The sequence below is a fragment of the Chloroflexota bacterium genome (genome assembly GCA_011322445.1).
Taxonomy (GTDB): Bacteria; Chloroflexota; Anaerolineae; order Anaerolineales; family DRMV01; genus DRMV01.
In genome coordinates, this window is record DRMV01000049.1 from 1 (window position 1) to 44019 (window position 44019).

58 protein-coding genes are annotated in these 44019 nt (G+C 61.6%); 10 read left to right on the plus strand and 48 right to left on the minus strand.

Annotated elements, in window-relative coordinates:
* The first annotated feature begins 161 nt into the window (after window positions 1-161).
* The 7 genes from ENJ54_11285 (at window position 162) to ENJ54_11315 (ending at window position 5416) form a co-directional block, all read left to right on the plus strand.
* Entirely contained in the window at window positions 162-1226 is a 1065-nt protein-coding gene (locus tag ENJ54_11285; GenBank protein ID HFC10417.1) for a M42 family peptidase, read from the plus strand.
* 3 nt (window positions 1227-1229) lie between these two features.
* Window positions 1230-1547 (plus strand): antibiotic biosynthesis monooxygenase, encoded by a 318-nt coding sequence (locus ENJ54_11290; GenBank protein HFC10418.1) that lies wholly within the window; start codon window positions 1230-1232, stop codon window positions 1545-1547.
* A complete protein-coding gene (locus ENJ54_11295; protein ID HFC10419.1) occupies window positions 1441-2181 on the plus strand; it encodes a hypothetical protein in 741 nt (246 codons plus the stop codon). Before ENJ54_11290 ends, ENJ54_11295 begins: the two co-directional genes overlap by 107 nt.
* 320 nt (window positions 2182-2501) lie before the next feature.
* Complete coding sequence (locus tag ENJ54_11300; GenBank protein ID HFC10420.1) at window positions 2502-3584, plus strand: M42 family peptidase; 1083 nt, start codon at window positions 2502-2504, stop codon at window positions 3582-3584.
* Window positions 3577-3996 (plus strand): nucleotidyltransferase domain-containing protein, encoded by a 420-nt coding sequence (locus ENJ54_11305; protein HFC10421.1) that lies wholly within the window; start codon window positions 3577-3579, stop codon window positions 3994-3996. Before ENJ54_11300 ends, ENJ54_11305 begins: the two co-directional genes overlap by 8 nt.
* The gene (locus ENJ54_11310) at window positions 3983-4396 is read left to right on the plus strand and encodes a DUF86 domain-containing protein (GenBank protein HFC10422.1); all 414 of its coding nucleotides are present in this window, start codon (window positions 3983-3985) and stop codon (window positions 4394-4396) included. The genes ENJ54_11305 and ENJ54_11310 overlap by 14 nt, the downstream gene beginning before the upstream one ends.
* A 30-nt stretch (window positions 4397-4426) precedes the next feature.
* Window positions 4427-5416, plus strand: coding sequence for a M42 family peptidase (locus ENJ54_11315; protein HFC10423.1), 990 nt, complete (start codon window positions 4427-4429; stop codon window positions 5414-5416).
* A 154-nt stretch (window positions 5417-5570) separates the two neighbouring features.
* On the opposite strand, the gene cydB is transcribed toward ENJ54_11315, so the two are convergent.
* From cydB to ENJ54_11330, 3 genes are all read right to left on the minus strand, one after another.
* A complete protein-coding gene (cydB, locus tag ENJ54_11320; protein ID HFC10424.1) occupies window positions 5571-6584 on the minus strand; it encodes a cytochrome d ubiquinol oxidase subunit II in 1014 nt (337 codons plus the stop codon).
* 33 nt (window positions 6585-6617) lie between these two features.
* A complete protein-coding gene (locus ENJ54_11325) occupies window positions 6618-7982 on the minus strand; it encodes a cytochrome ubiquinol oxidase subunit I (GenBank protein ID HFC10425.1) in 1365 nt (454 codons plus the stop codon).
* Between the two features lie 117 nt (window positions 7983-8099).
* Window positions 8100-8543, minus strand: coding sequence for an Rrf2 family transcriptional regulator (locus ENJ54_11330; GenBank protein ID HFC10426.1), 444 nt, complete (start codon window positions 8541-8543; stop codon window positions 8100-8102).
* Between the two features lie 185 nt (window positions 8544-8728).
* Between ENJ54_11330 and ENJ54_11335 the strand changes: the two genes are divergently transcribed.
* Together ENJ54_11335 and ENJ54_11340 are read left to right on the plus strand one after the other, a co-directional pair.
* Window positions 8729-10006: an extracellular solute-binding protein gene (locus ENJ54_11335; protein ID HFC10427.1), complete on the plus strand. Its 1278-nt coding sequence runs from the start codon at window positions 8729-8731 to the stop codon at window positions 10004-10006.
* A 25-nt stretch (window positions 10007-10031) separates the two neighbouring features.
* Window positions 10032-10643, plus strand: coding sequence for a hypothetical protein (locus tag ENJ54_11340; protein ID HFC10428.1), 612 nt, complete (start codon window positions 10032-10034; stop codon window positions 10641-10643).
* Between the two features lie 178 nt (window positions 10644-10821).
* Here ENJ54_11340 and ENJ54_11345 read toward each other — a convergent pair whose 3' ends face one another.
* From ENJ54_11345 to ENJ54_11390, 10 genes are all read right to left on the minus strand, one after another.
* Window positions 10822-12345: an ATP-binding protein gene (locus tag ENJ54_11345; GenBank protein ID HFC10429.1), complete on the minus strand. Its 1524-nt coding sequence runs from the start codon at window positions 12343-12345 to the stop codon at window positions 10822-10824.
* Between the two features lie 62 nt (window positions 12346-12407).
* Entirely contained in the window at window positions 12408-12725 is a 318-nt protein-coding gene (locus tag ENJ54_11350; GenBank protein HFC10430.1) for a DNA polymerase III subunit beta, read from the minus strand.
* Between the two features lie 38 nt (window positions 12726-12763).
* Window positions 12764-15580: a DNA polymerase I gene (gene polA / locus ENJ54_11355; protein ID HFC10431.1), complete on the minus strand. Its 2817-nt coding sequence runs from the start codon at window positions 15578-15580 to the stop codon at window positions 12764-12766.
* Window positions 15581-15650: 70 nt separating this feature from the next.
* Window positions 15651-17201: an IS200/IS605 family transposase gene (gene tnpA / locus ENJ54_11360; protein HFC10432.1), complete on the minus strand. Its 1551-nt coding sequence runs from the start codon at window positions 17199-17201 to the stop codon at window positions 15651-15653.
* Window positions 17198-17377, minus strand: a complete 180-nt coding sequence (locus tag ENJ54_11365) for a hypothetical protein (protein ID HFC10433.1) — start codon at window positions 17375-17377, stop codon at window positions 17198-17200. Before ENJ54_11365 ends, tnpA begins: the two co-directional genes overlap by 4 nt.
* A 30-nt stretch (window positions 17378-17407) precedes the next feature.
* The gene (locus ENJ54_11370; GenBank protein HFC10434.1) at window positions 17408-18688 is read right to left on the minus strand and encodes an AI-2E family transporter; all 1281 of its coding nucleotides are present in this window, start codon (window positions 18686-18688) and stop codon (window positions 17408-17410) included.
* Window positions 18689-18693: 5 nt separating this feature from the next.
* Entirely contained in the window at window positions 18694-19911 is a 1218-nt protein-coding gene (locus ENJ54_11375) for an AI-2E family transporter (GenBank protein ID HFC10435.1), read from the minus strand.
* A gap of 235 nt (window positions 19912-20146) precedes the next feature.
* Window positions 20147-20725 (minus strand): hypothetical protein, encoded by a 579-nt coding sequence (locus ENJ54_11380; protein ID HFC10436.1) that lies wholly within the window; start codon window positions 20723-20725, stop codon window positions 20147-20149.
* A complete protein-coding gene (locus ENJ54_11385) occupies window positions 20694-22922 on the minus strand; it encodes a signal peptidase I (protein ID HFC10437.1) in 2229 nt (742 codons plus the stop codon). The genes ENJ54_11380 and ENJ54_11385 overlap by 32 nt, the downstream gene beginning before the upstream one ends.
* 67 nt (window positions 22923-22989) lie before the next feature.
* Entirely contained in the window at window positions 22990-23382 is a 393-nt protein-coding gene (locus ENJ54_11390) for a hypothetical protein (GenBank protein ID HFC10438.1), read from the minus strand.
* A 255-nt stretch (window positions 23383-23637) separates the two neighbouring features.
* Here ENJ54_11390 and ENJ54_11395 point away from each other — a divergent pair, with 255 nt between their 5' ends.
* Window positions 23638-24543: a LysM peptidoglycan-binding domain-containing protein gene (locus ENJ54_11395; protein ID HFC10439.1), complete on the plus strand. Its 906-nt coding sequence runs from the start codon at window positions 23638-23640 to the stop codon at window positions 24541-24543.
* A 122-nt stretch (window positions 24544-24665) separates the two neighbouring features.
* On the opposite strand, the gene ENJ54_11400 is transcribed toward ENJ54_11395, so the two are convergent.
* From ENJ54_11400 to tuf, 35 genes are all read right to left on the minus strand, one after another.
* Complete coding sequence (locus tag ENJ54_11400; GenBank protein HFC10440.1) at window positions 24666-26126, minus strand: nucleoside triphosphate pyrophosphohydrolase; 1461 nt, start codon at window positions 26124-26126, stop codon at window positions 24666-24668.
* A gap of 215 nt (window positions 26127-26341) precedes the next feature.
* The gene (locus ENJ54_11405; protein HFC10441.1) at window positions 26342-26737 is read right to left on the minus strand and encodes a 30S ribosomal protein S9; all 396 of its coding nucleotides are present in this window, start codon (window positions 26735-26737) and stop codon (window positions 26342-26344) included.
* Between the two features lie 32 nt (window positions 26738-26769).
* Window positions 26770-27198, minus strand: coding sequence for a 50S ribosomal protein L13 (locus tag ENJ54_11410; GenBank protein ID HFC10442.1), 429 nt, complete (start codon window positions 27196-27198; stop codon window positions 26770-26772).
* Between the two features lie 78 nt (window positions 27199-27276).
* Window positions 27277-28074, minus strand: a complete 798-nt coding sequence (gene truA / locus ENJ54_11415) for a tRNA pseudouridine(38-40) synthase TruA (protein ID HFC10443.1) — start codon at window positions 28072-28074, stop codon at window positions 27277-27279.
* Window positions 28075-28127: 53 nt separating this feature from the next.
* On the minus strand, window positions 28128-28541 hold the full coding sequence (locus tag ENJ54_11420) for a 50S ribosomal protein L17 (protein ID HFC10444.1): 414 nt from the start codon (window positions 28539-28541) through the stop codon (window positions 28128-28130).
* Between the two features lie 21 nt (window positions 28542-28562).
* Window positions 28563-29516 carry a DNA-directed RNA polymerase subunit alpha gene (locus tag ENJ54_11425; protein ID HFC10445.1) on the minus strand — a complete coding sequence of 318 codons (954 nt, stop codon included), beginning with the start codon at window positions 29514-29516 and terminating at the stop codon, window positions 28563-28565.
* 51 nt (window positions 29517-29567) lie between these two features.
* Complete coding sequence (locus ENJ54_11430; GenBank protein HFC10446.1) at window positions 29568-30209, minus strand: 30S ribosomal protein S4; 642 nt, start codon at window positions 30207-30209, stop codon at window positions 29568-29570.
* Between the two features lie 21 nt (window positions 30210-30230).
* Window positions 30231-30632: a 30S ribosomal protein S11 gene (locus ENJ54_11435; GenBank protein HFC10447.1), complete on the minus strand. Its 402-nt coding sequence runs from the start codon at window positions 30630-30632 to the stop codon at window positions 30231-30233.
* Between the two features lie 69 nt (window positions 30633-30701).
* A complete protein-coding gene (locus ENJ54_11440) occupies window positions 30702-31091 on the minus strand; it encodes a 30S ribosomal protein S13 (GenBank protein ID HFC10448.1) in 390 nt (129 codons plus the stop codon).
* Window positions 31092-31095: 4 nt separating this feature from the next.
* Complete coding sequence (locus tag ENJ54_11445) at window positions 31096-31209, minus strand: 50S ribosomal protein L36 (protein HFC10449.1); 114 nt, start codon at window positions 31207-31209, stop codon at window positions 31096-31098.
* 92 nt (window positions 31210-31301) lie between these two features.
* A complete protein-coding gene (gene map, locus ENJ54_11450; protein ID HFC10450.1) occupies window positions 31302-32075 on the minus strand; it encodes a type I methionyl aminopeptidase in 774 nt (257 codons plus the stop codon).
* Window positions 32072-32731 carry an adenylate kinase gene (locus tag ENJ54_11455; GenBank protein HFC10451.1) on the minus strand — a complete coding sequence of 220 codons (660 nt, stop codon included), beginning with the start codon at window positions 32729-32731 and terminating at the stop codon, window positions 32072-32074. The genes map and ENJ54_11455 overlap by 4 nt, the downstream gene beginning before the upstream one ends.
* A 58-nt stretch (window positions 32732-32789) precedes the next feature.
* Window positions 32790-34109: a preprotein translocase subunit SecY gene (secY, locus tag ENJ54_11460; GenBank protein HFC10452.1), complete on the minus strand. Its 1320-nt coding sequence runs from the start codon at window positions 34107-34109 to the stop codon at window positions 32790-32792.
* Window positions 34110-34173: 64 nt separating this feature from the next.
* A complete protein-coding gene (locus ENJ54_11465; protein ID HFC10453.1) occupies window positions 34174-34623 on the minus strand; it encodes a 50S ribosomal protein L15 in 450 nt (149 codons plus the stop codon).
* Window positions 34624-34625: 2 nt separating this feature from the next.
* Entirely contained in the window at window positions 34626-34817 is a 192-nt protein-coding gene (locus ENJ54_11470; GenBank protein HFC10454.1) for a 50S ribosomal protein L30, read from the minus strand.
* On the minus strand, window positions 34810-35349 hold the full coding sequence (locus ENJ54_11475) for a 30S ribosomal protein S5 (GenBank protein ID HFC10455.1): 540 nt from the start codon (window positions 35347-35349) through the stop codon (window positions 34810-34812). The genes ENJ54_11470 and ENJ54_11475 overlap by 8 nt, the downstream gene beginning before the upstream one ends.
* A gap of 15 nt (window positions 35350-35364) precedes the next feature.
* Entirely contained in the window at window positions 35365-35730 is a 366-nt protein-coding gene (locus ENJ54_11480) for a 50S ribosomal protein L18 (protein ID HFC10456.1), read from the minus strand.
* A gap of 14 nt (window positions 35731-35744) precedes the next feature.
* The gene (locus ENJ54_11485) at window positions 35745-36299 is read right to left on the minus strand and encodes a 50S ribosomal protein L6 (GenBank protein HFC10457.1); all 555 of its coding nucleotides are present in this window, start codon (window positions 36297-36299) and stop codon (window positions 35745-35747) included.
* Between the two features lie 64 nt (window positions 36300-36363).
* Window positions 36364-36780, minus strand: coding sequence for a 30S ribosomal protein S8 (locus tag ENJ54_11490; GenBank protein HFC10458.1), 417 nt, complete (start codon window positions 36778-36780; stop codon window positions 36364-36366).
* A gap of 19 nt (window positions 36781-36799) precedes the next feature.
* Window positions 36800-36982, minus strand: a complete 183-nt coding sequence (locus ENJ54_11495; protein HFC10459.1) for a type Z 30S ribosomal protein S14 — start codon at window positions 36980-36982, stop codon at window positions 36800-36802.
* Window positions 36983-36984: 2 nt separating this feature from the next.
* On the minus strand, window positions 36985-37530 hold the full coding sequence (locus ENJ54_11500; GenBank protein HFC10460.1) for a 50S ribosomal protein L5: 546 nt from the start codon (window positions 37528-37530) through the stop codon (window positions 36985-36987).
* A gap of 19 nt (window positions 37531-37549) precedes the next feature.
* The gene (locus ENJ54_11505) at window positions 37550-37873 is read right to left on the minus strand and encodes a 50S ribosomal protein L24 (GenBank protein HFC10461.1); all 324 of its coding nucleotides are present in this window, start codon (window positions 37871-37873) and stop codon (window positions 37550-37552) included.
* A 12-nt stretch (window positions 37874-37885) separates the two neighbouring features.
* Complete coding sequence (locus tag ENJ54_11510) at window positions 37886-38257, minus strand: 50S ribosomal protein L14 (protein HFC10462.1); 372 nt, start codon at window positions 38255-38257, stop codon at window positions 37886-37888.
* A complete protein-coding gene (locus ENJ54_11515) occupies window positions 38254-38538 on the minus strand; it encodes a 30S ribosomal protein S17 (GenBank protein ID HFC10463.1) in 285 nt (94 codons plus the stop codon). The genes ENJ54_11510 and ENJ54_11515 overlap by 4 nt, the downstream gene beginning before the upstream one ends.
* The gene (locus ENJ54_11520; GenBank protein ID HFC10464.1) at window positions 38535-38750 is read right to left on the minus strand and encodes a 50S ribosomal protein L29; all 216 of its coding nucleotides are present in this window, start codon (window positions 38748-38750) and stop codon (window positions 38535-38537) included. Before ENJ54_11520 ends, ENJ54_11515 begins: the two co-directional genes overlap by 4 nt.
* Window positions 38747-39169: a 50S ribosomal protein L16 gene (locus ENJ54_11525; protein ID HFC10465.1), complete on the minus strand. Its 423-nt coding sequence runs from the start codon at window positions 39167-39169 to the stop codon at window positions 38747-38749. The genes ENJ54_11520 and ENJ54_11525 overlap by 4 nt, the downstream gene beginning before the upstream one ends.
* A gap of 35 nt (window positions 39170-39204) precedes the next feature.
* Window positions 39205-39885, minus strand: a complete 681-nt coding sequence (locus ENJ54_11530; protein HFC10466.1) for a 30S ribosomal protein S3 — start codon at window positions 39883-39885, stop codon at window positions 39205-39207.
* A 9-nt stretch (window positions 39886-39894) separates the two neighbouring features.
* Complete coding sequence (locus ENJ54_11535; protein HFC10467.1) at window positions 39895-40242, minus strand: 50S ribosomal protein L22; 348 nt, start codon at window positions 40240-40242, stop codon at window positions 39895-39897.
* Window positions 40243-40245: 3 nt separating this feature from the next.
* Window positions 40246-40521: a 30S ribosomal protein S19 gene (locus tag ENJ54_11540; protein ID HFC10468.1), complete on the minus strand. Its 276-nt coding sequence runs from the start codon at window positions 40519-40521 to the stop codon at window positions 40246-40248.
* 28 nt (window positions 40522-40549) lie between these two features.
* Window positions 40550-41386 carry a 50S ribosomal protein L2 gene (locus tag ENJ54_11545; GenBank protein HFC10469.1) on the minus strand — a complete coding sequence of 279 codons (837 nt, stop codon included), beginning with the start codon at window positions 41384-41386 and terminating at the stop codon, window positions 40550-40552.
* Complete coding sequence (locus ENJ54_11550) at window positions 41386-41688, minus strand: 50S ribosomal protein L23 (protein HFC10470.1); 303 nt, start codon at window positions 41686-41688, stop codon at window positions 41386-41388. Before ENJ54_11550 ends, ENJ54_11545 begins: the two co-directional genes overlap by 1 nt.
* A 10-nt stretch (window positions 41689-41698) precedes the next feature.
* Window positions 41699-42340: a 50S ribosomal protein L4 gene (locus ENJ54_11555; protein HFC10471.1), complete on the minus strand. Its 642-nt coding sequence runs from the start codon at window positions 42338-42340 to the stop codon at window positions 41699-41701.
* A gap of 17 nt (window positions 42341-42357) precedes the next feature.
* Window positions 42358-42987, minus strand: a complete 630-nt coding sequence (locus ENJ54_11560; GenBank protein HFC10472.1) for a 50S ribosomal protein L3 — start codon at window positions 42985-42987, stop codon at window positions 42358-42360.
* A gap of 333 nt (window positions 42988-43320) precedes the next feature.
* Window positions 43321-43629, minus strand: coding sequence for a 30S ribosomal protein S10 (locus ENJ54_11565; GenBank protein ID HFC10473.1), 309 nt, complete (start codon window positions 43627-43629; stop codon window positions 43321-43323).
* Window positions 43630-43639: 10 nt separating this feature from the next.
* Window positions 43640-44019 (minus strand): elongation factor Tu (gene tuf / locus ENJ54_11570; GenBank protein HFC10474.1); only part of this gene is annotated, 380 nt, incomplete at its 5' end.

The window sequence follows — 44019 nt, forward strand, 5'->3', positions numbered from 1 at the left end:
ACACCCACTCCAACCCCCCCCAGCCCCACGCCGACCAACACCCCCACACCGGTGCCCCCCACGGCCACACCCACACCGACCAACACGCCAACGCCTGCACCGCCAACCGACACCCCCACCCCCGTACCCCCAACCGACACCCCTACCCCCTGAGGAACGCCATGCCCATCGACCTTTCCGAATTCCTCCCCGAACTGCTGCGCCAGCCTGGCCTTTCGGGCACCGAAGCGCCCGTGCGCGATTTCCTCGCCGCGCGCTGGCAGCCCCTCGCCGACGACCTGCTGGTTTCCCCCATTGGCACCCTGACCGCGCTGCGCCGCGGCAGCGCGCCCGAACCTCGCCCTCGCGTGCTCTTCGCCGCGCATATGGATACCATCGGCATGATGGTGAGCAAGGTGGAAGGCGAATTCCTGCACATTGCGCCCATCGGCGGCCTCGACCCGCGCGTGCTCCCCGGCCAGGCCGTCACCGTGTTTACAGAAGGCGGCGCGCTGCCCGGCCTGTTGGTGGCCCCGCCCGACCGCCTGCTGCCCCCCGAAATGCGCGGCAAGCCGGTGCCCCTCACCCACCTGTTGGTGGATACCGGCCTGAATGCCCGTCAGGTGGCGCGGCGCGTGCGCGTCGGCGACCGCGTGGCCTTTGCCCAGCCGCCCGAAATGCTGGGCGAGGAAACCATCATGGGGCCAGGGCTGGACAATCGGGCGTCGGTGGCCGCATTCACTTTAGCGCTGGAAGCCATGCAAGGCCGCACGCCCGCGTGGGATGTGTACTTCTCCGCCACGGTGCAGGAAGAGGAAACCCTGGGCGGCGCGCAGACCATTGCCTACGAACTGCGCCCCGATGTGGCCGTGGCCGTGGATGTCAGTTTTGCCACCGGCCCCGGCGTGGGCGAGGCCAAAGGTTTCCCCCTGGGCGAGGGCATTTTGCTGGGCTTTGGCCCTAACATTCACCCCAAAGTGCACGCGGCCGTCAAGGCCGTGGCCGAGCGTCTGGAAATCCCCTACCATGTGGAATACCTGCCCACGCATTCCGGCACCGACGCGATGGCATTGCAAGTCGCGGCTGCGGGCGCGGCCAGCATGGTGGTCAGCATCCCGCTGCGCTACATGCACACGCCGGTGGAAATGGTGTCGCTGAAAGACATCCGCCGCGCCGCCCGCCTGCTGGCCGAGTTTGCCCTCAGCCTCGCGGGCGAAGCCGAAAACCTCACCACCTGGGAAGCATGAACGATGATCATACGCATGTGGCACGGGCGCGTGCCAACCGAAAAAGCCGCGGCCTATCGCGCTTTTCTCAACGCGCGGGCCATTCCCGATTACCAATCAGTGCCCGGCAACCTGGGCGTGTACATTCTGGAACGCCCCGAAGGCGATGTGACCCACTTCATCACCCTGACCTATTGGGAAAGCCTGGACGCCATTCGCGCCTTCGCCGGCGAAGATGTGGAAAAAGCGAAGTATTACCCTGAAGACAAGGACTATTTGCTGGAGTTCGAGCCGCGAGTGGTGCATTATGAGGTGGTGGGGCGGGCCTCGCACGAAGGATAGCGGAATGCCTAACAGGTTGATCAGCGGCGAATGGGAAGCAGCTTTTCTTCACCTTTTCCACCAGGCTGAGGCGGAATTTGTCATGGTTTCCCCTTTCCTCGGGCGTGAGCCGGTGGAAGCCCTCCGTGATGCACTCTGCCGACGGGAACAAGGTGAGCGAATTCGCGTCCGTTGCGTTGTGAACTGTTCCTCGGACCATTTGCTGGACGGGAGTGTAGATAGCGAGGCGATGGCGTTGCTGGCAAAAGATTGCCCGCAGGCCGATATTTTCCACCTCGGTGGTTTACACGCCAAAGTGTACATTGCTGACCAAAAGACGGCATTGATTACCTCAGCAAATTTCACATGGAGCGGTTGGCGACGCAATCGTGAAGTCGGGGTCTGGCTGGAAGAACCCAATATGGTGCGTGAAGCGTATCAGTGGGTAAGTGCCATTCAGGAAATCAGCACGCCCCTGGAACCTGGAAGAGGAAGATTTAAGCCGATTAGTTCGGCTAAGTGGAGGGTTGGCAAAACAGCGACGCCACACACTTTCCAAAGAACAAAAGGCCAGTGCGGCCTCAATACAAGAAGTTCTGATACGGGCACGTTTGCGCTCTCTACAGGCGGCACGGCCAACAGGGAAGAACATTAGGCCATTCCCATCTTCCACGAGCGAAAACCGCATTTTTGCCTCAACCATTTTGTACCTGTTGCAGACACAAGGGCCTTTAACGACTCGGGAGCTGCATCCGCTTATTCAGGCATTACACCCTGAGCTTTGTGATGATACAGTGGAGCGAATTATCAACGGTGTGCACTTTGGTAAACGTTGGAAGCACATGGTTCGTAACGCACAGCAGTACCTCAAACGCACAGGGCAAATTAATTATGACCCACACACGCGAAAGTGGGCTGTAGCTCAACTTCCGCAGAACGATTGACCAACCCTGTTGCAGTAATAGATAAAATTTCTTGCAGGAGGCCACCTTGTCCTTGTCTGACTTTCCCCCCTTCGGCGCGCGCCAAACTCGCCTGCTGCAACGCCTCACCGAGGCTGTGGCGGTTTCCAGCGATGAGGGCGCGGTGCGCAAAATCGTGCTGGAACACGTCCGCCCGCTGGCCGATGAGGTGCGCGTGGACGCCCTCGGCAACGTCCTCGCGAGCAAGCGCGGCACGGCTTCCCGCCGCCTGCGGGTGATGGTTGCCGCGCACATGGACGAAATCGGCTTCATGCTCACCCACGACGAGGGCAAAGGGCTCTTTCGCTTCGGGAAGGTGGGCGGCATTGACACACGCAACATTTTGGGCAAGGCGGTGTGGGTCGGCCCGGAACGCATCCCCGGCGTGATTGGCATGACGCCCATCCACCTCACCACGCGGGAAAGCCGCCAGCGCGTGCCCGAGCTGGACACGCTACGCATCGACGTCGGCCCGGAAAACGCGGGCAAGGTCAAACCCGGCATGCGCGCCACCTTCGCCACGCCGTTCACCCGCACCGGCGCGAGCATCCGCGCCAAAGCCCTCGACGATCGCTTCGGCGTGGCCTTGTTGATTGAACTGCTGCGCCACGCGCCGGAAAATATCGACCTGCTGGCCGCCTTCACCGTGCAAGAGGAAGTCGGTCTGCGCGGGGCCAAAGTGGCCGCCTTTGCCCTGGAGCCCGACCTCGCCTTTGCGCTGGATTGCACCCACGCCCTCGACCTGCCCACCGACGACGGCGAACCCAACACCCGCTACAACACCCGCTTAGGCCACGGGCCGGCCATTTACATCGCGGACCGCGCCACCCTCTCCGACCCGCGGCTGATTCAGCACCTGGTGGAAACCGCAGAGGCTGAAGGGCTGCCCTACCAGTTCCGGCAGGCAGGCGGCGGGGCAACCGATGCAGGCGTCATCCACAAACAACGCGGCGGCATTCCCACCGTGTCGGTTTCCACCCCCGCGCGCTACTTGCATTCCCCGGCTTCCATCGCCCGCATAGACGACTGGAAGCACACTTTCTACCTTGTGCTGGCCGCTTTGCGGCGGCTGACGCCGGAGGTGGTGCGTGGATAAAACTGCCGAGGCTCTTGACCTGTTGGCGTTGTCAGCCGTCTTCCACCGCTACCCCGAAATTTTGGCGGTGTACCTTTTTGGCTCTTACGCCGATGGGACGGCGCGCGCCGACAGCGACATCGACCTTGGCATCCTGCCGCGCACGCCCGACTTCCACAACCGCCTGCTGGATTTACTCACCGACCTCACCAAAGCAGGTTTTGACCGCGTGGACATCGTTTTCTTAGACCAGGCCGACCTTACCACGCGCTACGAGATCGTTCGCCGCAACACTTTGCTCTACGCCGCGCCCGATTTTCACCACGGTGATTACTTCTCGCGCACCCTGCGGGAGTATTGGGATTTTGAGCCTTACCTGCGCGTTGCCCGGGAAGCGTACAAGGAGAGATTGCTCCATGATGGTACGCCGTGAAGTTATTCGCAAGCGGCTTCAGCGACTGGAAGAATACCTTCGGGTGCTTGAGACGCTTGCGGGTTATTCGGAAGCCGAGTTTTTGGCCTCTCCTGAGCGCTATGGCAGTGCAGAGCGCTTCTTGCAGCTTGCCATTGAAGCCACAATAGACATTGGTAACCACATCATTGCCGACTTGCAACTGGGACAGGTAGAGGTTTCCCGCGATGTGGCTTATTTGCTCGCGGACGCCGGCAAAATATCCCCTGAATTGCGAGAAACATGGACTCGGATGATAGGTTTCCGCAACATTCTGGTGCATGATTATCTGGACATTGACCGCCGCATTGTGTACGAGGTGCTACAAAACCACCTTGACGATTTGCGCCTGCTTATGCAGACCTTTGCTACTTTCCTGTAACCTCTTTCACCAACCATTCGCGAGGTAACGATGAAACAACTTTTGCAACAACTTACCCAAATCCCCGGCCCTTCGGGCTACGAGCACCAGATCCGCGATGCCATCCGCGATTTAGTGGCCGATTTTGCCGACGAAATCACCACCGACGCCCTGGGCAACCTCATCGTGCGCAAGGGCGCCAAAGGCCAGGGCAAGCGCATTATGCTGGCCGCGCACATGGACGAAATCGGCGTGATGGTTTCCCACATCGACGAAAACGGCTTTGCCCGCTTCGCGCCCATCGGCGGCGTGCGCCCGGCGTATTGCCTCGGCGGACGCGTGCGCTTCCTCAATGGCCGCGTCGGCATCATCAACCAGGAAAAGACCGCCGACCCCGCCAAAACGCCTTCTCTCGACCAGATGTTCATTGACCTGGGCGACACCGGCCACGGCATCCAGGTGGGCGACGTCGCGGCTTTCGACCGCACGTTCGAAGATTTGGGCGCCTGTGTAGTTTCCAAAGCCCTGGATGACCGCGTGGGTGTGGCTGTGCTGATTCGCACACTGCAAAACCTGAAGAGCACGCCCCACGAGGTCTATTTCGTCTTCAGCGTTCAGGAAGAAGTGGGCGTGCGCGGTGCGACCACCGCGGCTTTCCACATTGCGCCCGATGTAGGCATTGCGGTGGACGTCACCGGCTGGGGCGACACGCCCAAAGTGCCGCCGATGGTGGATGTAAAACTGGGAGCGGGCCCGGCCATCAAAATCCGCGACGGCGGCATGCTGGCCGACCCGCGGGTAGTGCACTGGATGATTGCCGCCGCGGAAAAGGCCAAAATCCCCTACCAGCGGGAAGTGCTGCTTTCCGGCAGCACCGACGCACGCGCCATTCAACTCAGCCGCGCCGGTGTGCCCGCGGGCACGATCTCCATCCCCTGCCGCTATGTGCACAGCCCCTCGGAGATGATCGACGTGCGCGATGCGGAAAACGCCGCCGCGCTCCTGGTGGCGCTGCTAAGCGAGAAGGAAATCGCGCTGTAACCCTGTGCACCTTGCCTTCCCCTTTCCCGCAAACGGCGTGCTCTGCCACTTCAACACTCGCGCTTCCACCCACGGTGCGCCAAAACAGGGCCAAAACAACAACGGCGGCCTCGCGATGAGGCCGCCGTTTTCCCTTCCGAGTCGATGAACACCATCAATAGGTCATCTCGTCCTTGGCGCTGATGCGCTGGCGGAAGGTGTAATAAGTCCACCCCTGGTAAACCAGCACAATCGGCACCAACACCAGCGCCACCACCGTCATGATTTTCAACGTCGCCGGGCTGGCCGAAGCGTTGTAAATCGTCAGGTTATAGGCAGGGTCGGTGCTGGAAGGCATCACATTGGGGTAAAGCGCAGCGAAGAAGCCCGCCGTCACACCCAAGATGGTCACGCCGCCAGCCCAGAAGGCCTTGAGCATGTCGCCTTTCTTGAGGAAGTAACCATCGAGCAACAGCGCAACCACTGCGATGCCCAGGAAGACCAGCGACAGCGTCAGATACTGGGCTTTGGAAAGCACTTCAGGGTAAGAGTAGAGCAAGAACAGCACGGCCACCACCAGCGTTGCCACCCACATGCGGTTGGCAATGCGCGCGGCCTGCTTTTCCAGCCCGTTGGTGAGTTTCAGCGCCAGGTAAGTTGCACCGTGCATCAAGAAGAGCACCACGAAGGTAATGCCGCCCAGCAGGGCATAGGGGTTGAGCAGGTTGAAAAACCCACCAGTGTAGTGCATGTTGGCGTCAATCGGCACACCACGCACAATGTTGGCAATGGCCACACCCCACAGCAGGGCAGGGAGCAGGCTGCCAATCCAGATCAACCAGTCCCACGTGCTGCGCCAGCTTTCGCTTTCCTCTTTACTGCGGAACTCGAAGCCCACACCACGGAAAATCAGCGCCAGCAGCATCAGCACGAGGGGAATATAGAACCCGCTGAAGAGCGTCGCGTACCACTGCGGGAAGGAGGCAAACAGCGCCCCACCAGCGGTAATCATCCACACTTCGTTGCCGTCCCAGAAGGGGCCAATCGTATTGAGGATGGCCCGGCGTTCCTCATCGCGCTTGCCGAGGAAGGGGAGCAACATCCCCACGCCGTAGTCGAAGCCTTCCAGGAAGAAGAAGCCAATAAACAGCACGGTAATCAAAATAAACCAAAGGGTCTTGAGATCCATGGCTAAACCTCCTAAGAAACGGAGCCGCGTGGCTTAGTCGGCCGCCGCGGGAGTTTGGGCCGGCGCAGCGTGCAGGTGCTTCACCACCAGTTTGACCCCTACATAGGTGAGCACGATATACACCACGCCCAGGCTCAACAGCGAAAAGAGCACTTCGCCACCGCTCACGACCGAGGCGGGCGACACACCATCTTTCGTCCTCAGCAAGCCGTATACCACCCACGGCTGGCGGCCAATTTCGGCCATCATCCACCCCGTCGTCGAGGCGAGGTAAGGCAACAAAATCGACCACACCATGACCTTGGCAAACCACGGCTTCTCAGCCATCGAAATGCCCTTGATGTTCAAATACCACAGGTAGAGCAACAGCAACAGCATCAAGCCCCCAGAATACACCATCAAGCGGAACGACCAATAAGTCACACCCACCGGCGGGATGTAATCGCCGGGGCCGTATTTGGCTTCCATCTTCTTTTGCACTTCGTCAATGCCTTCGACCTTGCTGTGGAAGTCCCCATACGAAAGGTAGCTCAAGAAAGCAGGAATGCGGATATCAAGGTGGTTGGTCTGCGTCTTTTCGTCAGGAATGGCGAAAAACGAGAAGTGCGCCGGCTGTTCGGAATGCCAGAGCGCCTCCGCGGCGGCCATCTTGGAAGGCTGCTCCCGCACGAGGAACTGCCCCTGGAAGTGCCCCACGGTCATCACCAGAATGACGCCGATGAGGCCGTAGATCGTCGCCCAGCGCACCGAGAGGTCCAGCATGGCTTTGTCGCCGCGCTTGATGAGGTAAAGGTAAGCGCTCAAGCCAATGACCACAAAAGCCGCCGTGGTCATGCCGGCAAAGAACACATGCGGGAACTGGTAGAGCACATTGGTGTTCGTCGCCACCTCGGCAAAATTCTTCATGATCACGCCGTGCTCCCCCATCGTGTAACCGGTCGGGCGCTGCATGAACGAATTGGCGATCAAAATCCAAATTGCAGAGAGGTTCGAGCCAATGGCCGTCAACCACAGCACCGTGGCATGCACCTTCGGCGAGAGCTTGTCCCACCCGAAAATCCACACACCGATGAAAGTAGATTCCAGGTAGAAAGCCAGCAAGGCTTCCACAGCCAACGGCGCGCCGAAGATGTCGCCCATGAAGCGGGCGTACTCCGACCAGTTCAGGCCAAACTGGAATTCCTGAACAATGCCGGAAACCACGCCCAGGGCAAAGTTAATCAGAAACACCTTGCCCCAAAACTTCACGGCATCCCGGTACACCTCTTTCCCCGTCCGCACGTAGGCGGTTTCCATAATCGCCAGCAGAATGGAAATGCCCAACGTCAACGGTACGAAGAAGAAGTGAATGATGGTGAGGATGGCAAACTGCCACCGAGCCAAAGCAAGTGGGTTCATCTGAAACCTCCTAACGATGCCAGGATGTGGGCGCCACCACACGCCCAAAAGAGAGATAGAAGGTGCTCCTCACACAAACGGCGTCCGTGTGGCCCGCACGGCCAACGCCGAACCACCCTACTCCAACAACGCGGCAACCCGCTGAGGGACCCCCTGGCTCTCGCGCGCCAGCTGAGCGATGCTCACACCGCCCAGTTCTTTCCGAATCAACGCGCGCAAACGCGCCCAGCGCTTTCGCACCGGGCAATCCTCACTCAACGGGCAAAAGTCGGGGTCATCAATACACGGCGAAATTTCTACAGGCTCTTCACATGCTTCGACCACATCCAGCAGGCTGATTTCCTCAGCCGGCTTCGCCAACCACACGCCCCCCTTGCTGCCCCGCCGTGAGACAATCAGCCCGGCATGGGTCAGGTCTGCCACAATCCGCTTGACAAACGGCAAGGGGATAAGCATCTCATCTACCACTTCCTGAACCACTCGCGGGCCTTCATCCTGATGCATGGCTAAACTAATCAACACCCGTACAGCATAATCAGTTCGTCGGCTAATGCGTAACATAATTGTAGGTATCCTTTCCTCAAAGTAGCCTCAAACGGGCAATCTCATCCGGCCTTAATGTTACCACAGATGTAAACTTCTCGCCAGTAGGGAACCCCCATTTTTCCAAAATTCCTCCTCTCTCGCACCACCCTTCCCCTTGGTATAATGCATTCCCGTCCAAAATTTCCCCAAGCCGGTGCCTTATGCGAGCATTCAAAATTTTTGCCCTTCTTTTCGCCACGCTGGCCCTGGTCGCCGCAGGCTGCACAACCCGCCCCGCTCCCCAGGCCACGCCCACGGCCACCAGCCTCGCCACACCCACAGCCACTCCCACACCCGCCGCCCCTCCCACCCATTTACGGGTGTGGTTGCCGCCATCCCTGGCGCCCGATGCTTCCCCCCACGCTGCCGACCTGCTGAACACGCGCCTGCAGGCCTTTGCCGCTGCGCACAACATCACCATCGAAGTGCGCGTCAAGCCCCTCAATGGTCCGGCAGCCATGCTCACCACCCTCAACGCCACCCGCACCGTCGCCCCCGACGCCGTACCCGACATCGTGCTCATGCCGCGCACCCTCCTGGAAGCCGCAGCCGTCAAAGGGCTGGCCTTCCCCCTGCCCGAAGCCGCGTTCACCACCCCCCTCAGCGCCGACGATTGGTTCCCCTACGCCCAGCACCTCGCCACCCTGCAAGGCGTGACCTACGGCGTTCCCTTCGCTGGCGATGCCTTTGGCCTGGTCTACCACCCCAAAGCCTTCCCCGAGCCCCCAAAAACATGGGAAGCCTGGTTACAAGCCCCTCAAGCGTGGGTGCTCCCCCTGGGTGACCCCCAGGCCTACGCTCTGCTGGCGCTCTATCGCGCGGCAGGCGGCGCGTGGGAAGACAAGACCGGCCGCCCCTCTCTTGACAAAGACACCTTGGCCGCCGTGCTCACACTGTTACAGGAAGCCCAGAGCAAACACCTCTTGAGCAATGCCCTGCTGGAAATCACCGACGACCACATGCTCTGGGCGCGTTATCAAGGGGAGGCCCAGGCCCTGCTACTGACCCGCATCTCACACCTGTTGCCAGGGCCCGACCCGCGGCGCATGGCCCCCATCCCCGCGGGGGAAAACGGCAAACCTGTGGCTTTCAGCGATGGCCTGCTCTGGGCACTGACCACCCCCGACCCCAACCGCCAAACCCTCGCCGTGGCGCTGCTCGCCGACCTGGGCACGCCCGATTTCGTCGCCCAGTGGACGGAAGCCGCCGGCTACCTGCCGCCGCGGCAGTCTGCGCTGGAAAAATGGGAAAACCCGGAGCATCGCGCCCTCGTCAAAGGCATCCTCCCCGTGCTGCAACCCGCACCGCCGCCGGAAGTGTTGACCGTGCTGGGGCCGCTGGTGCACCAGGCCGCCGCTCAGGTGCTGACCGGCAAACAGTCCCCCGCCTCGGCTGCCCAATGGGCCGTGAGCACGCTGAACGGGCAGGGCGGCGGGTAAGCCACGCTTTGCACGGAGGTGAAAGATGCCTGCCTGGCTTGAACCTATTCTCTCCATTATCACCATCACCGCTGCGTTCTTCCTGATAGCATGGTTTGTTGCCCGTGACACCCTTTCTCGCGGGGCGCGGATTGTAGGCTGGGCCAGCGTGACGATTGCAGCCGCGAGTTTTCTTTGGTCGTTGTGGGTGGAAAGCCTTGCCCCTTACCTTCACAAAGGGCACATGAACGCCGCTATCCTCACGGTGGCTCAGGTGCTCGTGGCGTTGCTGGCGTTGGCGTTCACGGTGGCAGGGGCGGTGAAGTTCCTGCGGGCATGGGCCAGCATGGGATGGGTTGTGAAGCATGGAGCGCAGCATTTTCTGAAAAACTCCCCCGAATTTCAGAAAATCCGAGAAACGCCCACCGCAGCCGAACGCTGGCGGATGGCCTTTGCACTCATCGGGCGGCTGCTGGCGCTGCCGGGCCTGTGGTGGGTGCCCACAGGCGTAGGCGTGATGGTGCTGGGTTTTCAGTACCTGGACCCGGAATTTGCGCCCGACCCGCAGGTGGTCAACGTCGGGATTGGCTTTCTTGCTGTGGGGTTGGTGCTGCTGGTGTGGCGGCTGCTGGTCCCCGAAACGACCTCTGCGAACTGAACTAAAATTCGTAACTGTTCAGCCTCGGCAAGGAGAAACCGCAGATTTCGCAGATTCCGCAGGAAAAAATCCACCGATCTCACAGATTGAGGTTGAGAAACGCCGCCCGTTTCTGTCCCTTGGCGCCCTTGGCGTCACCTCTTTGCGCCTTGGCGTTAACTTCTTGGCGCCCTTGGCGTTAAAACTCAAACAACCGGGGGCGATATTGCAGCGCCTCGGCAATGTGCTGGGGCAGGATGGCTTCGCTGGCTTCCAGATCGGCAATGGTGCGAGCAACCTTGAGCACACGGTGGTACCCCCGCGCCGAAAGCGCCATTTGCTGCATGGCGTGTTTGAGCAGGTTTTGCCCGGTTTCGTCCACCCGGCAAAAGCGGCGGATTTCCGCGGGGCCCATATCGGCGTTGCTTTGCTTGCCCACGGAAGCCAGCCGCTGCCGTTGCCGCGCGCGGGCGGCTTCCACCCGCTGCTGGATGGCTTCCGAAGGCTCGCCGCGGCGGTCGGCGCTCAGTTTTTCGTAATCCACCCGCGGTACCTCAATGTGAATGTCAATGCGGTCGAGCAGCGGCCCCGAAATGCGCTTGCGGTAGCGGGCGATTTCCCCCGTGGAGCAGGTGCAAGCGCGCACCGGGTCGCCGTAGTAGCCGCACGGGCAGGGGTTCATGGCCGCGACCAGCATGAAGTTGGCGGGAAAGGTGAGGGTGCCCTGGGCGCGGCTGATGGTCACGATGTGGTCCTCCAGGGGCTGGCGGAGCACTTCCAGCACCCGGCGGTCGAATTCCGGCAGTTCGTCGAGGAAGAGCACGCCGCGGTGGGCTAAGGAAACCTCGCCCGGGTGGGGAATGTTGCCGCCGCCCACCAACCCGGCGTGGGAAATGGTGTGGTGGGGGGCGCGGAATGGCCGCTGGGTGACCAGGGGCGTTTCGGCGGGCAGCAGGTCGGCGACGGAGTAGATGCGGGTGACATCCAGCGCCTCGTCAATGGTCAGGCGGGGCAAAATGCCGGGGAGCGCACGCGCCAGCAGGGTTTTGCCGGACCCCGGCGGCCCCATCATCAGCAGGTTGTGCCCGCCCGCGGCGGCGACTTCCAGCGCCCGCTTGGCGTGTTCCTGCCCCTTGATTTCGCTGAAATCCACCAGCCCCTGCGCGGGCGGCAGGTCGGTGAGGTGGATGGGCGGCTGAGGGGCGATGGGCTGGCCACCGGTAAGGTGATCTACCAGCGCGGCGAGGGACGCCACGGGGAAAACTTCGATTTCGGGGATGAGCGCGGCCTCGGCGGCATCGGCCGCGGGCACGAACAGCCGCCGGAAGCCGTGTTCGCGCGCCGCGGCGGCAATGGGCAGTACCCCACGGACGTGCCGCACCGTGCCCTCCAGCGAGAGTTCGCCGACCACGAGGGCATCGTCCAACGCGCCGGGCGGCAGGTGGCCGTCGGCGGCCAACACGCCGAGGGCGATGGGCAGGTCGTACATCGTGCCCACCTTGCGCACCGAAGCAGGGGCCAGGTTGATGGTCAGGCGGCGGCGCGGCATGGCAAAGCCGCTGTTGCGCAGCGCAGCCTGTACCCGCTCGCGGCTTTCCTGCACCGCGGCGTCGGGCAGCCCCACGATGACCATCGCGGGCATCCCGCGGGCGGTGTCCACTTCAACTTCCACAATGACGCCGTCTAACCCCACGACGGCACAGGAAAAGATGCGGGAGAGCATGGGAGGAATAAGGGAATGAGGAGTTTAAGGAATTAGGGATGCGGGATTAGGGCGGGGTTTCCTCATGCGATTTCCACTGCCTCATCCAAAATTCTCTTTCCGATACGGGGCTTCAAGGCACTTTGCATGACCAAATCCACTTTGACGCCTAAGGCGTCGGAAATCTCGTATTCCATCGCCATGAATTGAAGCAGCGAGGGCGGTTGGTCAAATGTAACCAGTAAATCCAGATCGCTAAGGCGGTCGGCTTCACCGCGCACGTAGGAGCCGAAAACCGCCAATGATTGGACGTGATATTGCTCACGCAACTGCGGGAGCATTTCGCGAAGCCGCGCTCGAATTTCAGTAAGGGTCAAGGATTGTTGCCGTTGCTCGCTCATATTTCCATTATACAGGAAACCCTGCATTGTGCTGCCCTTTACTGCTCCCCTTTCCACCCCTCCATCTCATCCCAATTCTTCCCCACCTTCGCATCTGTCACTAACGGCACGGCGAGGCGGTAGGCGTTCCCCATTTCGCTTTGCACCGCGCGGGCGACGTCGCTCAGGGCGTCCTCCGGCACTTCCAGCATCAGTTCGTCATGCACCTGCAGCAGCATTTTGGCGGGCAGGCCGTCACGCTTCAGCCGCTCGGCCACCCGCAGCATGGCCAGTTTCATGATGTCCGCCGCGGTGCCCTGGATGGGCGCGTTGATGGCTTCCCGCTCGGCACGCAGGCGGGCGTTGCGGTTGGCCGGCTTTTGCAATTCGGGGAAGTAGCGCCGCCGCCCTAACAGCGTTTCCACATAGCCCTGTTCAGCGGCTTTGCGGCGGGTTTCTTCAATGTAGCGCTTTACGCCGGGGAAGCGCTTGAAGTAGGCTTCCACGAAGTTTTCGGCTTCGGCTAAGGTGAGGTCGGTGGTGCGGGTGAGACCGAAGGGGCTCATGCCGTAAATCAGGCCAAAGTTGATGGCCTTGGCGTGGCGGCGCATCTGCGGGGTGACGGCTTCCAGCGGCACGCCGTAGATGGCCGCCGCGGTCGCAGCGTGGATGTCTTGCCCGGCCTGGAAGGCGGCAATCATGGCCTCGTCGCCCGAAATGTGTGCCACGATGCGCAGTTCCACCTGGGAATAGTCCACCGAAAGCAGCAGGTGACCTTCGGGTGCGACGAAAGCCCGCCGCACCCGCCGCCCCACCGGCGTGCGCACGGGGATGTTCTGCAGGTTGGGGTCGGAAGACGCAATCCGCCCGGTGACGGTGCCGGTCTGGTTGTAGGAGGTGTGCACCCGTCCGGTTTCAGGGTTGACCTGCTGGGGCAAGGCGTCCACATAGGTGGATTTGATTTTCGCCAGTTCGCGGTGTTCCAGCACCCAATCCACCACCGGGTGCTGGCCGCGCAGGGCTTCCAGCACGCTGGCCGAGGTGGAATAGTGGCCGCTCTTGGTCTTGCGGGTGCGGTCGGGCGGCTCCAGCCCCAGAGTTTCAAACAAAATTTTGGAAAGTTGCTGGGTGGAGTTGATGTTGAAACGCTGCCCCACGGCCTGGTAAATTTTCTCTTCCAGCGCGTGCAACTGGTCGGCGAGTTCCTGCGACATGCGGGCGAGGAAATCGGTATCCACCAGAATGCCGTTCATCTCCATGCGCGCCAGCACGGGCACTAAGGGCATCTCAATTTCCCGGAACAGCCGCCAGCCGTTGCGCTCGCGGACGTCGGCTTCCAGCAGGGGCATCAGGCGCAGGGTCATCACCGCATCGGCGGCGGCGTAGGGCGCGGCCTTTGCCACCGGCACCTCGGCCATGCTGATTTGCTTCTTGCCTTTGCCGATGAGTTCGCTGATGTCGGTCATTTCCACACCGAGGCGCGTCCAGGCCAGGTTTTTCAGCCCCAAATTGTGGGAAGCCGGGTCGCGCACCCACTCGGCAATCATGGTGTCGAAGGCGGGCGTGCTCATGGGCAGGCCGTGGCGTGCCAGAATCACCAGGTCGTATTTGATGTTGTGCCCCACCTTCGCCACCTGCGGGTCGGCCAGGAAGGGGGCGAGGGCGGCGCGCACGGTTTCCCACGGCAGTTGGGCTTCGCCGGTGCGGTGGCCGATGGGAATGTAGAAACCTTCGCCCTCATCCACCGCGAGGGAAACGCCCACCAGGTCGGCGCGCATTTTGTCGGTGGCGGTGGTTTCGGTGTCGATGGCAATGGTGCGGGCGGCCTTCAGGCGGCGGGTGAGGGCTTGCAATGCTTCCGGGGAAGCCACCACGGTGGTGCGGAAGCCCAAATCGGGCGCGAGGGAAACCGGCGAAGGCGTGCCCGCGGCGGCCTGCCCGCCGAAGAGGGGAAGTTGCTGGGGTTCGGCGCTTTCCCCGCTCGCGGCCTGCTGCCATTCCCGCAGGCGTTTGAGCAGCGAGCGGAATTCCAGTTCGCGGAACAGGGCTTCCACCCCGCCTACCGCGTCGGGACGCGGCACGGCCTGCGCCAGATCCACCTGCACGTTCAGGTCGGTGCGGATGCGCGCCAGGTCGCGGCTCAGGTAGGCGTTGTCGCGGTCGGCTTCCAGTTTGCGGCGGATGCCGGGGGAAAGTTCGTCCAGGTGGGCGTAGATGCCGTCCAGGGTGTCGTATTTTTGCAGCAGTTTGGCCGCGGTCTTCTCGCCGATGCCGCGCACGCCGGGGATGTTGTCGGATTTGTCGCCCACCAGTGCCTTGAAATCCACAATCTGGTCGGGGCGCACGCCGTATTTGGCTTTCACCTTTTCGGGGGTGTAGTCGGTGCTGTCGGAAAGTTGGCGGCCAGGGAGGGAAACGATGATGCGGTCGTCGACCAGTTGCAGCAGGTCACGGTCGCCGGTAACGATTTTCACCCCCATGCCCTCGTTTTTGGCGAGACGTTTGGCCGCGCTGCCCAGCACATCGTCGGCTTCGTAGCCTTCCATTTCGAGGCGGGGAAAGCCAAAGGCGTCCACCAGTTGGCGGATGCGCGCCATCTGGGGCACCAGGTCTTCGGGCATTTTAGCGCGGGTGGCCTTGTATTCGGGGTAGATGTCGTCGCGGAAGGTGCGGCCGACATCGAAGGCCACGGCGAGGTAGTCGGGGCGGTCGGCTTCCAGCAAACGCAGCAGGATGCTGGCGAAGCCGTACACCGCGGCGGTGGGTTCGCCGGCGGACGTGCGCCAGCGGTCGCCGCCGGTGCCGCCCGCGGTGAGAGCAAAGTAGGCACGGTAGGCCAGGGCGTGGCCGTCGAGGAGGTAAATGGTGGGGGGCATAAGCGTCAGGAATTGCGAGTTAGGGAATTAGGAATGGCGGACGGGGCAGAAGTCAGGAAGTTAGGGGAAGTTAGGGAGTTAAGCCCTGGTGGCGGCGGGCGGCAGCGATGAAGGCCGCGATCGTATCGGCGGGGATGGGACGGTTTTGGCTCAGCAGCAGGTAGCCGGGGGCCCAAAAATCGCCGCTGATGTTGAGTTCGGCCAGGCGGGGGTAGGTCGCGAAAATGCGGCGGGAGGTTTCCCTGCGCACGGTGCGCAGCACTTCGGCAGGGGAGGTTTCGGGCGGGGTTTGCGCTATCCACTGCAGGTGATCGGCGCGCACAGCCAGATGCACCAACCGCCATCCCATCGCGGTAGCAATTTGCGGTAACCACTGACTCAGGTCACGCGCGAGGTCGCCGGCCAAGTGGTGCTGCGGAAAGCGGGGAATGAGCACGCAGGCATAGGCCACCGCAGCGTGAATGGGCAAAGCGGCTGGCAGGGTGGCTTCCGGCGGATCGGAAGGCTGCGGCTGCAAAGGCGACGAAGCAGCAGGGAGGGGGGCTTCAGCCACTTCCACCCCGGGCGTCACAGGGGCCACAGCATCCTGAGGAGCAGGCGGCGCAGCGGGCGGCGGCGGTGTTGGCGGCTCTGGCGGGGGCACCTCATCGAAGAGCGGCTCGTAGGCTTCGGGCGGCAAGTCGCCCCCCACCGCTTCAGCCGGGGCCGATTCGGCAGCCGGGACCACTGTGCTTTCCGCGGGCGGCGCAGCCACCAGAGGCTCATCAGGCAACGGCAGTGCATCTTCCGGCAGGGGGAGCGGTTCAAGGGGGCGCGCGGGCGGGGCTTCCGATGAAGCAGGGGTTTCGGTTTCTCCCGGCGGGCGGTCGCGGGTCAATGCCTCGGCCAGGTGCCCGGCCTGGGCACGGATGCGGCTAAAGGGCACGCGCACATCGAAAAGCATCGCCAAGACCAAATCGGCGGTCACGCCGGTGGCATAAAGCAGATAGTCTTGCTGCACCGCTTCCAGCCGCAAGAAGCGGACGAAATCCACCCCTTCCCCGGCCTCCCAATAATGGGCCGCGAGGCGGGCCAATTCTTCGGCCGCGGGCTGGGGCAGTTCACCCGCATAAGCCCATAACTGCCCGTCGGTCGTCACCAGGGCGGCAGCCTGGGCCGCGGTTTCCAGGCTCAGGCGGGTGAGGTACTGCGCCGCCATCGCTACATCGCTCAGCCACGGCGGACGCGGCGGCAGCGCACGAGCAGGCGGCGCAGCGGGCAGGGGGGCGGCCTCGCCAAACCACCCTGCCACCGCAGCGAGGAAATCGGGCAGGTAGAACGGCTTGGGAAGGGTCAAATCGGGGGCCAGCGCCGCCAAAGCAGGGGGGACAGTCGCTTCAGGGGCCAACAGCACCACCCGCAGGTCAGCATTGCGCTGCCGGAAGGCATCTGCACACGCGAGCACCTGCTCGGGTGGTGCCACATCGCCATCCACCACCAGCAGGGCCGGGGCTTCCTCCGCGGGGGTTGCCTCTACCGGAATCTCGCTCAGCACCGTCGCTTCCACACCTCGCGAGGCCAACGACTCCCGCAGGAGTTCGCCCAGCCCCGCTTGAGGCGTGAACACCACCGCACGCGTCATTTTAGCGCTTTCATCAGCGAAAGAAACTCTTTCCACTCTTCGGCAAAAAAGTGGACGGTCAGCGCGCCGAGTTCCAGATGATAGGTCACCTCGCCGTCCGGCTCTTCGGCCTTCCACACGAGGTAGTTCTTGGTCTCGGCCAGCACTTCGGTTTGAGGTTCGGGGAATTCACTCATCGTAGCCTCACAGGAAAAAGATAATCCGCATCACGAGCGAGCGCGGCGCAAACGGCGATAAAGCCGCCGCAACCATCCCACCAGCCCGCCCGTCAGCGAGTAAGGGGGCACCGTGTGCCAATCAGCCCACGGGTCCTGGTCGAACATTTTACGCATAATGTAATGCCCAAACAAGCGCAAGGAAGCCAGCGTCGGGGCGGCAAAAAGCAGGCCCAACACGCCAAACAGTTTCGCGCCCACCAAAGCCGTGACCAGCACCGCAGCCGGATGCACCCCCAGCGCCTCGCCAAGAATGCGGGGCGTGACGAAATTGTCAATAATGTTATCGCCCACGAACATACCGCCCACCGTGACCAGCGCCATTTGCCACGGCTGCAAGCCCCACGCCGCGGAGGGCTGGAACAAAATCACCAGGGCGGTAATGGTGTAAAGCACAAAGGGGCCAACATACGGCACGAAGCGCGCGATGGCCGCCAGCGAAGCCAGCACCAGGGTCATGGGGGCACCGACCACCGTCAACCACACCCACGCCCACACCATCGCAATCACTGCCACGGTCAACTGGCCGCGCAGGAAGGCATTCCAAATACGCCCGAGTTCTTTGCCCATGCGTTCCAGGTCGTGCTGATAACCCGGAATGCGGATGGTCACCAGGTTGGAAGACACCCGCCCCGATTCGGCCAGGAGGAAATACGAAGTCAGCCAGATGAAGGCCAGCCAACCCAACACCTGCAAGGTGGAAGCCGCCAGCCGGCTGACCAGCGTGCCCAATTGGCCGATGAGAGGCTGCACCGAGGTGAGCAGTTGCTGGTTGAGGGCATTGAAATCGTATTGGCGGAAATCGAGCACCCAGGGGCCGAAGGTGTAGGCATGGGTAGAAAGATATTGCAGCCAATGCGGCAGGTCGGTGAGCAGGAAATCTTGCACCACGCCATAAAGCCCTTCGGCCTGCTGCACCAGGGCAAACCCGCCCGCCGCCAGCAGCGCCAGCACCACCGCGGCCAGGAAAAGGTACACTACCGCCACCGCCGTGCGCCAGGAAACGCGCGTCCAGCGCGCGAGCATCGCCGCGAGGGGGTGCATCAGATAAGCCAGCATCAACGCCAGCACCAACGGGCCGATGAAATCGCGAAAGGCAATCAGCAAAGCCGCCAGGGCTGCAAACACACTCACCCCCACCACGATTTTGGTGGCAGGGCTCCACGGCGGCGAAGTGGGTGCGGGCGAAGGCTGCGTGGGCGCGGGCGAAGCAGCCGGCGCAGGCTCAGGTGCAGAGGGAGGCTGGGGGGCGGAGGAGTTCGCAGGGCTCATGGCATTCAACGGCGGCGCACGGGGCGGCGGTTTCGCCTCACGCGCCAGTTCAGGCGGCGCAAGACAGGCGTTTTCTGCCACCAGTGGGGGTCAGGTGCGGGCAACGGCTCGGAAACTTGCCCCGGGAAGGGATCGGCATCGATCAGATTGGCATAGACATACCGCCCCAACACCCGCAGCGAGGCGATGGTGGGGGCTGCCAAAGCAATGCCCAACACACCGCCGATGACCGCCCCCGCCACAATACCCAAAATGACCACCAACGGATGCAGCCGCACCCGCCGCCCGATGATGCGCGGAATGAGATAATTGGTATCTAACTGATCGAACAACACGTGCAACGCCGCAACCAGCAGCGCGAAAGCCCAATGGGGCATAGGCCACCATGTCGAACCAAAAAAGAAGGCTAACGTCGCCGCAATCGTCAGCCAGATGCCGTGCCCAATGCTGGGAAGGAACTCCAGCAGGCCCGCCAGCAAACCCATCGGCAACGCTCCCGGCAGGCCGATGATCAGCGCGAGGGTCGTGATGATGACCGTAACCACCAATGCCAGGGTGACCTGCCCTCGAAAAAAGGCCGACCATACCGCACCAATTTCCTCACGCAGGCGAATGTAATCGGCCAGGTAAGGCTGCGGCACCAGGCTTTCCATGTAAGCGCGCAACTGAGCGGCGTCTTTCACCAGGTAAAACGAAATCACCAGGATGAAGCCCGACCAGCCCAAAGTTGCCAGCACCCCCACGGCCACGTTCAACCCCTGCCCCAGCACCACCTGCGCCATGCTCTGCCAGGCGCCCTGCATCTGGGCAATCAGGGTCGTGCCGTCAACCGTGTGACCAAAAAAGGAAAGCGGCCGATTGAGGGCTTGCGTCGCCAGCGTCACCAGCGCTTCCAGTTTTGCGTTGAGCGCGGTGGCCTGGGAAGCCAGCAAAGGCACACCCACGGCCAGCAGCGCCGCCACCACCCCCAACAACAGCAAATAAACCAGCGCCGTCGCCCACCCCCGCCCCAAGGGTGTGCGCTGCTCAAGCCAACGCACCAGCGGTGAGATGACATAGGCCAACACCACCGCCAGCACCAACGGCGGGATGACCTCGCTGAAGCGGAAAAGCAGATAAACGGCAAAGGCCAGCAACACCATGCTGACCGTCCATTTGGTATGCGCGCTCCAGCGCGGCCTGGAACGAGGTGTTGTCGATTGCCGATGTCCAAATGCGGGCATGAAACGACCTCTCTAAAATCAGCAGCCCAGCCGATACTCTACCCCTTGGGGCGTCACACCGTCTATGTTGCCTTCATTATAGCATGAGTAAGCCCACCCACTCTGCAAGAAAAACCCCCGTTTTTCGCCGTCGCGCTCCCCCTCTCGCACCGCTGCTGCAGGAAGCCACGCCACGTGCGCGCGAAACACGTGCCAGGCGTCGCCCCTTCATCACGCCTTCCTCATAAGCTGCGCTTCACCATTCGCAATTGCTGTTGCTTTCCCCATTGAAGCAGGCGTCATAACCGCTGCCGCCGTTCAGCGTATCGGTGCCGCTGCCGCCATCCAAAATATCGTCACCGCCCTCGCCATAGATGATGTCATTCCCATTGCCTCCCCGCAAATAAGCGCGCCAGGGAATTCGGAAGAAGAAGAGATTGATCCACTCGCCTTCATCGCCGGAGCCGCCCAAAATGACGTCGTTCCCATCGCCGCCGTCGACATAATCGCGTCCCGCGCCCGCCACAATGCAGTCATCGCCCCCACCGCCATAAATCGTATTATCGCTCGCGTTGCCCAAAATCAAGTCATTGCCCGCTGTACCGGTGCCGCTGCTCGAAACGATGAGCACGTCGGCAAAGGCAATGCCATAACATTCCAGCGGCGCCAGTTGGGAAGCGGAAAGCGGAATAAAACCATCAGCGGCATACGTCGTCGGCACTGTGTTGGTCGCGGCATAGGAGCCCACCGCGCCCCACACGATGAGCAACAAAACCACCAAAGGAAGCAGTCGCCACAGGCGTTTACGCCGCAGGTGTCGCCTCATCATCTTCATCCTCCACCGCGGGCGCCCCAGCAGTTGAAGAGGGTTGCTCAAGCCCTGTTGCCGAAGAAGCCTTGACCCAATTCAGGAAAACTTCCACCACGCGGGGGTCATACCATTCCCCCGCCTTCTGGCGGAGGAAACTCGCTGCCGCGCTTTCCGGCCAGGCAGCCCGGTGAGGGCGGTTGTGGCGCAAAGCGTCCCAGGCATCGACCACGGCCAGGATACGCGCGCCCAACGGAATTTGTTCGCCGCGCAGGCCATCGGGGTAGCCGGAGCCATCCCAACGTTCGGTGCGGTGATAGGCAATGCGCAACGCGCCGGCCAGCGCCTCTACCGATTCAAAGCGCACGTTCAGCCGCAAAACATGCTCTCGCAAAATCCGCTTCTCTTCCTCGGTCAACGGCGCCGTTTTCTGCACAATCTCTGGGGGAATTTCTATCAAGCCCAAACCGTGCAACAAAGCGGCCAGCCGCAGGTCTCGCAAGGCAGGCTCAGAGAGACCCAACGCCTTTCCCAACGCGACGGCCAACCGCGCCACCCGCTGGGAATGCCCGGCATCGTGCACCACCTGGCTATCGACCGTCTGCGCCCACTCTTCCAACACGCTTTCGCACGCGCCGCCCACGGGGGCGGCCTTCCAGCGCAAAAAGCGCGGGCGAGGCAGCAGCGGCCGAGCATGCTGCGGCACACGCGCCTGCCCTTCAGCCCCATAATGATACACCACGTCAGGCGTCTTGAGCCAGAAGTGCACCTGCTCGCCTTCCCGCAAATGAAACACCGGCGCGCGGTGCAACGCCGCGAGCGAGGCCAAATCGGAAAGGCTCCCTACCTCGACGACCGGCAACGTGTGGTGCGGCAGCGCATCAAGGGGCACCGTCGTCACCCCGCCTATCAGGCGTATTTGGGCTACGGGGTCACCTTCCACCACCTGGTGCTCATAATACAACGCACCGCCCAGCAGCACTAACGCCAGCCCCCCTACCACCACAGAGACCGTGCGCGCCAGCGGCACCGGCACGTGCGCGCCCAAAATCAACAAGGTGTTGACACGAGGCACGGTGTGCACAATCGCGTTCTGCCGCACAATGTGTAAAGGGTCAGGCGCTTTCTCGCCCAGCGGCACACCGCCGGAGGTTTCCAGCACCAAGGCGTTGCCATTCCAACGAAAACGCAGCATCGGTTCAAAAGTTTCCTGGAACGCCTCACCGCCCACGGTGCCGTGGGTTTCAATGTGAGCCATCACGGCCAGCGTGTAAGTGCCACGGCGGCCTGTGATCTGCTCGAATTCATCGATGAAGCGGCGCATGTCTTCCAGGTGCAGCGTGGCCTGAGCGGTAAACGTGCCGTTTTGGAAAGCCGTGGGCTCCGTGAGGGGAAGGGTGCGCTTCCACCCCGTGGCGTCGCTTACCCGCGCCAACAAGCGGTAAGTGCCTTCCAACTGAAAAGGCGCCGCAGCAGTGAAGCGATAAGTGCACCCCACCGTAATCGTGCCCGTCAGTTGCGTAAAAATCGGTTCGCCGGGCTGCACCTGGGGCAGATCGTAAAGCCCTTCAGGGGCGCGCGCCGTGTACGAAAATGCCACCGTCTCAGTATAAGAAATCGGCTCCTGGGCTTGCACCACCTTGGGGCGGGTAAAAGCCACCACCCCCAACAACACCGCCAGCACCAGCAAAACGGCAAAGGCGATCATCCAATCGTAAAGGGTATCCCCTCGTGGCATCACAAAGTTTTCCTCTTCTTCATCCGGGCCCACCCGCAGCCAGTCGCCGAACAGCAACAGGCCGATCAATACGACCAACGCTGTGATAACCCACGGCGAGCGCAAGTGCCTGAGCACTTTCCCCACCGCCGGGATGCGGGCAGCATAACGCGCGAGCACTTCGTCAGGGCGGGGGTGGTAAGGGTCTTCCCAGGCGTTGTTATCGCCCTTGAAGCGAAAGCGCCCTTCAGCATCATAGCCCACAATGCGGTGGAAGACAAAACCAATGCGCGGGTGGCGGTAAATGGCAATATCGCCGGGCTGGTAAAAGGGGGCGCGGCGCGCCAGCACCAGATCGCCGACGTGGAAATGCGGCTCCATGCTGGGGCCGGTCAGGATGACGTAGTACATCTCGCCCCCCAACCGCGCCGGGAAGAAAAACACCCCAAGGGCGATCAAAAAAGCGATCACCCCCGCCCACGCCAGCCAGCCCCGCTTACCCATCATTCAGTACCAAAAGGCGCGGCGGTGTGCCGCGCCTTTTTTGTGTTTTTTCGGCCAGCCACCGCGTGGCTTACTGCGAAGCAATGACCCGCAGTTGGATAATATCCAGCACCTTACGGTCAGTCGCGCCGGTATAATCGCAGCTCACCGCCGTCCCGCCGGTCACGCTGCAAGTCACCCATTCCCACGAGTCCACGGTGCCATCCTGATTGGAATCCATGCCCAGCGCCGCGTGGACCTCCGAAGCCGACTGATCCAGATCGAAACTCACGCTATCAATAATCGAAGGATCCGAAGCGTTCAAAGTGTAGTGCACGTTGGAAACCGTATAGCCACTGACGTCCGCTTGACCATCCCCCGCGTAGCTCGTCGGCACTGTGTTCTGCGCGGCAAAACCATACGCCAACACAGCCAGCAACACCAACAGGGTCGTAAGCATCAACAAACGGGCTTTCTTCTGCATTGACCACCTCCAAATAGATCAACAAATGCAAACAGCGAAGAAAAGGCAATTTTGCGTGGCGTGATTATAAACTTGTTTGGTCATCTTTTCGGTTGCAGTTTCATAACAGTTTCGTTGCAGCCTCTCCTCCAAACCCCGCTTCCACTGCCAGGCTGAAGGCAAGGGGGAAACTCCGCCCCCGGCAGGGCTTCCCCGCGAGGGAACGGCGCTTTCCCAACGTTTCCGACACTTGCCGCCAGCCGTTAAGCGGGTATAATGGGGAAAACGGCGGGGCATTCCTCCCCACGCCTTGCCCGCTGGTTTGACAGCCACACCCTTCTGAGGTGCTTTATGAGTGAAGAAAACCAAAACACGCCTCCGGCCTCGCCGGACCCTACCCCCCAAGAGCCTGCCAGCCAGGAAAACGCAGCGCAGGCCCCTCAACCACAACAGCCCACATCGCAGGAACCCACACCGGTCACCCCACCCACGGCCGCAGCCGCCGCGCCCCCTTCCGAGCCGCCCCAACAAGCGTGGCTGCCTTTCCTCTTAGGGGCGCTTTCGGTGGTCTTCGTCGTTGTCGGTGTCGTGCTGGTGCTGGCCTTCCTTGGCCAAGGGCGCAGCATTCCCTTGCTGAGCAAACCCACAGCCACGCCGACGGCTACTCTGACCCCCACGCCGATGCCCACCGACACCCCCACGCCAACGCCTACCCTGACGCCGACCATCACCCCTTCGCCGACGCCGACGTTCACCCCCACTCCCTCGGCACCGTTCAAATACACCGTGCAGGAAGGCGATAGCCTGGTGGGGATTGCCAAGAAATTCAACGCCGACCTCGTGACACTGATGCTGCTCAACAACCTCAACAACACCAGCACCATTTATGTCGGCCAGCCCCTGACCATCCCTGCCCCCAACACCAAGCGCCCCACCCCCACACCGCTGCCCACTTTCATGCCGCGGGGCTTCAAGATTCAATATTTCGTGTTGCCGGGCGACACGCTGGAAGGTATCGCGGCGAAATTCAATTCCACCGTCGACGCCATCGTCAAAGCCAACGACACGCTGGAAAAAGCCACCGACCCGATTTATGTCGGCCAAATTCTCATCGTGCCGGTCAATCTGGTGACACCGCGCCCCACCCAGCCTGCCACGGCTACACCAACGCCAACACCCTGAGAAAAGCGCGGCAAGCCGCGGCTTTCTCCCCCCAAGCACACAAAAAGCCAGGCGCAACGCCTGGCTTTTGCTTATAACCTTGGCTCCGCAAAGCAAAGCCCCCCCGCCGCGAGGGCCGGTAATTAGCCCCGCTTCTCTTTCTCGGCTGCTTTGGCGCGCTGCCACGCGGCCTCCATCTCGTCCAGCGTCAGCGCCTCCACAGGCTGGCCGCGGTCGCGCGCGGCCTGCTCAATGACGGCAAACCGCCGCCTGAAGCGGGCGTTGGCCTTCCGCAATGCCAGTTCCGCATTTACCCCCAACCAGCGGGCCAGGTTCGAGACCACGAAGAGCACGTCCCCGATTTCATCTTCCTGCGCCTCGGGTGTCTCGGCTTCCCGCACTTCTTGCAATTCCTCAGCCAGTTTATCCCACACGCCTTGAATGTCGGGCCAGTCGAAACCCACTGCAACCACCTTATCCTGAATTTTTTCCGCCTCCATGAGCGCGGGCAGCCCCTTGGGAATGCCATCCAACACGCTTTCCGGCGGTTTGCGCCCCGCTTCCTGCGCTTTGATGGCCTGCCAGTTGCGCACCACCTCGTCAGCATCGGCCACCTGCACTTCACCAAACACATGAGGGTGCCGCCGCACCATCTTGCGATGGATGCCTTCCAGCACATCGGTCATAGTAAACTCGCCTTCTTCGGCGGCAATCTGGGCGTGCAGCAAAATTTGCAGCAACACATCGCCGAGTTCCTCGGCCAGGTGGTCCCACGCTTCCGCGTCGATGGCTTCCAGCGCCTCGTGCACCTCTTCCAGGAAATAGCGGCGCAGGCTGCGGTGGGTCTGCTTGCGGTCCCAGGGGCAGCCATCGGGGGCGCGCAGGCGGGCGACCACCTCCTGGAAAGCCTCGAAAGCGGCTTCCGGACTGCGAGGCGGCACGTAAAGGGTGGTCAGCAGGCCAATGTCAGGGTCGCGATCGATTTCGTACAGCGGCACCCAGCGGACGCTTTCCTGCGGCGTGCCCGCGGCATGCACCAGCGCCACCTCGTGCTCGTCGGCATAGGTCGCCATCAGGGTCAGTTTGGCCTCCGAAGCAATGGTGCGGTCGTAAATCTGGGCAACCAGCGCCGGGGCCGAAGGGGGAAAGGGCGGTACATGAAGCACCGCCAGTTCCAGCGCATCCACGAGGGCAGTGTGAGGGAAAGCGTCGCGCCCCAAGGCCCGGAAGGTGGGTTCCAGAAAACTCAACCCCTCCACCACCTGCAGGGGGATGCCTTCCTCGCGGGCACGGCGGGCGAGTTCCCGCCCGGTGATTTCGGCCACAAAGGGGTGGCCGGGCACGGCATAAACCACGCCCTCTGGGCGCTGCGCCAGTTCCAGCACCTGTTCCACAATAGCCGCGTACACCGCCTCGAAAGTTTCAGCCTCCTCATACAGGTGGTCAAAAGAATGCACCACCCAATCACTTGGGAAGGCCGCCACCGTGGGGTGTTTCGCGGTGCGGAGGTAAATTTCCCCGGCCGAAGCCAACACATCCCAGGCCTCGCGGGTCAATTGGTTAGGGTTGCCGGGGCCCAGCCCCAACAGGGTAAGAGATGGCATGATGGGCTCCAATCGTGTTGCCTGGTCAATTAGTCGGTTAGTCAACTGGTCGGGTAGTCGTTTAGTCGCCTGGTCGTTGGGCGGCGTTGCGCTTTCCCTGACTACCCTGACTACCTGACTATCTGACTATCTGACTACCCGACTTGTTAACGCAACACGCCCCTGCCGCAACCAGCAGGGGAACGCGTTGCCAACATCGTTGCCCGAGAAGCGATTTAGCGCTTGGTGTAAGTCGGGGCCTTGCGGGCGCGCTTGAGGCCGGGCTTTTTGCGCTCTTTGACACGCGGGTCGCGCGAGAGCAACCCCTTTTTCTTCAGCGCGGGGCCAAATTCCTCGTTGAACTTGACAAAAGCGCGGGCCAGGCCCAGACGCACAGCGCCCACCTGACCACTCACCCCGCCGCCCTTGACCAGCACCGTGACGTCGTACTTATCACGCGGCTCACCCAGCACGGTAAAAGGCAAGAGCACGTTGTCAAGGTCACCTACGCGGGGGAAATACTCCTCCACCGTCTTACCGTTGACAATGAACTTGCCCGAGCCTTCCATAATACGCACGCGCGCGGTGGCTTCCTTGCGGCGTCCAACACCTTCGTAATAGCGAACAGCCATAAAATCCAACCTCCTTCGTTTCCAACCGCCGCTTACAGTTCGATCCGGCGGGGCTTCTGCGCCTCATGGGGATGGTCAGGGCCAGCATAGACCTTGAGTTTCTTGAGCAGTTTGCGGCCATATGCGTTTTTAGGCAACATGCCCCACACCGCCGAGCGGATGACGCGCTCCGGGTAGCGCTTGAGTTGCTCGCGCAGGGACACTTCACGCAGGCCACCGGGGTAGCCCGAATGCCGGTAATACTTCTTCTGGTCCAGTTTCCGGCCCGTGACCCGCACGCGCTCGGCGTTGACGACCACGACATAGTCGCCGTTGTCGACGCCGGGGGTGTAGTTGGGCTTGTTCTTGCCCAAAAGGATAGCCGCCACACGGGTAGCCAACCGCCCCAGCGTCTGGTCGTTGGCATCCACCAACACCCATTCGCGGGTAATTTCAGCGGGTTTCGGATAATAAGTTTTCACCGTTAAACCTCTCTACACAAACTTGTTGGGTCATGCGTCGTTGTTTCACAGGTCAAGCGTTCCCCTTGCACACGCTGGTCAGGGCGTTCCACCCAGCCAACGGGGCACAGCCGTAAGCGTCTGCCGCAGGTCGGAAGCATCGTAGCATACGGCTTCCAGAAACAGCCCTTGCGGCGGGGCCAGGCCCTGCAGGGGGTTGGCCGGGGGGCTTTCCAGCGCCGCTTGCAAGGCAGCGAAAGCCATGCGCCCCTGCGCTACGGCGACCTGCAAGGCCACCATGCGCCGCACCATCCGATACAGGAAGGCATCGGCCACCACATCGAAGGCCCATGCACGCGGCCCCAATTGCACCCAGGCGGCTTTGTGCACGGTGCGCACCGTCGTGCCGTGAGGGTTGGGCGGTGTGCCCAGGGCGGCAAAATCCTTCCGCCCGGGGAAAAGGGCCGCTGCCTGCTGCAACTTTTCCAGCACCGGGGCAGGCCACACCCGCCAGGCATATCGCCGCCAGAACGGCTCTCGCGTCGGCGCCGCATAGAGATAGTACACATAGCGCCGTGCCACCGCAGCGTAACGGGGATGGAAATCTGCGGGGGCAGGACGCACCGCTTGCACAGCCACATCAGGAGGCAGGTGAGCGTTAAGGGCTTTCTGCAACGCCTCTGCCGGATGCTGCCACGCCAGGTGGAATGCAATCACCTGCCCGCGCGCATGCACGCCGCTGTCGGTGCGCCCGGCGTAAAGGATGGCCCGTTCAGACCACCCCAGCCGCTGCAATGCCTTTTCAACTTCACCCTGCACCGTGCGACCCTGCGCCTGTCGCTGGAAGCCAACGAAGCCGCTGCCGTCGTATGCAAGGATGGCCTGGTAAAGTGCCATAACCGCGTGGGTGCCACAAGGCACCCCATAGGGCGGGAAAAACCCGCGAGGGATTATTCTTCGACCAGTTCCAGCAACACCATTTCAGCGCCGTCGCTCAGGCGGGGGCCGAGTTTCAGCACACGGGTATAGCCGCCGGGGCGGTCGGCGTAGCGCGGGGCGATATCGTCGAACAGTTTGTTGACGACGTTGATGCGTTCCTGGTCGTCTTCGCCGCCGCCGATGTAAGCCGTGCCCAGGCGGGAAGCCACCACACGGCGGGCATGCACCATCGCCGCGCCGCCGGCTTCGTTGCCGCGCTTGGCAATGGTGATCAGCCGCTCGGCCTCACTGCGAATGGCCTGCGCTTTGGCCCTGGTGGTGCGGATGCGCTCGTGGTAGAACAATTGCTTAATCAGGTTCCGACGCAACGCCTTGCGGGCGTCTTTGGAACGGCTGAGTTTCTTACCGGCAACTTTGTGTCGCATGGTTCTCACTCCGTGATGCGCTTAGTCTTCGTCTTCCGGCAGGAAGCCCTTTTCGCGCATTTTGCTCAAAAGTTCATCCAGGCTCTTCTCACCGAAGTTGCGGATCGAGAGCATGGCCTCTTCACCCTTGCCCAGCATGTCGAGCACCTCGCCCACGGTGGTGACGCCTGCACGCTTGAGGGAATTGAAAACCCGCACCGAGAGATCCAGTTCCTCGAGAGGGGTTTCCATCATTTCGCTGGTCAGACCGCTGTGCCACGTTTTTTCTTTCGGCGCAGCCGGGCGAGGGGTGCCGAGTTCTTCTTCACTCACGCCCGCGATGTAACCGAAGTGCGCCACCAGAATCTGGGCTGCGGTTTTCAGGGCCTCTTCGGGCGTGATGGTCTCGTCCGTCCAGATTTCCAAAATCAGGCGGTCGTAATTGGTGCTCTGGCCGACGCGCGCCGAGGTGACTTCCCAATTGACGCGCTTCACCGGCGAGAAGATGGCATCCACAGCCAGTTCGCCGATGGGCAGTTGGCGGCTGCGTTCCACTGCGGGGGAGTAGCCGCGCCCGCGCTCGACGGTCATTGCCATTTCCAGCGTCGCGTCCGGGTCGTCCACCGTGAAGAGGTAGAGGTCGGGGTTGACAATTTCCACCTCAGGGGGGGCAATGATGTCGGCCGCGGTGACGATGCCTTCCCCGTGGACTTCCAGATACAGCAAGGCGGTATCCACGTCGTGGAGTTTGAAACGCAACTGCTTGAGTTGCAGACTGATTTGCAAGACGTCTTCCCGCACACCGGGAATAGCACTGAACTCGTGCAGCACATTGGAAACGCGCACGGAGGTCACCGCCGCGCCTTCCAGCGAGGAGAGCAACACCCGCCGCAAGGCGTTCCCCAAAGTCACGCCGTAGCCGCGCTCAAGGGGGCTGATGACAAAGCGGCTATAGTTGAGCGCTTCCAGATCGCGCTCAATGCGAGGTGTTACCATATTACCCAAACCGACCACAGTTCACCCCTTCCCTGGGCTTTCACCCAAGCATTAGCGCGAGTAGTATTCCACGATGAGTTGTTCGTTGATGTTGCTGTCGATTTCGCCGCGTTCGGGCAGGCGCTCCACCCGACCGGTCAAGGCGTTCATGTCGCGGCTCAGCCAGGCAGGCGGGGTCTGCTTTTCTGCCCATTCGGGCAACACCTGCTTGAAGTAGCTGCGGCGGCGCGATTCGGGGCGAATGCCCACGACATCGCCGGGGCGCAGCAGCATGGAAGGCACATCCACACGGCGGCCATTGACGGTGAAGTGCCCGTGGGTCACCAGCAGGCGCGCTTCTGCACGGCTGCGGGCAAAGCCCAGGCGATAGACGACGTTATCGAGCCGCGACTCCAAAATCTGGAGCAGGTTCAAGCCGGTCAGGCCGCGGCGCTGGAGGGCCACTTCGTAGTAGCGGCGGAACTGGCGTTCCAGCACGCCATAGATGCGGCGGGCGCGCTGCTTGGCGCGCAACTGCTTGGCATAGTCCGATTCGCGGCGGCGGCTGAAGCGCGCCATCCGCCCATGTTCACCCGGCGGGTAGGCGTGCCGCTCCATCGGGCACTTGTTGGTGAAGCACTTTTCGCCTTTCAGGAACAACTTTTCGCCTTCACGGCGGCAAAGTTTGCATGCAGGTCCCAGATATTTAGCCATAGATCTACCTCAATCCCCAGATTAGACGCGCCGCTTCTTGGGCGGGCGGCAACCGTTGTGCGGCACAGGGGTCACATCCGAAATGGACAGGATTTTCAGGCCCATCGCCTGCAGGGCGCGCAGGGAAGCGTCGCGTCCCGGGCCAGGGCCCTTGACGAAGACATGCGCCGCACGCATGCCCATATCCATCGCTGCTTTCACGGCTTGCTCGGTCGCCAGCCGGGCGGCAAAGGGAGTGCTTTTGCGGGAACCCTTGAATCCCGCGGTGCCGCCGCTGGCCCACGCCACGACATTGCCGTGCTCGTCGGTGACTGAGACGATGGTGTTGTTGAACGTCGCGTGGATGTGCACATGCCCCTGAGGCAGATGCCGCTTGATTTTCTTGGCGCTGCTGCGCCGTCGGGAACGCGTATTCCTCGCCATAGACCTTGTTTCTCCTAAATAGCAATTTCAGCATGGGGGCGGGCCAACACCCGCGCAGCCCACAGGTTGTTACTTCTTCTTGGCGCCGCGACGGCGACCACGGCCAGCCACGGTCTTCTTCGGGCCTTTGCGTGTGCGGGCATTGGTGCGCGTGCGCTGACCATGCACCGGCAGGCCCATGCGATGCCGCAGCCCGCGGTAACTGCCGATTTCGATCAGGCGCTTGATGTTCATCTGCACTTCGCGGCGCAGGTCGCCTTCCGTCTTGTAGTTGCTGCTGATGAACTCGCGCAGGCGGGCAATTTCTTCGTCGGTGAGGTCTTTCACCCGCGTGTCAGGGTTGACCTGGGTGGCAGCCAGCACCTCTTTCGCCCGCGACCGGCCAATGCCGTAAATGTAGGTCAGGGCGATTTCAATTCGCTTGTTACGTGGTAAATCTACACCTTCAATACGCGCCATGGTGCTACCCCTGTCGCTGTTTGTGTCGAGGATTGTCGCAAATCACATACACCCGCCCTTTGCGGCGGACGATTTTGCACTTGGAACAGCGCTTTTTTACAGACGCAGAAACTTTCATGGTTTGGCTCTCCTTCGTTCTTGGCTCGTGCCTGGCAAAGTTGAAATTATACCAGACCCTTCCACTCCCGTCCAGGTGACGCGAGAAGGCGGTCAGACTACCGTGAGGATGTCAGGGCCATCCTCTGTGATAGCCACAGTGTGTTCGAAGTGGGCGGTCAGGCTGCCGTCGGCGGAAACTACCGTCCACTTGTCGGGCAAGACGCGGGTCTTGGGGGTGCCGATCAACACCATGGGTTCCAGGGCAATGACCATGCCCACCCGCAGCATCACACCGCGGCCCGGCGTACCGTAGTTAGGCACCGAGGGGCCTTCGTGCATTTCGCACCCCACACCGTGGCCGGTGTATTCGCGGGTCACATGATAGCCGTGGGATTCCACATAGCGTTGAATTGCCGCGGAGACATCCCCAACGCGGTTGCCCGGGTGCATCTGCTCGATGCCGATGTAAAGCGCCCGCTCCGTCACTTCTAACAACCGCTGGGCCTCGGGAGAGATTTCTCCTATGCCCATGGTGAACGCCGAGTCTCCAACGTAACCTTTGTAAATCGTACCGCAGTCAATGGAGACAATGTCTCCTTCACGCAGTTTGCGTTGCTTGCTGGGAATGCCATGCACCAGTTCGTCGTTGATGCTCACCGTGATGGTCGCCGGGTAGGGGTATGGCCCGGGGTAGCCTTTGAAGGCCGGGATGGCGCCGTGGCTGCGGATGACTTCTTCGGCCACGGCATCCAGTTCGGCGGTGGTCACGCCCGGACGGGCGGCTTCCCGCACGGCCTGCAAGGCAAGGGCATTGATGCGCCCGGCTTCCCGCATAATTTCGATCTCACGCGGGCTTTTGAGCACGATCTGGCGGTCCCAGCTCATACGCGCTTTGCTTCCTCCGGCAGTGCAGCCCAGAGGGCTTCCGTCACCTGGTCGATGGGCTGCGTGCCGTCAATTTCGACCAGCAAGCCGCGTTGCCGGTAATAAGCAACCAACGGCATGGTTTGTTCCAGGTACACCCGAATACGGTTGCGCACCACTTCGGGCTTGTCATCTTCCCGCTGGTAAAGTTCCGAGCCGTCGTAATCGCACACGCCCGGCACCTTCGGCGGGTTGAATTTCTTGTGGAAAATGTGCCCCTGGGCTTTGCAAATCAGCCGCCCGGAAAGGCGTTCCACAAGTTCGTCTTCCGGCACTTTGATGAACGGCACCACACCCACTTTGCCACCCAGGTCAGCCAGCATGGCATCGAGGGCTTCGGCCTGAGCCGGGGTGCGCGGGAAGCCATCGAGAATGGCGCCGCGGGCGCAGTCAGGGCGGGAAAGGCGGTCCCGAATCATGGCGATGGTGACATCGTCGGGCACGAGATCGCCTCTTTCCATGTATTGCTGTGCCACTTTACCGAGTTCTGTCTGGTTTTTCAGGTTCTCGCGAAAGATATCGCCCGACGAAATGTGCGGCAGGCCGGTTTTTTGGGCCAGGATCTTGGCCTGGGTGCCTTTGCCTGCGCCCGGCGCACCCAGCAGCACGATGAACACCGACACAGCAAACCTCCAGGGTCAGAAGGCGGTCGGCAGGCAGCCGACCTGGGATGCACTAACGCACGAGGAGCGTATCCGTGTAGCCGTGCAGCCGCAGTTCGGCATCAATGAAGAAGAAAATGTCGCGCACCACACCAACCACGATCAGCAACCCGGCCGAGGAAATCAACATTAAGCCCGATTGCCCGGCTGCGGCCAGCCCCGGCACCAACAGGGTCAACAGGTAAGGCAGCACGGCCACAAAGCCCAGGAAAAGCGCACCCGGCAGCGTAATGCGACGCAGCACGCTCATCAGATATTGCTGGGTGCGTTCCCCGGGCGGCACGCCCGGAATCTTCGCACCCGAGCGTTTCAACTGCTCACCATAGTTCTGCTGCATGAAGAGCACATCGGTGTAGAAGAAGGTGAACAGCACCACCATCAGGAAATAGGTAAACCAGTACCACGGGCTGGTGGGCGCAAACACCCGCTGCATCGTCACCGCCAGGCTGGAAACCCACGCCGTGCTCGATTTCAGGAAAAAGCCCGACAAAATGCCCGGCAACGCCAACAACGACTGGGCGAAAATGAGCGGGATCATGCCCGCCAGGTTGACCATCAGCGGGAAGGTGCCCTTGACCGGCATGGACATGCGGGTGCCAATGCGTCGGCCGGGGTACATCACCGGCACGTTGCGCCGCCCTTGTTGCACAAACACAATCAGGAAGATGGTCGCTACCGTCACCACAATGGAAATGGTGAGGTAAGCCCACCGGTGTTGAGCATCGCTCATGAGGCGGGCAAAGTTGAACGGCATCCGAGCCACAATGCCCGCGAAGATGATGAGGGAAAGCCCCTGGTTCCGCAGCCCGTATTCGGAAATCAGTTCGCCCAACCAGATGGCGAACATCGTCCCGGCCGTCATGGCGATAATCACCGTCAGGGTGGGGATCAGGTCAGCGCCACTCCAGCCAAAGTGCCGCAGCACTGGCCGGCCGCCTGCAAAGGCCGAGAAGAGGCTGATCTGCCCCAGGGCCTGCAAGGCTGCCATCGGAATGGAGAGGATGTAAGTCCAGCGCTCCATCCACTTCTGACCTTCCCGCGGGTCCTCGTCCATCCGGGCTTTCCACGAAGGGATGATGGGGACGAGGATTTGCAGAATAATCTGCGCGGTGATGTAGGGGTATACCCCCATCGCGAGCACCGAGAACTGCGAAACCGTACCGCCGGAAAGCAGGTCGAGCAGGCCCACGAAAGCGCCCTGAGAGCCACCCGCATTGAGGATGCTCTTCAAGACGGCGTGGTCCACGCCCGGCACAGGCACGTGCGCTGCAAGGCGGTAGAGCAGCAAAATGCCCATGGTGATGAGCAGTTTGCGGCGCAGGTCGGGGGCCATCCAGAGGTAGCGCCAAGCCGATCGTTTCATGCAAGGCTCCTTCGGTCAAGGGTCGCCCAGAGGCTTAGGAAGCGATAATTTCCACCGAGCCGCCTGCGGCCTCGATTTTGGCCCGGGCGCTCTTGCTCACGCGGTGGGCTTTGACTTTGAGGGGCACCGTGACTTCACCCCGCCCCAAAATCACCACCGGGTTCCTGGGGTTGCTGAGGAAGCCTTTTTCGGCCAACACCTCAGGGGTAATTTCGCTATTTGCGGGGAAATCGGCCAGGCGCTCCAGGTTCACCTCGTTATATTCCACGCGGTTGATGGGGGTAAAGCCGCGCTTGAAAGGCAAACGGCGGAAGAACGGCAGGTTGCCGCCCTGATGGTACAGGCGGGTGCCGCCGCCCGCGCGCGCGCCCTGGCCCTTGGTGCCGCGGCCAGCAGTTTTACCCTGCCCGGCCGCGATGCCCCGGCCCACGCGCTTGCGGTTCCGCTTTGCGCCGCGGTTGGGTCGCAATTCATGCAGTTTCATGGCTACGCACTCTCCTCCACACGGACGAGGTGGCGCACCTTCGCCACCATCCCCCGAATGACGGGGTTGTCTTCATGTTCCACAGTCTGGTGCATTCGGCGCAAACCCAGCGCCCGCAAAGTGCCTTTCTGGCGCTTGTTGTAACCAATCGGGCTTTTCACCAGGGTAATGCGCAAAGTTTTCTGCTTAGTCATGGCGCTTGTTCCTCCGGTCCCAGAAGGGCAGCACCTCTTCAGGTTTCTTGCCGCGCACTTTGGCGACCTCTTCCACCGATTTGAGTTGCTCCAAGGCCTGCATGGTGGCCTTGACCACGTTGAGCAGGTTGTTGCTTCCCAAAGATTTGGTGAGGATGTCGCGGACGCCTACGGCTTCCAGCACGGCGCGCACACCGCCGCCAGCGATCACGCCCGTACCGGGGGAAGCCGGTTTCAGCAGCACCCGGGCACCGCCCACTTCGCCGATCACCTCATGAGGAATGGTGGTGTCGTAGAGGTTGATTTTCTTGAGGTTACGGCGGGCGCGTTCGGAAGCCTTCCGCACCGCATCGGGCACGGCGCCAGCCTTGCCAATGCCAATGCCCACCCGGCCGCGGTGGTCGCCGACCACAACCGTCGCGCGGAAAGTAAACCGCCGACCGCCCTTGACCACTTTCGCCACGCGGGCAATTTCAACGGTGCGCTCTTCCAGTTCGTCTTCTGCCTGTGCAGCAGGTTGATACTGAGCCATAACGTTCTCCTCGCCTTAGAATTCCAGGCCGCCTTCGCGGGCACCGTCGGCCAGGGCTTTCACACGGCCGATGTACTGATAACCACCACGGTCGAACACCACCGTTTTGATGCCGACGGCCAGGGCGCGCTCGGCAATTGCCTTGCCCACCAGCCGGGCTTGTTCGGTCTTGTTCAGTCCTTCCATCTGGGCGCGCAGTTCCTTGTCGATGGTGGAAGCCGCCACCAGGGTGCGCCCCGCTTCATCGTCGATGACCTGGGCGTAGATGTGCCCCAGGCTGCGGAAGACGTTCAACCGCGGGCGTTCCGGCGTCCCATGGATCTTTTTGCGCACCCGCAGGTGGCGCCGAATTCGTGCCTCTCGTCGGGTTTTCTTAGCCATTTTCAACCTCGCTCCTACACCTTGCCGGCCTTGCCAGCCTTGCGGCGGACCGCCTCGCCCGCGTAGCGAATGCCTTTGCCCTTGTAGGGTTCCGGCGGGCGCACCTTGCGGATATCCGCGGCCACCTGGCCGACCCGCTGTTTGTCGTAGCCCCGGACGATGATGCGCATCGGGCGGGATTTGGTATCCACCTCAAACTCAATGCCTTCCGGCGGGGTCACCGGCACCGGGTGAGAAAAGCCAACATGCAGCACCAGGTCTTTGCCTTTCATTTCGGCCCGGTAGCCCACACCGTGGATTTCCAACACTTTTTCAAAGCCCTGGCTGACGCCCACCACCATGTTGTTGATGAGGGCGCGGGTCATCCCGTGCCAGGCGCGGTGCTGACGCTCATCCGACGGGCGTTCCACGGTGATGGCTTTCTCTTCCGGTTTGTAGGTAATTTTCATCGCCGCGGGGAAGGTGTGGGCCAGTTCGCCTTTCGGCCCCTTCACCCGCACGTGCGAGCCCTTGATTTCTACCTGCACGCTATCCGGCACAGGTACGGGCAAACGTCCAATACGAGACACGCTCAACCTCCTTTCGGCCACTGGCGTCGCGCAGGCGCGCCAGGTCGTTCCGAAATGGTGAAATTTACCAGATTTTGCAAATGACTTCGCCGCCGACGCCCAACTTTCGGGCCCGCTCGCTGGTCATCACGCCTTTAGGGGTGCTCACAATCGCAATCCCCAGGCCGGAACGCACCCACGGCAATTCGGCCTTGCCCGCGTAAACCCGGCGACCGGGTTTGCTCACCCGCTCCAGGCCTTCGATGACAGGGCGCCGCTGACGGCGTTCCCCAACATATTTCAGGCGAATCCGCAACGTTTTGTGGCTGGGGCGGTCTTTGTCTTGCAGCACCTGGTAGCCGTCAATGTAGCCCTCTTCTTTGAGAATGCGGGCAATGGCCACCTTCATCTTGGAACTGGGCATTTCCACCTGGGTATGCCCCGCCATTTGCGCGTTGCGAATGCGCGTCAACATATCCGCAATGGGATCGGTCATCGTCATCGTTACCACCTCCGCCCGACTACCAAGAAGCCTTGGTGACGCCGGGGATTTTACCCTCTAAGGCCAATTCGCGGAAACAAATCCGGCACACCCCAAACTTGCGCATATAACCGCGCGGGCGGCCACAGATACGGCAGCGATTGCGCACACGGGTGGGGTACTTCCGGCGCTGTTCGCGGTAAATCATGCACTTCTTGGCCATAACTACCCTTCCTTCCTGAACGGCATACCCAGCAGGGTCAGCAATTGACGGCCTTCTTCGTCGTTGCGGGCTGTGGTCACAATGGTGATTTCCATGCCGCGCACTTTGTCGATTTTGTCGTAGTCGATTTCCGGGAAGATGAGTTGTTCCCGAAGGCCCAAGGTGTAGTTTCCCCGCCCGTCAAAAGCGTTGGGGGAAACCCCGCGGAAGTCACGCACCCGGGGCAGGGCGACGTTCATCAACCGGTCGAGGAAGGCCCACATCTTGTCGCCACGCAGGGTGACCTTGACGCCAATGGCCCGCCCTTCGCGCAGTTTGAATGCCGCCACGCTCTTGCGCGCTTTGGTGATGATGGGCTTCTGACCGGTGATGGTGGCAATATCCTGGACGGCGTAATCCAATGCTTTGGCATTATCTAACGCCTCGCCCAGGCCGATGTTGACCACCACCTTGGTAATGCGCGGCACTTGCATGATGTTGTCCAGCCCCAACGATTTCATCAAGGCCGGCACCACTTCATTTCGGTACTTTTCCTCTAAACGCATCATGGTTCGTCTCCTTACCGGCCTATTCAATCACCGCACCGCAGCGCTTGCAATAGCGTTCCGCAATGCCTTCGGTACGATGGACGCCCACGCGGGTGGCTTCCCCGCATTTCGGGCACACCAGCATGACGTTGGAAATATCAATCGGGGCTTCAAATTCAATGATGCCCGGCGTGATGGTTTGGCCCTGGGCCTGCACCTGTTGCTGGTGCTTCTTGCGAATGTTGACACCCTGGACGACCACCCGACGCTCGCGCGGCAGCACCCGAATCACTTCGCCTTTTTTGCCTTTGTCGCGACCGGCAATCACCAACACGGTGTCGCCTTTACGAATCTTCACTTTCACGGCTCACACTCCTCACAGCACTTCGGGGGCCAGGGAAACGATCTTCATGAAGCCCTTTTCGCGCAGTTCCCGCGCCACCGGCCCGAAGATACGGGTGCCCTTGGGGTTGACGCCGTCGTTGTCGAGAATGACCGCGGCGTTGTCGTCGAAACGAATGTGGGAACCGTCTTCGCGCCGCCACTCCTTGGCGCAACGCACCACCACAGCCCGCACGATGTCGCTTTTCTTCACCGAGCCGTTAGGGGTGGCCGACTTGACCGTCGCCACCACCACATCGCCCACGCGGCCATAGCGGCGCTTGGAACCGCCCAACACGCGGATCACCAGGATCTCTTTGGCGCCGGTGTTATCGGCAACCTTCAAGCGCGATTCTTGCTGAATCATGCTTCGGCCTCCTGCTCGGCCACGACGTCTTCATTGCCGCGCGCCCGCCGCACGATGGCTTCCACAACCCAATGCTTGGTTTTGGAAATCGGGCGGCTTTCCACAATGCGCACCTGGTCGCCTACCTGGGCGCCCAGTTCGTCGTGGGCCTTGTATTTCTTGTGCGTGCGCACGACCTTCTTGTAGAGCGGATGCCGGAAAGCACGGCTTACCCGCACCACGACCGTCTTGTCCATCTTGTCGGAAATCACGACACCCGTAAGTCGCCGACGCTTGTTCATGCTTCACCTTCCTCGGCAAATGCTTCCAATTCCCGCTCCCGCAAGATGGTCAGGTAGCGGGCGATCTGGCGGCGGGTCCGACGCAGGGCGTTGGTATCGACCAACTCACCGGTTGTCTTCTGAAAACGCAGGTGCATCAGTTCTTCCCGCGCCTCGGCCAGCCGCGCTTCGATTTCCTCAGTGGAAAGTTTGCGAATCTCTGAGGCTTTCATGCTTCCTCCAACCCTTCGCGGACGACGATCTTGGTCTTCACCGAGAGTTTATAGGAAGCCAGGCGCAGCGCCTCTTTTGCCACGGCTTCGGGCACACCGGCGATTTCGAACATCACCCGTCCCGGTTTGACCACCGCCACCCAAAATTCCACGTTCCCCTTACCGGAACCCATGCGGGTTTCGGCCGGCTTTTTGGTGACCGGTTTGTCGGGGAAGATGCGAATCCAGATTTTCCCACGGCGGCGCATATGGCGCACCATCGCACGGCGGGCGGCTTCGATCTGGCGGGCGGAAATCCACCCCGGCTCCAGGGCCTGCAGGCCGTAATCGCCGAAGTGCACCTCTGCACCCCGCAGCGCCTTGCCTTTCATGCGGCCGCGCATCTGCTTGCGGTATTTGACGCGTTTAGGCATCAACATGGTTTCTACTCCTCTCGCGGCGGGAACCGCCGAGACTACTCGCTCACATACACGCCTTCGGTGGCAACCGGCGCTTCTTCTTCCACCTCGGGCAGCACATCACCTTTGTAAATCCACACTTTCACGCCGATCCGGCCGTAAGTGGTCAGGGCTTCCGCCTTGGCATAGTCGATATCGGCCCGCAGGGTTTGCAGCGGCACCCGACCGTCACGCAGCCACACGGTGCGTGCCATCTCTGCACCCGCCAGGCGGCCCGATACCTGAATTTTGATGCCCTTGGCGCCCTGGCGCATGGCCTGCTGAATCGCCCGCTGCATCGCCCGCCGGTAACTCACCCGGCGCGAGAGCTGGTCGGCGATGTTGTGCGCCACCAGGTAGGCATCCAGGTCAGGAACCTTGATTTCGTTGATGTCCACATCCACCTTCGAGCCCACCAGGCCCTCTAACGAGGTGCGCAGTTGCTTGATGGTGGCGCCTTTGCGGCCAATCAGAATGCCCGGCTTGGCCGTGTGCACCGTGATTTTCACTTTGGCCGGGAAACGTTCGATTTCAATGCGGGAAATCCCTGCCCGCGGTGCCTGCTCGCGAATCAGGCGGCGGATAGCCAGGTCCTGGTGCAGTTGCTCCCGGTATTGCGGCCCTTCCGCGAACCAGCGGCCTTCCCAGGTCTTGTTGATCTTCAGACGAAAGCCAATCGGATGTACTTTGCGACCCATAAATGACTCCTATTCCTCTTCGTGCTCGCGCAGAATCACGGTGATGTGCGAGGAGCGCTTGAGAATGGGCTTGAAGCGCCCCCGCGCGCCGAAGCGTCGCCACTTGCGGGTAGGGCCTTCATCTGCAAAGATGCGGTAGATGTAAAGGTCCTCACGGTTCAAACCGAAGTTCTCTTCGGCGTTCGCGATAGCCGAAGCGATAAGTTTGTACACCGGACGCGCCGCGCTGTGCGGCATGAAGCGCAGCATTTCCAGCGCTTCGTCGGCGTCCTTCCCCCGCACCAGGTTGATCACCCGGCGGGCTTTGAAAGGCGAGACGGGAACATAACGCGCTTTTGCGCGGACATCGATCGCCATGGCCTATCTCCTCTTCTTCTTTTCTACGATATGCCCACGGAAAGTCCGCGTCGGCGCAAATTCGCCGAGTTTGTGCCCGACCATGTTTTCGGTGATGTAGATGGGCACATGGCGGCGGCCATTGTGCACGGCAATCGTGTGGCCGACCATTTGGGGGAAGATGGTGCTCGCGCGGCTCCAGGTGCGAATGACTTTCTTTTCACCGCGGGCGTTCATTTCCTCAATCTTGCGGAGCAACTTCGGGGCTACGTAAGGCCCTTTTTTCAGGGAACGTCCCATATTTCAACCTCCAACCAAACCCACGCGCTTAGCGGCGTTTCTTGCTGCGTCGGCGCACGATGTATTTATCGGTCTTCTTGTTGCGGCGCGTCTTGGCGCCCAGGGTCGGTTTACCCCACGGCGATTTGGGGCCGGGCAAACCGATGGGCTGGCGGCCTTCACCACCCCCGTGGGGATGGTCGCGCGGCGACATCGCCGAACCGCGCACCGTGGGGCGAATGCCCATGTGGCGCTTGCGCCCGGCCTTGCCCAACTTGATGTTGCTGTGCTCCACATTGCCCACCTGGCCGATGGTGGCGTAGCATTCCTGCCGCACCAACCGCACCTCGCCCGAAGGCAGGCGGATGTGAGCGTAGTCACCTTCCTTAGCCAGCAACTGCGCCGAGGACCCCGCCGAGCGCACCAGTTGCCCGCCGCGGCCAGGGTACAGCTCGATGTTGTGAATCATCGTGCCCGTGGGGATGTTGGCAATCGGCATCGCGTTGCCGGGGCGAATTTCGGCTTCCGGCCCGGCCAGCACCGTATCGCCTACCTGCAGGCCCAACGGGGCGATGATGTAGCGCTTTTCCCCATCGGCGTAGTGCAGCAGGGCAATGCGCGCCGTGCGATTGGGGTCATATTCGATCGCGGCCACCCTTGCAGGGATGCCGCGCTTGTCGCGCTTGAAGTCGATGATGCGATAGTAGCGCTTGTTGCCGCCGCCCTGGTGCCGCACCGTGACCCGGCCGTAAACGTTGCGCCCGGCGTGCTTCTTGAGGGGCTCGATCAGCGAGCGCTCCGGCTTGGTCTTGGTGATTTCTTCGAAAGTGTAGCCCAGCATCCCGCGACGGCCAGGCGTAATTGGTTTATATTTCTTGATACCCATCACTTCACCCCTTCAAAGAGGTCGATCGTCTCACCGGGGGCCAAAGTCACAATGGCTTTTTTGTACCCGCGCCGGCGAATGCCCATGCGGCGGTTACGCCAGCGGCGCGTCTGCTTGGCAGGCATGTTCATCACCCGCACCTTTTCCACCGTCACGTTGAAGAAGGTTTCCACCGCCTCTTTGATCATCGGCTTGGTGGCGTCTTCGGCAACCTCAAAGACATATTGCCCGAGGTGCGTGTGCTGGTAGTTCGACTTTTCGGTAATAATCGGGCGACGCAATACATCATAAATCGTGGTCATTTCGCCCTCCTCAACCCAGGAATGCGGCGATGACATCCAACGCCGCCAGCGGCATCACGACCTTGTCGTAGCCCAGGAGGTCACGGATGTTGAGATAGTGAGCCACCAAGGTTTTAGCGTAAGGCAGGTTGTTCGCCGAGCGGGCAACGTTCTCCCACTGCTCATTGGCCTTGGGGCTTTCGGGAAGCAAAATCAGCGCGCTGGCCTCCTCGCCCACCAGGTTCTGCAACACCTCGGCCATGCGGCGCGTTTTCGGCTCAGGGAAGTCTAAATCTTCCACCACGACCACATTCGCCTCGGCCGCCTTGACCGAAAGGGCGGAACGCAGCGCCGCGCGGCGCATCTTCTTGGGCATATCCAGCGTGTACTTGCGGGGCTTTGGGGTATGCACCTTGCCGCCGCCGACCCACTGAGGCGAGCGAATGGAACCCTGCCGAGCCCGGCCGGTGCCTTTTTGGCGCCACGGTTTGCGCCCACCACCGGAAACCTCACCGCGTCCTTTCGTGCTGTGCGTGCCCAAGCGGGCATTCGCCATCTGCCGCACGTAAGCCTGGTGCATCAAATCAGGCCGAATGGGGGCCTCGAAGATGGCGGCGGGGAGTTCCACCTCGCGCACCTTTTGCCCTTCCATGTTATACACATCCACTTTCATGGCTCTGCTCCGAATCCCTAATTCTTCCGGGCCGCGCGGATGAGCACCAGGCCGCCCTTGGGGCCAGGCACACCACCCTTCACAGCCAACAGGTTGCGTTCCGGGTCCACCAGGACCACCTCAAGCCCCATCACGGTGACGCGGTTCGCGCCCATGTGACCAGGGCCGCGGTTGCCCTTCATCGTGCGGCCGGGGGTCGAGCCCGCCCCACGAGAACCGGGGGCGCGCCAACGATCCGACTGACCGTGGGTTTTGGGGCCGCCGCCGAAGCCAAAACGCTTCACACCGCCCTGGAAACCCCGGCCTTTGCTGGTGCCGATGACATCAACCCGCTCACCGACAGCGAAGCGCTCCACCGTCACCGTATCCCCCTCCTCGACGTCCGGGTCTTTTACCCGGAATTCGCGCAAATAGCGCAGCGGCGGCACGCCCACCCGCTTCAGGTGGCCCAACTGGCCGCCGGTCAACCGCTTGGGGTTGACTTCCTGGAAACCCAATTGCACCGCGGAGTAGCCATCTTTCTCCGGGCGGCGCACCTGGGTAACGTAGCAAGGCCCAGCCTCAATGAGCGTCACGGGAATCGCCGCGCCGTCTTCATTGAAGATCTGGGTCATGCCGATCTTCTTTCCAATAAGCCCTTTGAACATCTCGGTTGTTCTCCTTTACACCAAAGTTTCTCGGGACTGTCGGCCTGGGCTTGAGCCGCATCATCCCGCCCCTCAGCAGTCAGCAGAGCGTCGCGAGCGAAATCGCAGTTTTCTGTGCGCTCGCGGCCCGACCCTGCTCTTACTCAGGGGGAACCGCCCACCAGCGGGCTGCCCCGCTGCTGTGACCTCTTTCAAGGCTTTGTTGCCCGGCGCTTCGCTGGGGAGGACACGCACACGCGCCCTCCCCAGCGGCTCAGGCTTCGCAAAGCCTGCCAATTTTACCCGATGTGAAGCAGGCTGTCCACGTTTTCCGCGCCAATTCAGGCAACGGCGTTACAGCTTGATCTCGATATCCACACCCGCGGGAAGGTTCAACCGCATCAGCATGTCGATGGTCTTGGCATCCGGGTCCAGCACATCGATCAGCCGTTTGTGGGTGCGAATTTCAAAATGCTCGTGCGAATCTTTGTCGATGAAGGTCGAGCGGCGCACGGTAAAGCGCTCGATTTTGGTGGGCAGGGGCACCGGTCCCACAACCCGCGCGCCCGTGCGTTCCGCGGCTTCCACGATGCGTTTAGCCGACTGGTCCAAGACCCGATGGTCGTAGGCCTTCAAGCGGATGCGAATGCGTTGTTTCGCCATGACTTCTACCTCAGTCCAGAATCTCGGTGACCACGCCAGCGCCCACCGTCAAACCACCTTCGCGAATGGCGAACTTGCTGCCCTGCTCCAACGCTACCGGCTTCAGCAATTCCACCACCATGTTCACATTGTCGCCAGGCATCACCATCTCTACGCCTTCCGGCAACTGTATCGTCCCCGTCACATCCGTCGTCCGAATGTAGAACTGCGGCCGGTACCCGTTGAAGAACGGCTTGTGCCGCCCGCCTTCGTCTTTCTTCAACACATACACTTCCGCCTTGAATTTCTTGTGCGGCGTGATGCTCTTCGGCGCTGCCACCACCATCCCCCGCTCCACTTCGTCGCGGCCAATACCGCGCAGCAGCAGCCCCACATTGTCCCCGGCGATGC

Coding starts and splice junctions, on each gene's coding strand:
- ENJ54_11520 (HFC10464.1), bottom strand. CDS start 38,750: ATGAAAGCCTCAGAGATTCGCAAACTTTCCACTGAGGAAATCGAAGCG.
- ENJ54_11370 (HFC10434.1), bottom strand. CDS start 18,688: ATGAGCCCTGCGAACTCCTCCGCCCCCCAGCCTCCCTCTGCACCTGAG.
- ENJ54_11550 (HFC10470.1), bottom strand. CDS start 41,688: ATGACCACGATTTATGATGTATTGCGTCGCCCGATTATTACCGAAAAG.
- ENJ54_11445 (HFC10449.1), bottom strand. CDS start 31,209: ATGAAAGTTTCTGCGTCTGTAAAAAAGCGCTGTTCCAAGTGCAAAATC.
- ENJ54_11430 (HFC10446.1), bottom strand. CDS start 30,209: ATGGCTAAATATCTGGGACCTGCATGCAAACTTTGCCGCCGTGAAGGC.
- ENJ54_11385 (HFC10437.1), bottom strand. CDS start 22,922: ATGATGGGTAAGCGGGGCTGGCTGGCGTGGGCGGGGGTGATCGCTTTT.
- ENJ54_11560 (HFC10472.1), bottom strand. CDS start 42,987: ATGTTCAAAGGGCTTATTGGAAAGAAGATCGGCATGACCCAGATCTTC.
- ENJ54_11425 (HFC10445.1), bottom strand. CDS start 29,516: ATGGTAACACCTCGCATTGAGCGCGATCTGGAAGCGCTCAACTATAGC.
- tnpA (HFC10432.1), bottom strand. CDS start 17,201: ATGACGCGTGCGGTGGTGTTCACGCCTCAAGCGGGGCTGGGCGAACTC.
- ENJ54_11295 (HFC10419.1), top strand. CDS start 1,441: ATGTGGAAAAAGCGAAGTATTACCCTGAAGACAAGGACTATTTGCTGG.
- ENJ54_11470 (HFC10454.1), bottom strand. CDS start 34,817: ATGACTAAGCAGAAAACTTTGCGCATTACCCTGGTGAAAAGCCCGATT.
- ENJ54_11315 (HFC10423.1), top strand. CDS start 4,427: ATGAAACAACTTTTGCAACAACTTACCCAAATCCCCGGCCCTTCGGGC.
- ENJ54_11525 (HFC10465.1), bottom strand. CDS start 39,169: ATGTTGATGCCTAAACGCGTCAAATACCGCAAGCAGATGCGCGGCCGC.
- ENJ54_11555 (HFC10471.1), bottom strand. CDS start 42,340: ATGAAAGTGGATGTGTATAACATGGAAGGGCAAAAGGTGCGCGAGGTG.
- ENJ54_11495 (HFC10459.1), bottom strand. CDS start 36,982: ATGGCCAAGAAGTGCATGATTTACCGCGAACAGCGCCGGAAGTACCCC.
- ENJ54_11530 (HFC10466.1), bottom strand. CDS start 39,885: ATGGGTCGCAAAGTACATCCGATTGGCTTTCGTCTGAAGATCAACAAG.
- ENJ54_11405 (HFC10441.1), bottom strand. CDS start 26,737: ATGGCTGTTCGCTATTACGAAGGTGTTGGACGCCGCAAGGAAGCCACC.
- ENJ54_11330 (HFC10426.1), bottom strand. CDS start 8,543: ATGTTACGCATTAGCCGACGAACTGATTATGCTGTACGGGTGTTGATT.
- ENJ54_11510 (HFC10462.1), bottom strand. CDS start 38,257: ATGATTCAGCAAGAATCGCGCTTGAAGGTTGCCGATAACACCGGCGCC.
- ENJ54_11395 (HFC10439.1), top strand. CDS start 23,638: ATGGGGAAAACGGCGGGGCATTCCTCCCCACGCCTTGCCCGCTGGTTT.
- ENJ54_11535 (HFC10467.1), bottom strand. CDS start 40,242: ATGGCGATCGATGTCCGCGCAAAAGCGCGTTATGTTCCCGTCTCGCCT.
- ENJ54_11340 (HFC10428.1), top strand. CDS start 10,032: ATGCCTGCCTGGCTTGAACCTATTCTCTCCATTATCACCATCACCGCT.
- ENJ54_11545 (HFC10469.1), bottom strand. CDS start 41,386: ATGGGTATCAAGAAATATAAACCAATTACGCCTGGCCGTCGCGGGATG.
- ENJ54_11465 (HFC10453.1), bottom strand. CDS start 34,623: ATGAAACTGCATGAATTGCGACCCAACCGCGGCGCAAAGCGGAACCGC.
- ENJ54_11375 (HFC10435.1), bottom strand. CDS start 19,911: ATGCCCGCATTTGGACATCGGCAATCGACAACACCTCGTTCCAGGCCG.
- ENJ54_11290 (HFC10418.1), top strand. CDS start 1,230: ATGATCATACGCATGTGGCACGGGCGCGTGCCAACCGAAAAAGCCGCG.
- ENJ54_11345 (HFC10429.1), bottom strand. CDS start 12,345: ATGCTCTCCCGCATCTTTTCCTGTGCCGTCGTGGGGTTAGACGGCGTC.
- ENJ54_11440 (HFC10448.1), bottom strand. CDS start 31,091: ATGGCGCGTATTGAAGGTGTAGATTTACCACGTAACAAGCGAATTGAA.
- cydB (HFC10424.1), bottom strand. CDS start 6,584: ATGGATCTCAAGACCCTTTGGTTTATTTTGATTACCGTGCTGTTTATT.
- ENJ54_11365 (HFC10433.1), bottom strand. CDS start 17,377: ATGAGTGAATTCCCCGAACCTCAAACCGAAGTGCTGGCCGAGACCAAG.
- ENJ54_11420 (HFC10444.1), bottom strand. CDS start 28,541: ATGCGACACAAAGTTGCCGGTAAGAAACTCAGCCGTTCCAAAGACGCC.
- ENJ54_11400 (HFC10440.1), bottom strand. CDS start 26,126: ATGCCATCTCTTACCCTGTTGGGGCTGGGCCCCGGCAACCCTAACCAA.
- map (HFC10450.1), bottom strand. CDS start 32,075: ATGAGCTGGGACCGCCAGATCGTGCTCAAAAGCCCGCGTGAGATCGAA.
- ENJ54_11350 (HFC10430.1), bottom strand. CDS start 12,725: ATGAGCGAGCAACGGCAACAATCCTTGACCCTTACTGAAATTCGAGCG.
- ENJ54_11435 (HFC10447.1), bottom strand. CDS start 30,632: ATGGCGAGGAATACGCGTTCCCGACGGCGCAGCAGCGCCAAGAAAATC.
- ENJ54_11390 (HFC10438.1), bottom strand. CDS start 23,382: ATGCAGAAGAAAGCCCGTTTGTTGATGCTTACGACCCTGTTGGTGTTG.
- polA (HFC10431.1), bottom strand. CDS start 15,580: ATGCCCCCCACCATTTACCTCCTCGACGGCCACGCCCTGGCCTACCGT.
- ENJ54_11475 (HFC10455.1), bottom strand. CDS start 35,349: ATGGCTCAGTATCAACCTGCTGCACAGGCAGAAGACGAACTGGAAGAG.
- ENJ54_11310 (HFC10422.1), top strand. CDS start 3,983: ATGGTACGCCGTGAAGTTATTCGCAAGCGGCTTCAGCGACTGGAAGAA.
- ENJ54_11490 (HFC10458.1), bottom strand. CDS start 36,780: ATGACGATGACCGATCCCATTGCGGATATGTTGACGCGCATTCGCAAC.
- ENJ54_11540 (HFC10468.1), bottom strand. CDS start 40,521: ATGGGACGTTCCCTGAAAAAAGGGCCTTACGTAGCCCCGAAGTTGCTC.
- ENJ54_11480 (HFC10456.1), bottom strand. CDS start 35,730: ATGGCTAAGAAAACCCGACGAGAGGCACGAATTCGGCGCCACCTGCGG.
- ENJ54_11565 (HFC10473.1), bottom strand. CDS start 43,629: ATGGCGAAACAACGCATTCGCATCCGCTTGAAGGCCTACGACCATCGG.
- ENJ54_11335 (HFC10427.1), top strand. CDS start 8,729: ATGCGAGCATTCAAAATTTTTGCCCTTCTTTTCGCCACGCTGGCCCTG.
- ENJ54_11500 (HFC10460.1), bottom strand. CDS start 37,530: ATGATGCGTTTAGAGGAAAAGTACCGAAATGAAGTGGTGCCGGCCTTG.
- secY (HFC10452.1), bottom strand. CDS start 34,109: ATGGCCCCCGACCTGCGCCGCAAACTGCTCATCACCATGGGCATTTTG.
- ENJ54_11380 (HFC10436.1), bottom strand. CDS start 20,725: ATGAAGATGATGAGGCGACACCTGCGGCGTAAACGCCTGTGGCGACTG.
- ENJ54_11285 (HFC10417.1), top strand. CDS start 162: ATGCCCATCGACCTTTCCGAATTCCTCCCCGAACTGCTGCGCCAGCCT.
- truA (HFC10443.1), bottom strand. CDS start 28,074: ATGGCACTTTACCAGGCCATCCTTGCATACGACGGCAGCGGCTTCGTT.
- ENJ54_11515 (HFC10463.1), bottom strand. CDS start 38,538: ATGAACAAGCGTCGGCGACTTACGGGTGTCGTGATTTCCGACAAGATG.
- ENJ54_11325 (HFC10425.1), bottom strand. CDS start 7,982: ATGAACCCACTTGCTTTGGCTCGGTGGCAGTTTGCCATCCTCACCATC.